44 protein-coding genes and 1 tRNA gene (2 of these 45 cut by a window edge) are annotated in these 57,671 nt (G+C 68.3%); 25 read left to right on the forward strand and 20 right to left on the reverse strand.

Annotated elements, in window-relative coordinates; genetic code table 11:
* The 4 genes from AC3QL3_RS03005 to AC3QL3_RS03020 all read left to right on the forward strand — a co-directional run.
* Positions 1 to 2,248 carry the 3' portion of an NADP-dependent malic enzyme gene (locus AC3QL3_RS03005; RefSeq protein WP_492896809.1) on the forward strand. 53 nt of this gene lie to the left of the window's left edge, so 2,248 of the gene's 2,301 nt are visible here — the last part of the coding sequence; its start codon lies beyond the left edge, outside the window; it ends in the stop codon at positions 2,246 to 2,248.
* Positions 2,245 to 3,447, forward strand: a complete 1,203-nt coding sequence (locus tag AC3QL3_RS03010; protein WP_492896811.1) for a hypothetical protein — start codon at positions 2,245 to 2,247, stop codon at positions 3,445 to 3,447. Before AC3QL3_RS03005 ends, AC3QL3_RS03010 begins: the two co-directional genes overlap by 4 nt.
* A 150-nt stretch (positions 3,448 to 3,597) precedes the next feature.
* A complete protein-coding gene (locus tag AC3QL3_RS03015; protein WP_492896812.1) occupies positions 3,598 to 5,028 on the forward strand; it encodes a sensor histidine kinase in 1,431 nt (476 codons plus the stop codon).
* On the forward strand, positions 5,021 to 5,755 hold the full coding sequence (locus AC3QL3_RS03020) for a response regulator transcription factor (protein WP_492896813.1): 735 nt from the start codon (positions 5,021 to 5,023) through the stop codon (positions 5,753 to 5,755). Before AC3QL3_RS03015 ends, AC3QL3_RS03020 begins: the two co-directional genes overlap by 8 nt.
* Positions 5,756 to 5,765: 10 nt before the next feature.
* On the opposite strand, the gene AC3QL3_RS03025 is transcribed toward AC3QL3_RS03020, so the two are convergent.
* From AC3QL3_RS03025 to AC3QL3_RS03050, 6 genes are all read right to left on the reverse strand, one after another.
* A complete protein-coding gene (locus AC3QL3_RS03025; RefSeq protein ID WP_492896814.1) occupies positions 5,766 to 6,434 on the reverse strand; it encodes a pentapeptide repeat-containing protein in 669 nt (222 codons plus the stop codon).
* Between the two features lie 33 nt (positions 6,435 to 6,467).
* Positions 6,468 to 7,664, reverse strand: coding sequence for a tetratricopeptide repeat protein (locus AC3QL3_RS03030; RefSeq protein WP_492896816.1), 1,197 nt, complete (start codon positions 7,662 to 7,664; stop codon positions 6,468 to 6,470).
* Positions 7,665 to 7,701: 37 nt separating this feature from the next.
* Positions 7,702 to 9,306 carry a DUF4384 domain-containing protein gene (locus AC3QL3_RS03035; RefSeq protein ID WP_492896817.1) on the reverse strand — a complete coding sequence of 535 codons (1,605 nt, stop codon included), beginning with the start codon at positions 9,304 to 9,306 and terminating at the stop codon, positions 7,702 to 7,704.
* A 32-nt stretch (positions 9,307 to 9,338) separates the two neighbouring features.
* The gene (locus AC3QL3_RS03040; protein ID WP_492896818.1) at positions 9,339 to 9,689 is read right to left on the reverse strand and encodes a hypothetical protein; all 351 of its coding nucleotides are present in this window, start codon (positions 9,687 to 9,689) and stop codon (positions 9,339 to 9,341) included.
* A gap of 137 nt (positions 9,690 to 9,826) precedes the next feature.
* Complete coding sequence (locus AC3QL3_RS03045) at positions 9,827 to 10,126, reverse strand: hypothetical protein (RefSeq protein ID WP_492896819.1); 300 nt, start codon at positions 10,124 to 10,126, stop codon at positions 9,827 to 9,829.
* Between the two features lie 381 nt (positions 10,127 to 10,507).
* Positions 10,508 to 10,855, reverse strand: a complete 348-nt coding sequence (locus AC3QL3_RS03050) for a hypothetical protein (protein WP_492896820.1) — start codon at positions 10,853 to 10,855, stop codon at positions 10,508 to 10,510.
* A 531-nt stretch (positions 10,856 to 11,386) separates the two neighbouring features.
* Here AC3QL3_RS03050 and aceE point away from each other — a divergent pair.
* The 5 genes from aceE to msrA all read left to right on the forward strand — a co-directional run bounded on the left by aceE (position 11,387) and on the right by msrA (position 20,242).
* Positions 11,387 to 14,107 carry a pyruvate dehydrogenase (acetyl-transferring), homodimeric type gene (gene aceE, locus AC3QL3_RS03055; protein ID WP_492896821.1) on the forward strand — a complete coding sequence of 907 codons (2,721 nt, stop codon included), beginning with the start codon at positions 11,387 to 11,389 and terminating at the stop codon, positions 14,105 to 14,107.
* Positions 14,108 to 14,222: 115 nt separating this feature from the next.
* Positions 14,223 to 16,583 carry a DUF3772 domain-containing protein gene (locus tag AC3QL3_RS03060; RefSeq protein WP_492896822.1) on the forward strand — a complete coding sequence of 787 codons (2,361 nt, stop codon included), beginning with the start codon at positions 14,223 to 14,225 and terminating at the stop codon, positions 16,581 to 16,583.
* A gap of 84 nt (positions 16,584 to 16,667) precedes the next feature.
* A complete protein-coding gene (locus AC3QL3_RS03065) occupies positions 16,668 to 17,078 on the forward strand; it encodes a VOC family protein (protein ID WP_492896823.1) in 411 nt (136 codons plus the stop codon).
* A gap of 23 nt (positions 17,079 to 17,101) precedes the next feature.
* The gene (locus AC3QL3_RS03070; RefSeq protein WP_492896824.1) at positions 17,102 to 19,513 is read left to right on the forward strand and encodes an ATP-binding cassette domain-containing protein; all 2,412 of its coding nucleotides are present in this window, start codon (positions 17,102 to 17,104) and stop codon (positions 19,511 to 19,513) included.
* 102 nt (positions 19,514 to 19,615) lie between these two features.
* A complete protein-coding gene (gene msrA / locus AC3QL3_RS03075) occupies positions 19,616 to 20,242 on the forward strand; it encodes a peptide-methionine (S)-S-oxide reductase MsrA (RefSeq protein ID WP_492896825.1) in 627 nt (208 codons plus the stop codon).
* 122 nt (positions 20,243 to 20,364) lie between these two features.
* Here msrA and AC3QL3_RS03080 read toward each other — a convergent pair whose 3' ends face one another.
* From AC3QL3_RS03080 to cysD, 3 genes are all read right to left on the reverse strand, one after another.
* A complete protein-coding gene (locus AC3QL3_RS03080) occupies positions 20,365 to 21,060 on the reverse strand; it encodes an SDR family NAD(P)-dependent oxidoreductase (RefSeq protein ID WP_492896826.1) in 696 nt (231 codons plus the stop codon).
* 193 nt (positions 21,061 to 21,253) lie between these two features.
* Positions 21,254 to 23,182 (reverse strand): sulfate adenylyltransferase subunit CysN, encoded by a 1,929-nt coding sequence (gene cysN / locus AC3QL3_RS03085; RefSeq protein WP_492896827.1) that lies wholly within the window; start codon positions 23,180 to 23,182, stop codon positions 21,254 to 21,256.
* Positions 23,182 to 24,084 (reverse strand): sulfate adenylyltransferase subunit CysD, encoded by a 903-nt coding sequence (cysD, locus tag AC3QL3_RS03090; RefSeq protein WP_492896828.1) that lies wholly within the window; start codon positions 24,082 to 24,084, stop codon positions 23,182 to 23,184. Before cysD ends, cysN begins: the two co-directional genes overlap by 1 nt.
* A gap of 285 nt (positions 24,085 to 24,369) precedes the next feature.
* Between cysD and AC3QL3_RS03095 the strand changes: the two genes are divergently transcribed.
* From AC3QL3_RS03095 to AC3QL3_RS03105, 3 genes are all read left to right on the forward strand, one after another.
* Complete coding sequence (locus tag AC3QL3_RS03095) at positions 24,370 to 26,769, forward strand: winged helix-turn-helix domain-containing protein (RefSeq protein WP_492896829.1); 2,400 nt, start codon at positions 24,370 to 24,372, stop codon at positions 26,767 to 26,769.
* A 247-nt stretch (positions 26,770 to 27,016) separates the two neighbouring features.
* On the forward strand, positions 27,017 to 30,178 hold the full coding sequence (locus AC3QL3_RS03100; protein ID WP_492896830.1) for a BACON domain-containing protein: 3,162 nt from the start codon (positions 27,017 to 27,019) through the stop codon (positions 30,176 to 30,178).
* Positions 30,179 to 30,333: 155 nt separating this feature from the next.
* Positions 30,334 to 31,386: a hypothetical protein gene (locus AC3QL3_RS03105; protein ID WP_492896831.1), complete on the forward strand. Its 1,053-nt coding sequence runs from the start codon at positions 30,334 to 30,336 to the stop codon at positions 31,384 to 31,386.
* Between the two features lie 84 nt (positions 31,387 to 31,470).
* Here the strand turns inward: AC3QL3_RS03105 and AC3QL3_RS03110 are convergent, their stop codons facing one another.
* Entirely contained in the window at positions 31,471 to 32,364 is an 894-nt protein-coding gene (locus AC3QL3_RS03110; RefSeq protein WP_492896832.1) for an SDR family oxidoreductase, read from the reverse strand.
* Positions 32,365 to 32,388: 24 nt separating this feature from the next.
* A complete protein-coding gene (locus AC3QL3_RS03115; protein ID WP_492896833.1) occupies positions 32,389 to 33,156 on the reverse strand; it encodes an SDR family NAD(P)-dependent oxidoreductase in 768 nt (255 codons plus the stop codon).
* Positions 33,157 to 33,274: 118 nt separating this feature from the next.
* Here AC3QL3_RS03115 and AC3QL3_RS03120 point away from each other — a divergent pair, with 118 nt between their 5' ends.
* Positions 33,275 to 34,180, forward strand: a complete 906-nt coding sequence (locus AC3QL3_RS03120; RefSeq protein WP_492896834.1) for a LysR family transcriptional regulator — start codon at positions 33,275 to 33,277, stop codon at positions 34,178 to 34,180.
* A gap of 63 nt (positions 34,181 to 34,243) precedes the next feature.
* Here the strand turns inward: AC3QL3_RS03120 and AC3QL3_RS03125 are convergent, their stop codons facing one another.
* The 3 genes from AC3QL3_RS03125 to AC3QL3_RS03135 all read right to left on the reverse strand — a co-directional run bounded on the left by AC3QL3_RS03125 (position 34,244) and on the right by AC3QL3_RS03135 (position 35,449).
* Complete coding sequence (locus AC3QL3_RS03125) at positions 34,244 to 34,663, reverse strand: VOC family protein (protein WP_492896835.1); 420 nt, start codon at positions 34,661 to 34,663, stop codon at positions 34,244 to 34,246.
* Positions 34,664 to 34,837: 174 nt separating this feature from the next.
* Positions 34,838 to 34,914, reverse strand: a tRNA-Met gene (locus tag AC3QL3_RS03130).
* A gap of 73 nt (positions 34,915 to 34,987) precedes the next feature.
* Positions 34,988 to 35,449 carry an OsmC family protein gene (locus tag AC3QL3_RS03135; RefSeq protein ID WP_492896836.1) on the reverse strand — a complete coding sequence of 154 codons (462 nt, stop codon included), beginning with the start codon at positions 35,447 to 35,449 and terminating at the stop codon, positions 34,988 to 34,990.
* Between the two features lie 166 nt (positions 35,450 to 35,615).
* Here AC3QL3_RS03135 and AC3QL3_RS03140 point away from each other — a divergent pair, with 166 nt between their 5' ends.
* The 3 genes from AC3QL3_RS03140 to AC3QL3_RS03150 all read left to right on the forward strand — a co-directional run bounded on the left by AC3QL3_RS03140 (position 35,616) and on the right by AC3QL3_RS03150 (position 37,784).
* Positions 35,616 to 35,855 carry a DUF1272 domain-containing protein gene (locus tag AC3QL3_RS03140; RefSeq protein WP_492896837.1) on the forward strand — a complete coding sequence of 80 codons (240 nt, stop codon included), beginning with the start codon at positions 35,616 to 35,618 and terminating at the stop codon, positions 35,853 to 35,855.
* Between the two features lie 85 nt (positions 35,856 to 35,940).
* Entirely contained in the window at positions 35,941 to 37,113 is a 1,173-nt protein-coding gene (locus tag AC3QL3_RS03145) for a phosphoglycerate kinase (protein WP_492896838.1), read from the forward strand.
* Positions 37,110 to 37,784 (forward strand): HAD hydrolase-like protein, encoded by a 675-nt coding sequence (locus AC3QL3_RS03150; protein WP_492896839.1) that lies wholly within the window; start codon positions 37,110 to 37,112, stop codon positions 37,782 to 37,784. The genes AC3QL3_RS03145 and AC3QL3_RS03150 overlap by 4 nt, the downstream gene beginning before the upstream one ends.
* 28 nt (positions 37,785 to 37,812) lie before the next feature.
* Here the strand turns inward: AC3QL3_RS03150 and AC3QL3_RS03155 are convergent, their stop codons facing one another.
* A complete protein-coding gene (locus AC3QL3_RS03155) occupies positions 37,813 to 38,421 on the reverse strand; it encodes an NAD(P)H-dependent oxidoreductase (protein ID WP_492896840.1) in 609 nt (202 codons plus the stop codon).
* Between the two features lie 140 nt (positions 38,422 to 38,561).
* Between AC3QL3_RS03155 and AC3QL3_RS03160 the strand changes: the two genes are divergently transcribed.
* Entirely contained in the window at positions 38,562 to 39,173 is a 612-nt protein-coding gene (locus AC3QL3_RS03160; protein WP_492898840.1) for a TetR/AcrR family transcriptional regulator, read from the forward strand.
* On the opposite strand, the gene AC3QL3_RS03165 is transcribed toward AC3QL3_RS03160, so the two are convergent.
* Together AC3QL3_RS03165 and AC3QL3_RS03170 are read right to left on the reverse strand one after the other, a co-directional pair.
* The gene (locus tag AC3QL3_RS03165; protein WP_492896842.1) at positions 39,174 to 39,632 is read right to left on the reverse strand and encodes a GNAT family N-acetyltransferase; all 459 of its coding nucleotides are present in this window, start codon (positions 39,630 to 39,632) and stop codon (positions 39,174 to 39,176) included. It lies immediately after the preceding gene.
* A gap of 77 nt (positions 39,633 to 39,709) precedes the next feature.
* The gene (locus tag AC3QL3_RS03170) at positions 39,710 to 40,141 is read right to left on the reverse strand and encodes an organic hydroperoxide resistance protein (protein ID WP_492896844.1); all 432 of its coding nucleotides are present in this window, start codon (positions 40,139 to 40,141) and stop codon (positions 39,710 to 39,712) included.
* Between the two features lie 149 nt (positions 40,142 to 40,290).
* Between AC3QL3_RS03170 and pyk the strand changes: the two genes are divergently transcribed.
* The 6 genes from pyk to AC3QL3_RS03200 all read left to right on the forward strand — a co-directional run bounded on the left by pyk (position 40,291) and on the right by AC3QL3_RS03200 (position 50,435).
* Positions 40,291 to 41,757, forward strand: a complete 1,467-nt coding sequence (gene pyk / locus AC3QL3_RS03175; RefSeq protein ID WP_492896845.1) for a pyruvate kinase — start codon at positions 40,291 to 40,293, stop codon at positions 41,755 to 41,757.
* A gap of 99 nt (positions 41,758 to 41,856) precedes the next feature.
* On the forward strand, positions 41,857 to 42,297 hold the full coding sequence (locus AC3QL3_RS03180; RefSeq protein WP_492896846.1) for an energy transducer TonB: 441 nt from the start codon (positions 41,857 to 41,859) through the stop codon (positions 42,295 to 42,297).
* A 16-nt stretch (positions 42,298 to 42,313) separates the two neighbouring features.
* The gene (locus tag AC3QL3_RS03185; protein WP_492896847.1) at positions 42,314 to 43,372 is read left to right on the forward strand and encodes a hypothetical protein; all 1,059 of its coding nucleotides are present in this window, start codon (positions 42,314 to 42,316) and stop codon (positions 43,370 to 43,372) included.
* 95 nt (positions 43,373 to 43,467) lie between these two features.
* Positions 43,468 to 44,448, forward strand: coding sequence for a hypothetical protein (locus AC3QL3_RS03190; protein ID WP_492896849.1), 981 nt, complete (start codon positions 43,468 to 43,470; stop codon positions 44,446 to 44,448).
* A gap of 117 nt (positions 44,449 to 44,565) precedes the next feature.
* A complete protein-coding gene (locus AC3QL3_RS03195; RefSeq protein WP_492896850.1) occupies positions 44,566 to 45,576 on the forward strand; it encodes a class I fructose-bisphosphate aldolase in 1,011 nt (336 codons plus the stop codon).
* A 431-nt stretch (positions 45,577 to 46,007) separates the two neighbouring features.
* Positions 46,008 to 50,435: a DUF7933 domain-containing protein gene (locus AC3QL3_RS03200; RefSeq protein ID WP_492896851.1), complete on the forward strand. Its 4,428-nt coding sequence runs from the start codon at positions 46,008 to 46,010 to the stop codon at positions 50,433 to 50,435.
* Between the two features lie 143 nt (positions 50,436 to 50,578).
* Here the strand turns inward: AC3QL3_RS03200 and AC3QL3_RS03205 are convergent, their stop codons facing one another.
* On the reverse strand, positions 50,579 to 52,375 hold the full coding sequence (locus tag AC3QL3_RS03205; RefSeq protein ID WP_492896852.1) for an LTA synthase family protein: 1,797 nt from the start codon (positions 52,373 to 52,375) through the stop codon (positions 50,579 to 50,581).
* Between the two features lie 136 nt (positions 52,376 to 52,511).
* On the opposite strand from AC3QL3_RS03205, the gene AC3QL3_RS03210 reads away from it, so the two are divergent.
* A complete protein-coding gene (locus AC3QL3_RS03210; RefSeq protein WP_492896853.1) occupies positions 52,512 to 53,069 on the forward strand; it encodes an ECF-type sigma factor in 558 nt (185 codons plus the stop codon).
* Positions 53,066 to 56,053: a serine/threonine-protein kinase gene (locus AC3QL3_RS03215; RefSeq protein ID WP_492896854.1), complete on the forward strand. Its 2,988-nt coding sequence runs from the start codon at positions 53,066 to 53,068 to the stop codon at positions 56,051 to 56,053. The genes AC3QL3_RS03210 and AC3QL3_RS03215 overlap by 4 nt, the downstream gene beginning before the upstream one ends.
* On the opposite strand, the gene AC3QL3_RS03220 is transcribed toward AC3QL3_RS03215, so the two are convergent.
* Complete coding sequence (locus tag AC3QL3_RS03220; protein WP_492896855.1) at positions 55,966 to 57,468, reverse strand: choice-of-anchor Q domain-containing protein; 1,503 nt, start codon at positions 57,466 to 57,468, stop codon at positions 55,966 to 55,968. The genes AC3QL3_RS03215 and AC3QL3_RS03220 overlap by 88 nt on opposite strands.
* A gap of 98 nt (positions 57,469 to 57,566) precedes the next feature.
* Positions 57,567 to 57,671: the 3' end of a hypothetical protein gene (locus AC3QL3_RS03225; protein WP_492896856.1), read on the reverse strand. It continues 828 nt past the right edge of the window; the window shows 105 of its 933 coding nt (coding positions 829-933); its start codon lies beyond the right edge, outside the window; the stop codon is at positions 57,567 to 57,569.

A 57,671-nucleotide genomic window follows, 5' to 3' on the forward strand; every position in this document is an offset into this window, starting at 1 on the left:
CCCGGCCGGAAAGATCAAGGTCACGCCGACCAAACCGGTCGTCACCCAGCGCGAACTCTCGCTCGCCTATTCGCCCGGCGTCGCCGCGGCCTGCGAGGAGATCGTGCGCGATCCGGGCGAGGTCGCCACCCTGACCGCGCGCAGCAACCTGGTCGCGGTCATCACCAACGGCACCGCCGTGCTCGGCTTGGGCAACATCGGTCCGCTCGCGGCCAAGCCGGTGATGGAAGGCAAGGGCGTGTTGTTTCAGAAGTTCGCCGGCATCGACGTGTTCGATCTGGAGATCGCCGAGAACGATCCGGACAAGCTGGTCGAGATCATCGCCAGCCTCGAACCCAGCTTCGGCGGCATCAACCTCGAAGACATCAAGGCGCCCGAGTGCTTCGAGGTCGAGAAGAAGCTGCGCGAGCGCATGAAGATTCCGGTCTTCCACGACGACCAGCACGGCACCGCGATCATCGTCGGCGCCGCGGTGATCAACGCGCTGCGCGTGGCCGGCAAGGACATCGGCGAGATCAAGCTGGTCTCGACCGGCGCCGGCGCGGCCGGCATCGCCTGCCTGGACATGCTGGTCGGGCTCGGCGTGAAGCCGGAGAACATCTGGGTCGCCGACCGTCTCGGCGTGGTCTACAAAGGCCGCGTCGAGGAGATGGACCCGAACAAGTGCCGCTACGCGCGCGAGACCGACGCGCGCACGCTCGATCAGATCATCGACGGCGCCGACATCTTCCTCGGCCTGTCCGCGCCGGGCGTGCTGAAGCCGGCGATGGTCGCGCGCATGGCCGAACGGCCGATCATTCTCGCGCTGGCCAATCCGACCCCGGAGATCCTGCCGGAAGAAGCGCGCGCGGTGCGTGCCGACGCGATCATCGCGACCGGCCGCTCGGACTATCCGAACCAGGTCAACAACGCGCTCTGCTTCCCCTACATCTTCCGCGGCGCGCTCGACGTCGGCGCCACCGTCATCAACGAGGCGATGAAGATCGCCTGCGTGCATGCGATCGCCGAACTGGCGCGGCGCGAGTCGAGCGACATCGCCGCGCGCGCCTACGGCGGCCGCTCGCTGACGTTCGGGCCGGAGTATCTGATTCCGCAACCGTTCGATCCGCGCCTGATCGTGCAGCTGGCGCCGGCGGTGGCGAAGGCGGCGATGGATTCGGGCGTCGCCACCCGCCCGATCGAGGACCTGCGCGCGTACTGGGAGAAGCTCAACCAGTTCGTGTTCCGCACCACCTTGCTGATGAAGCCGGTGTTCACCCGCGCCAAGTCCGAACCCAAACGCGTGGTCTACGCCGAGGGCGAGGAAGAGACCGTATTGCGCGCGGTGCAGGCGGTGGTCGACGAGGGCATCGCCAAGCCGATCCTGATCGGCCGGCCGTCGGTGATCGAGTCGCGCATCCAGCGTCTCAGCCTGCGCCTCAAGCCCGGCGTCGATTTCGAGTTGTGCAACATCGAGAGCGATCCGCGCTTCAAGGATTACTGGTCGCTCTACCACGAGCTGATGGAGCGTCGCGGCGTCACGCCCGACAGCGCCAAGGCGATCGTGCGTTCGCGCTCGACCGTGATCGCCGCGCTGATGCTCCGCCGCGGCGAAGCCGACGCGCTGATCTGCGGTCTGGTCGGCCGCTTCCACAAGAAGCTCGGCTACCTGCGCGGCATCCTGCCGCTCGATCCCGGCGTCGACAACGTCTCGGCGATGAGCGCGGTGTTCAACGACCGCGGCGTGTTCTTCTTCCTCGACACCCATGTCGCGCTCGATCCGGACGCCGAACGCATCGCCGCCTCGGCGGCACAGGCCTCGTTGCGACTGAAGCTGTTCGGCATCACGCCGAAGGTGGCGATCCTGTCGCATTCCAATTTCGGCAGCCACGACGATCCGAGCGCGCAGAAGATGCGCCGCGTGGTCGAACTGTTGCGCGAGCGCCTGCCGAAGGTCGAGATCGAAGGCGAGATGCACGCCGACACCGCGCTCAATCCGGAAGTGCGCGAGCGCCTGTTCCCGAACTCGCGCCTGTCCGGCGCGGCCAACGTGTTCGTCTGTCCGAACATGGATTCGGCCAACATCTCCTTCAACATGACGCGCGTGATGACCGACGGCGTCGTGCTCGGTCCGATCCTGATGGGCTTCTCCAAACCGGCTCATGTGCTGACGCCGGCGGCGACCGTGCGCCGCGTGTTCAACATGACCGCGCTGGCGGTGGTCGAGGCGCAGATCCGCGCGCAGGTCGCGGCGAAGCCGGGCACGTGAAGCGGCGCGTCGTGCTTCGCGGCGGCGTGGTCGCAGCGTGCGCGGCGTGGTTGGCCGCTCTGCTGCGTCCGCGCGCGGCGCAAGCGGAGGTCTACGCGTACCGCAAAGTCGATCTCGCGCAGCTGCGTCGCGCATTCGCGCCGCCCGCGCAGGCGCCCGAACTCCTGCTCGCGTTCGCGCGCTGGCTGAATACGCAGGCGCCGCCCGGGCTGCCGCTGGCCGACGGCTTGAGCGGCGACAACGGCAAATGGACCGCGCGCTTCAACGACTTCTGGACCGAGGAAGGCGCCGATCTGTCGGAAAAGTTCGCGATCTTCCTCGCGATCGGCGACGGCGGCGAAATTGCGCTGTGGAACCGCGACGGCGGGCCGAGTTCGCAATGGCCGGTGGTCTTGATCGGCGGCGAAGGCGAGGCGGCGGTGCTGGCCGATTCTTTCGCGGGCTTTCTGGCGCGCATCGCGCAGGCGCAGTTCGACGAGCCCGAACCCGGCAGTCACGACTGGTTTTCCTGGAGCGGCTTCGAGATCGACGCCGACGGCGATGACGAGGAGGACGAAGAGGCCGCACGCGAACGCCGCGCCGATCTCGCTGCCGCGCGCAAAGCGCGCAGTGCCTTGGCCGAGTGGCTGCGCCGGCAAACCGGCCAGGACGATCTCGCCGCGCTGGCGCGGCGGCGCGTGCCGCGCGACGCTTTGCGTCAGCTGTTCGACGCGCATCAGAAATCCGTGTACGAGCGCCAGCGCGCCAGCGCCGACTGGCGCGCCTTGCGCGCGCTGGTGCAAGCGGACCGGCCGAAGGCGTACCGCGGCAGCAGCAACGACTTGCACATCGTCTGCGCCGGCGATTTCTTCCGCATCGGCGACATGTCCAAGCAGGGCCGCCGCTTCGAGCCGTACGCGCGCAGTCGCGAGATCGAGCCGCTGATTCGTGCTCTGCGCGAAGAACGCGCGCGGCGCTTGCCGGCGCACGGCCTGTGGTTTCATGCGCGACTGCGCATCTACACCGCCGACACCGCGGCCGACGAACAGCAGCCGGGCGCGCTCGAACTGATCGCGCAGTATCTGGACGATGCATCCGACATGTCCTGGCTGCCCAAACCGCCTGCGGCGCAGGTGCGTGCGGACTTCCGCCGGCTGCCGCGCAGCGCGTGGTGGACGCCGGCGTGGCTGCAGGCGATCGTCGCCGCGCCGCCGGGCTGAGTTCGCGCAAGCGCGGCGTAATCGTTCACGCGGGCTTCGCGGCCTCGATCGTTTCGGGTATCTTTGCCGCCGCAAGAAATATACAAATCCCCCAACGCTGCTGTGCGCTAGGCAGGAAGCTCTGCGCCGGACCCCAAGAAGACCAGGGGCATGTCAGATCTTCCTTCCACGCCTTCCCGCGAAGGCGCGCGGCCGCTTGTCGATGCAGACGGCCAACGACGGCACGGCCGTCCGCCGAGCTGGCTTTGGCGCGCGCCGGTCGCCGATCCGGTCGATCGCCGCAACGCGCCGATGCTGCAAGTCGTCTTGCTCCTGCTCGGCAGCCTGCCGCCGTTGTTGTGGCTCTATCGCGTGCTGCTCTCGGGCATTCCGTGGCGAGCCGGCGAAACCGCCAGCATGCTGATGAGCCTGTCGGTGTCCGCGTTCGCCTTGTTCGGCGTGGCGCTGATCCGCTTCGGCCGCTTCCAGTGGGCGATCCGCCAGACCTTGGCTCTGGTCGCGCTGGTGATGATCCTCAGCCACGCGCTCGAAGGCAGCAGCCGGCAGGGTTACGAACAACCGCTGGCGGTGGTGTGGATGGTGCTGGCCGGCCTGATGGTCGGACGCCGCGCGCTGTGGGCGATGTACGCCTGCGTGATCGCCTCCTCGATCGCCGGCGGCCTGGTCGATCTGCGCGCCGGCCATCCGATCGACACCGGCATGAACGTCACCGCCAGCATCGTCATCGATGCGGTGATCTTTCTCTTGATCGCGGTGGTGATCGATCGCAGCGTGCGCGCGCTGCGCGAGAGCTTGAGCGATGCGACGCGCCGCGGCGACGCGCTGGCGCAGGCGAATCGGCGCCTGGAAGCGGAGATGGCCGAGCGCGAGAAGGTGCAGCAGCAGCTGATCCACGCGCAGAAGGTCGAAGCGGTCGGGCGTCTCGCCAGCGGCGTCGCGCACGACTTCAATCATCTGCTCAGCCTGATCCTCGGCTACGCCGCGAAAGGGCGCCAGCTCGAGGACGTAAATGAATTGAAGAAAGCGCTCGGCGGCGTCGAGGCGGCCGGCCGCCGCGCCACCGCGGTGACGCAGAAGCTGCTCACCTTCGGCCGCAGCGAAGCAACCCAGCTCGAGCGTTTCGATCTGATCGAAGCGCTGCACGATCTGCAGCCGATGCTGCGCCAGCTGTTCGATCCCGGCGTGCGCATCGTCTACGCGTCGGCGCCGCAGCCGCTGCCGATCGAGTTCGATCGCGCGCAGTTCGATCTGGTCGTGCTCGGCATCGCCGCCAACGCCAACGACGCGATGCCCGACGGCGGCCGCTTCGAGCTGCAAGCGCGCAGTCTCGACGACGGCGCACGCGTCGAACTGATCTTGCGCGACAACGGCCACGGCATCGATCCGGCGGTGCGTGCGCGTTTGTTCGAAGCCTTCTTCACCACCAAGCCGGCCGGCCGCGGCAGCGGACTCGGTTTGGCGGTCGCGCAGGATCTGGTCTCCGCGGCCGGCGGTCGCATCGAAGTCGACAGCGAGCCGGGTGCGGGCGCGACCTTCCGTATCGTGCTGCCGGCGGCGCAGCCGGAGTACGCCGATGCCTGACGGACGTGAGCCTGCGCAGCTCGCGCGCATCGCCGTGCTCGAAGACGACGACGCGCTGCGCGAGGACATCCTCGTGCCCGGCCTGGTCGCGAGCGGCTACGAGGTCGAGGGCTTCGGCCATCCGGCCGATTTGTATCGGCGCATGCTGGCGGTTTCCTTCGACGTGGTCGTGCTCGATCTGCGCCTGCCCGACGAGGACGGTCTCTCGGTCGCGCGTCATCTGCGCGCCGGCTCGCCGCTCGGCATCGTCGTCTTGACCGGCCGCGGCAGCGCGGCCGAGCGTGTGCAGGCGCTGGGTGAGGCGGCCGACGCCTGGCTGACCAAGCCGGTCGAGGTCGAAGTGATCGCCGCCACGCTGGCCAGCTTGCTGCGCCGCATGCGCATGCCGGCGCCGAGCGCCGCGCCGGTGCGCACCAACGTGCCGCGCTGGCGCTTGGTCGCGCAGGGCTGGCGCTTGTGCTCGCCGTCGAACCAGGAGATCGCGCTGAACCGCGCCGAGCGCAGCGTGCTCGAATGCCTGTTCGCGGCCCACGGCGAAGTGGTGGCGCGCGAACGGCTGGCCGCGGTGCTCGGTGCCGGCGGCGACGAGGTCGATCCGCATCGCATCGACATGCTGGTGCATCGCCTGCGCCGCAAGACCGTCGACCGGCTCGGTCAAGCGCTGCCGCTGCGCTCGGTGCGCGGGCACGGCTACGTGCTGGTCGACGGCGAGAACGCCGCGCACTGAGCGCGGCGCGTCATTCGCAGCGGCCGCGCGAACCCGGACCGCAGACGCGGCCGTCGGTCCACACGGCGCCGTCGAGCACGGCGTCTTCCAGTTGCGCATTGGTGAGATCGGCACCGCGCAGGTCGGCGCCGTCGAGACGCGCGCGGCGCAGATCGGTGTTGACGAAATCCGCTCCAGCCAGATGCGCGCGGCGCAGGTCGGCGCCGCCGAGATCGGAGTTGGTGAAGGCGTAGCCGCCGAGGTGCTGGCCGGAAAAATCGGCGTCGCGCAAGTCTTCGTTGACGCGATAGCGCGGATCGGCCGGCGCCGACGTGGCCGTGCTGTAGACCGTGGTGCGGCCGTTGCGCGTGACGATGGTCTGGTCGCGCGCGACCGTGGTGTCATCGCCGAACGACTGCTCCGACACCGCGCCGGCACCTTCGGCGTGGTTGATGACGGTGCCGTCGATGACCGTGCTCGAACTGCCGTCGCTATTGCGCGGACGTGTGGTCGGTGCGCGCGCCTTCGCCGCCCGCCGTTTCGGCTCGGTGTGAACGACGCTGGCTTGGTCGCCGTCCGCGTGGATCTGCGCACCGGCGGCACGGATGTCGACGCGATCGCCGTCGACGTTGATCGACTGCGCGGCAACGGGCAGCGCCGAAGCGGCCAGCAGGAGCAAAGTGGTCAGCTGAAGTTTCATGAGATCTCCGGGTCGCTTGCAGAAAAGGGAAGGTCAGTGGCCGTCGTCGGCGCGCAGCCGGCGCGCACGCGACAGCGCATTCGGATTGCTCGGCGGCGGTGCCGCGCTCGCGCCCGGCGCTGGCGTCGTGACCGCCGTGACGACGCCGGGCGTCGCGGACAGTCCGATCGCGGATCGAGACGGCTGTGCTGCGGTCGCCGCCGGGATCGCGGCGAGCGGTTTCAGTTCGAGCAAGCCTTGCAAGGGATCGTCGAGCAGGGCGTCGCCGCGGCCGTCCGCGCGACCGCCTTGCGGCAAGGTCATGCGCGAGAGTTCGAGCATCCAGGCCGGGCTGATCGGCTCGGCGCTGGTCGAGCGCGACAGGATCAAGGACAGCATGCGCTGCGCCTCGACATTGCCCGAGCGCGCGGCGAGGCGGTACAGACGCACCGCCTCGCCGTAGTCGACCGCGACGCCGTCGCCGCGGTGGTAGCGTCCGGCCAGCTCGTAGGTCGCGGCGGCGTCGCCGGCGGCGGATTTCTCGCGCAGGTTGCGCAGCACGTCTTCGCGCGGCGTCGCTGCGGCGGCGGCGCCGAGGCGTTCGAGGTTGCGCGTGGCGGTTTCGCTGCCGGCGTTGGCGGCTTGCTGGTACCAAAGTCGCGCCGTCGCCGTTTGTCCGTTGCGTTCGTAGGCGACGCCGAGCGTGTTGGCGGCGATCGGATCGCCACCGGCGGCGGCGCGTTCGAGCAGATCGCGCGCGGCGAGCTTGCTCTGCGGCGAGGCGATGTCGTCTTCCAGCACGCTTTGCAGATAGAGGCCGCGCGGATAGCCCGATTGGCTGGCGATGCCGAACCAGGCGCGCGCGTCGCCCGGATTGCGCGCGACGCCGAGGCCCTTGGCGAGCAGGTAGCCGGCAGCCAGCGCGGCGCGCAGATCACCGCCGACCGCGGCTTTCTGGAACTGCCGATAGGCTTCGCCGTAGCTGCGGCCGACGTTCTCGCCGCGGTAGTAGGTGAGACCGAGCTGCAGCATCGCGGTGACGTCGCCGCCGTCGGCGAGACGGTTCAGCGCGGCCAGCCGGCGCCGCATCGACGGGCCGACCTTGAGCGTCGGCGCGTCTTCCTCGGCGGCTTCCTCCGTCGGCGGCAGCGCGCTCGGCTTCAGCACGATTTCGGCGCGCGCGCCGCCGCCGTGGAGAGTGCACGCGGCGGCGGCCACGAGCAGGAGCGCGAAGGGATGGCGTAGCTTCATGACGTTCTCCGGTGACGATCGTCGTTGCCGCTCGGCCTCAACGCGCCACGCTCCATTGCAGCGTGGCCGAGCCGTGCCGGGTCGATGCGCTCAGCGCGGCGATGCGCTGCTGCAGATCGTCCAGGCGCGCGACGCTCTTGATCGGGCTGAGCGGGGTGACGCCGAGTTCGTCGCGCAAGGCGGGCGAGAGGTCTTCGCCGGCGGCGAAGCAGGTCGCGCTCTCCTTGCCCATCGTGGTCATGTCGATGCTGAAGCTGTTGGGGTTGGTGATGTCGGGAATCAGGGTCGAACGTCCGGCCTGCACCAGCGCGGCCGGCTGGAAGCTGCTCGGATAGATCTGCGTCAGCGCGCCTTTGGCGTCTTGATAGAAGCAGTACAGCCACGCGCTCTGGTCGGTGCTGACGTTGAGCAGCAGCGATTCGCCCGGCGCGAATTTCGCTTCCTTGCGGTTGAGCGTCAGCTCGACGCCGATCGGTGCCGGCGTGGTCGCGGCCAGTGCCGCTTGCTCGCCGCGCGGCTTGGCCGCGAACGCCGCGTTGCCCTCACCGCCGCCCCAGCCGATGCGCACGAAGCCGCCGTTGCCGTCGCTGGCGACGTAGTTCTTGATCAGCCGCTCGTAGGTTTCGAAGTTGACGTTGCCGCTCGCGGTGGCCTTGTGATCGGCCTGGTAGCGGCTGAGCGCATCGCGCAGATCGGGCGAGCTGCGGCCGTCGGCTTCGCCGGCGTAGTAGCCGAGGCCGCGCAGCGCGGTCTGCAGCAGGCGCACGCGCTCGTCCTCGGACATGTCCTGGTACCACTCGTGCAGCTGGCGCTGGAATTCGGGATGCGATTGGTCGAGCGCGAGGCACTGCCAGTACGGCACGCGCGCCCATTTGCCGACCAGCTCGATCACGCCGAGATCGACCAGGGTGCGCACGGCCGGGCCGACGCCTTGCGCGATGGTGCCGCCCATCGTGAATTGCACGCCGGCCTTCTTGATGCGCGCGCCGAGATCGAGACCTTCGCCCTTGTTGCCGGCGACCAGCTCGTTGGCGGAATCGAGGCCCGGATACAGCGTGCGCGTGCCGAAGTCGCCCAAGTGCAGCTCGAGTCCGACCACGGTGGTGATGATGTCGTTGGAGTAGCCGAACTCCCAGTTCTTCGCCGACGCGCCGAGACCCGCATTGCGGATCAGCACGTTCTGGTCGACGTAGGCGATCGCGCCGGACACGTACAGACTTGGTTTGGGGATCGCCATCTGTCCGCTCGGCAGCATCAGGTTGGTCAGCGTCTGCACCGTGTCCTGGCGCAGCGGATCGATTTCGAAATCGACCACGCGGAACGCGTTGCTGGTGCGCGACATCTGCGACAGCGCGGTGACGATCATCTCCTTGGTCGCGACCGAGGCCTTGCCCGATAAATCTGGGATCAGCTTGCTCGTCACCAAGGTGGTCGGCAGATGGTTCTCGCGCAGCATGTTGTCCATGCAGGCGAGGCCGTCGCTGAAGCTGGTGATCGCGCGCACCGGTTCGGAGATCGGCCGGCTTTCGACCGTCGACGATTCGATGTAGGCGCGATCGCGCCGGATGTTGGTCGAGCAGCCGGCGAGCAGGACCGTGCCGAGGGCGAGCAGGCTGACGGAGATTCGGGCAGGACAGTTCATGGAAGAGACTCGATCGAAAGGTCGCGCCGGCGCTACTTGCACAGGCTGATGATGTCGCCGCTGACGACGACGATGTTGTCGGTGCGGCTCTGCGGTCCGTAGGCGTTCTGCTGCGGTCCGTATTGGCCGGCCGGGTTGTTGTTGGGCGGCACGCCGACATTGGTGGTGCACACGCGCGCGCCGACGGTGGACGGCGTGAGCGTGGTGTCGGTGGTGCGCGCGGTCGCGCCGAAGCCGAGCCAGCGCTTGGATTCGACCGACAGCACCTTGGCGCGATCCAGCGGCGCCATGTCGCGGCGCGGCGCCAGTTCACCGCCGGCGAAGGCGTGGCCGACGAACGCGCACAGCGCGGCGGCGGCGATCAGAAACGGCGTTCGATGCATCGGAGTTCTCCTGCGGACGGACGGGTGGAGCACACGCCGATGCGTGCATCAGCGGTGTGCGAGGTTGGTGATGGTGCTGCGCGAAATGCGTGCGCAGCGTCGGCACGTCCTTGTGCCGTAGCGGTAACCAGAGCCGCTCAATCGCCGTCGTTGGACGACAGGTTCTGCTCGGCCTTGGAGCCCGGACCGATCGCGGCGTTGAGCACGGCGCCGGTGACCTGGGTCGACTGCTTGTTGTCGCCGCCGAGATTGACCTTGCCCTTGTTCGAGGACAGGTTCTGCTTGGCGGTCGCGCCCGGACCGATGGCGGCGTTCAACACGGCGCCCTGCACCTTGGTGCTCTGATCGTTCTTGCCCTTGATCTTGACTTCCGCGAACGCGCTGCCGGAGGCGAGGAAAGCACCGGCGACGACGGCGAACAGGATTTTCTGGAACATGACGTACTCCTTGGGTTGATGGATTTCGAAACGCACAGGCGCAGCACGCCTGCGATAGGCGTCCACCGGCGCGAGCCGGCACACGGCACTACTCTTGGGAATCTCGACCGAGCCGTCCCCACGGTCGGTCGAGTCGGCGGTTCCGAAGGGGATCGGAACCGTCGCTGCGAGCGGGCCCGCAGGCACCGATCGCAGGCGTCGCGGTGAAGCGACGCGGGAGCCTCGACGCGTTTCGCGGCTCCCTCTTCGAGCTGTCGTCGAACCGGCTCATCGCCCGTTCGCCGGCGGGAATCGCGGCGTCGCCGCGCTCCCTTCCGCAGCCGCCACGATGCGGCCGCTGCAGTGATGCATTGCTGGTGTCGAAGCGCTCTTGCGCAGCGCTCAGTCGCCGCCGGTTCCAACCGAGCCGATGTTGACTTCGGCTTTCGAACCGCGTCCTTTCGCCGTGTTGACGATCGAGCCGGTCACGACCACGGTCTGCTTGTTGTTGCCGGCGACACGCGCATTGCGCAGCGCACCGACATTCACTCTCGCCGCCGCACCGGTGTCGGCGCTGTTCACCACCGATCCCTTGACGATGACGATCTGCTCGTTGTTGCCGCCGACGCCGGCCTTGTTCGTATCACGCGCCTGCGCCGACGCTGCAGTAACCGAACACACGACGATGGCAGACAACACGACGCGTGAGATCGCGGCGTAACGTGTGTTCGAGAATCGATGCGTGTTCATGCGGCGCGGTGTTCCCAGTGGCTATGACTAGGGTTACGCCGAACGGCCCGCGCTACTGCCATCGCATCACCACGCGATGTCGAGGCGATCGTTCGCGTCGGTACGATCGTGTTTCGAGGTGACCCGCAATTTCTGCGCTTCGTCGTGCGGCGCCGAGAAGTCGCCGGCGCCGCGGGGCAATGATCGCTACGGCGAGGTTTGCCGTGATGGCGGTCGCGCCGACCGCGCGCCGCTGCTTCGACGGTGAAGCGAGATCAAGGTCGTCTGATGGCGTGCGCTACAGTGCCGGAGCAAGGCTCGTTCCGGCCAGCGATCTTCTCCAGGCAACCCGGCCGACGCAGCGATACGCGGTCCGGTGGCCGCCGTCGCAGCAGCGCTCGCACACCCACATACGCCAGCGCACGCGGCTTTGCCGCATGCGCGCGAGGCGGGGTCTGGGTAAACTCGGGGTTCACCATACCCCGCGCGCGACTCGCTTCGTCCGGAGCGACCCCGCACGCCGCAGTGCGATAGCGCACACGGAGAATTCGCATGAACCAGCTCAGCGACATCCTCGACCAGGACCTCGATCCGGCCGAAACGCAGGAATGGACCGACGCTCTGAAGGGCGTCATCAATGCCGACGGCACCGACCGCGCGCATTACCTGCTCGAACGCATGGTCGACGAGACGCGCCGCGCCGGCGGCTACCTGCCGTTCGACATGACGACCGAGTACGTCAACACCATTCCGCCGCATCTGGAGGCGCGCACGCCCGGCGACGCGGCGATGGAATGGCGCATTCGTTCGCTGATCCGCTGGAACGCGATGGCGATGGTGGTGCGGGCGAACCGCAAGCCGGGCGACCTCGGCGGCCACATCGCGAGCTTCGCCTCCTCGGCGACCTTGTACGACGTCGGCTTCAACCATTTCTGGCGCGCGCCCAACGAGAACCATCCGGGCGATCTGATCTTCCATCAGGGCCATTCCAGCCCCGGCGTGTACGCGCGCTCGTTCCTCGAAGGCCGCATCAGCGAGGAACAGCTGGATTTCTTCCGCATGGAAGTCGCCGGCCACGGCAAGGGCCTCAGCTCCTACCCGCATCCGTGGCTGATGCCCGAGTACTGGCAGGTGCCGACCGTCTCGATGGGCCTGGGCCCTCTGCAGGCGATCTACCAGGCGCACTTCATGAAGTACCTCGAGCACCGCGGCCTGATCGCACCGAGCGATCGCAAGGTGTGGTGCTTCATGGGCGATGGCGAGTCGGACGAGCCCGAATCGCTGGGCGCGATCTCGCTGGCCGGGCGCGAGGGCTTGGACAACCTGATCTTTGTGGTCAACTGCAACCTGCAGCGCCTCGACGGTCCGGTGCGCGGCAACAGCAAGATCATCCAGGAGCTGGAAGGCAACTTCCGCGGCGCCGGCTGGAACGTGATCAAGGTGATCTGGGGCAGCTACTGGGACCCGCTGCTCGCGCGCGACACCAGCGGCAAGCTGCGCAAGATCATGATGGACACGGTCGACGGCGAGTACCAGAACTGCAAGGCCTTCGGCGGCGCCTACACGCGCGAGCATTTCTTCGGCAAGACGCCGGAGACGCGCGAGTTGGTGGCGAACCTGTCCGACGACGACATCTGGCGCCTCAACCGCGGCGGCCACGATCCGCACAAGGTCTACGCGGCCTATCACCAGGCGGTCAACACCAAGGGCATGCCGACCGTGATCCTGGCCAAGACGGTCAAGGGTTACGGCATGGGCGCGGCGGGTGAATCGCAGAACCCCACGCACCAGCAGAAGAAGCTCGACAACGAGGCGGTGCGCGCATTCCGCGACCGCTTCAACATCCCGGTCGCCGACGACAAGGTCGACGAGATTCCGTACTACCACCCGGGCAAGGATTCGCCGGAAGTGCAGTACCTGCTCGAGCGGCGCAAGGCGCTCGGCGGCTTCCTGCCGCAGCGGCGCAGCAAGAGTTCGTCGATCGCGGTGCCCGATCTTTCCGCGTTCGAGCAGATCACCAAGAGCAGCGGCGATCGCGAGATCTCGACCACGATGGCGTTCGTGCGCGGCATCAACCTGCTCCTGCGCGACAAGCAGGCCGGTCCGCGCGTGGTGCCGATCGTCGCCGACGAGGCGCGCACCTTCGGCATGGAAGGCATGTTCCGCCAGATCGGCATCTACGCGCCGTTCGGCCAGAAGTACAAGCCGGTCGACGCCGACCAGCTGATGTACTACCGCGAAGACCAGAAGGGCCAGGTGCTGCAGGAAGGCATCAGCGAGCCCGGCGCGATGAGCGCGTGGATGGCGGCGGCGAGCAGTTACTCGGTGTCGGACGTGCCGATGTTGCCGTTCTACATCTACTACTCGATGTTCGGCTTCCAGCGCATCGGCGACCTCGCCTGGGCCGCCGGCGACATGCGCGCGCGCGGCTTTCTGGTCGGCGGCACCGCCGGCCGCACCACCCTCAACGGTGAAGGCCTGCAGCACGAAGACGGCCACTCGCATCTGCTCGCCGGCAGCATCCCCAACTGCCGCGCCTACGATCCGACCTTCTCCTACGAGGTCGCGGTGATCGTGCAGGACGGCGCGCGCCGCATGCTGCAGGAGCAGGAGGACGTCTACTACTACGTCACCGTGATGAACGAGAACTACGCGCACCCGGAGATGCCGGCGGGCGCGGCGGCCGACATCATCAAGGGCATGTATTTGTTCCGGGAATCGGGAATCGGGAACGGGGACTCGGGGAAGAGCAAGAACAAGAGCAAGGTTCCGGTCGTGCAGCTGCTCGGCTGCGGCACGATCCTGCGCGAGGTGATCGCGGCGGCGGAGCTGCTCGAGAAGGAATTCGGCGTGGCCAGCGACATCTGGTCCTGCCCGAGCTTCACCGAGCTGCGCCGCGACGGCTTCGACGTCGAACGCTGGAACCGACTGCATCCGATGGAGAAGAACGCGCGCAAGGCGCACGTGACCGCCTGCCTGGAAGACCGCGCAGGTCCCGTCGTCGCGGCGACCGACTACGTGCGCGAGTACGCCGACCAGATCCGCGCCTTCATCCCGGACGGCAAGCGCTACACCGTGCTCGGCACCGACGGCTTCGGCCGCAGCGACACACGCGCCAACTTGCGCGCATTCTTCGAAGTCGATCGTTACTGGGTTGCGCACGCGGCGATCGCCGCGCTCGCCGCCGAGGGCAAGATGAACCCCGAAGACGTCGCGCGCGCGATCAAACTGTGGAAGCTCGATCCGGACAAGCCCAATCCGACCACGGTGTGAGGCACTGGAAAGCCCCGTGGCGCGGCCAAAGCCAGCCACGGCCTAGATGAAGCGGCGCCGAATCGCGGCGCCGCGTTCGATTGACGCCCCGCAGCTGCGCTTCGATCATGCGCGGATGCCTTCGATTCGCCGTCTCCTCGTTTTCGTCCTGCTGCTGTTCGCCGCCGCGCCGTGTTTCGCGCAGGGCCCCGACACCTCCAAGCTGTTCGACGACGCGCGCCAGCGCATCGCCGACATGCGCAAGCAGCTGGCCGCCGGCGCTACCGACCCGGCGGCGCTGGAAGATTCCGACCTGAGCAAACTGCGCGACGAGGCTGGCGCGATCGGCGACCAGGCCAACGCGCTGGCGGCCGAGCGCGAGCCCAAGCTGGCCGCGCTGGAGGCGCGCAGCAAGGAACTGGGGCCGGCGCCGGAGAAGGGCGTCGCCGAAGCGCCGGAAATCGCCGCGCAGCGCACCGACATCGAGAAACAGCGCGCGGCGCTCGACGGCGAGATCAAGCGCGCGAACTTGCTCGCGGTGGAAAGCCAGCAGCTGCTCGGCGATATCGCCGAAGCACGTCGAGCAGGCTTCCGCGCGCAATTCGCGCAACGTACGGCGTCGCCGCTGTCGCCAGCGTTCTGGAGCGGACTGGCCGGCAGTTTCACGCCGGATTCCGCGCGCGTGGGTGCACTCGGCACCGGTCTTGCCACCGCGCTGCGCGATAGTTTCGCGCCGGACAACCGCTGGTTCGCGCTCGGCGGCCTCGCGCTCGGCCTGTTCTTGATCGTATTCGGACGCTGGCGTGCGGAACGCTGGCTGATGCAGCTCACCGCCAATCGCGTACCGCACGGCCGTCTGCGCCGTTCGGCGCTGGCGTTCGCGGTGGTCGCGATCACCACCTTGTTCACCGGTTTCGGCGCGCAGGCGATCGTCAGCGGACTGGACTGGCACGGCGCCTTCAGCGAGGTCGAATACGCCTTCGTGAGCTCGCTGGTCAACGCGGTCTTCTTCGGCAGCTTCGTCGCCGGGCTCGGCCGCGCGCTGCTGTCGGCGGCGCGACCGTCGTGGCGGTTGCCGCCGATCTCCGACGCATTGGCGCAGCGCTTGCGTCATTTCCCACTCATGCTCGGCGCCGTTGCCGTGGTCGCGATCGTGTTGGTCCGGCTCAATCGCCTGGTCAACATCAGCCTGCCTGCCACCATCTGTGCCAGTCTGGTGCTGGCGCTGCTGTACGCGGGGTTGATCGCCGCGATCCTGGTGCGCGCGAGCGCGGTCGAAGCCGAAGAGGGCGCGGAGCCGGCGCCGCGTCCGGTCTGGATCGGTTTCGCGATCGCGTCGCTGTGGCTCGGCGTCGCCGCGACCGTGCTCGCCGCCTTGATCGGCTACGTCGCCCTGGCGTATCTGATCGCCACGCAGATGATCTGGTTCGGCATCGTCGCAGGCACGTTCTATCTGCTCGTGCATCTGATCGAGGACATCTGCGCGACCGCCTTGTCCTCGCGCGCGAACTGGGCGCAGAAGACGCTCGGGCTGGAACCGCGGCTGCTCGAGCAGGCCGGCGTGGTGTTCTCCGGCGCGTTCCGCGTGGTCGCGTTCGTGTTCGCCCTCCTGGTCGCGTTGGTCCGCTTCGGGTCCGAACCGGCCGCCTTGTTCGCGCGCGGCGCACAGGCGAGCGGCGGCTTGAGCATCGGTCAGATCGTGATCACACCCGCAGCCGTATTCGGCGCGGTGCTGGTGTTCCTGCTCGGCCTGCTGACGATCCGCATGCTGCAGCGCTGGCTGCTCGAGAAATACCTGCCGACCACGCGCATCGATGCCGGCATGCGCAGCTCGGTCACGACCTTGCTCGGCTATGCCGGCGGCGTGGTCGTGTTCGCCTTCGCGCTGTCGGCGATGGGCATCAGCGTCGAGCGCATCGCCTGGGTCGCCAGTGCGCTCTCGGTCGGTATCGGTTTCGGTTTGCAGGCGGTGGTGCAGAACTTCGTGTCCGGCCTGATCCTTCTGATCGAGCGGCCGGTCAAGGTCGGTGATTGGGTCGTGCTCGGCGAGACCGAAGGCGACATCCGCCGCATCAACGTGCGCGCGACCGAAATCCAGATGGCCGATCGCTCGACCGTGATCGTGCCGAACTCCGAGCTGATCACCAAGAGCGTGCGCAACGTGACCTTGGCGAATGCCGAAGGGCGCGTGCTGATCCGCCTGCCGCTGCCGATCGACACCGACGCCGACCGCGTGCGCGAGCTGCTGCTGGAATCGATCACCGCGCATCCGGGTGTGCTGGAGAAGCCATCGCCGTCGGTGCTGCTGGAAGGCATTCAGGGCGGCAATATTCTTTTCGTCGCGACGGCGTATATCGTCAGCCCGCGCCAATCGGGTTCGGTGCGCAGCGATCTGTTGTTCGACCTGCTCGCGCGCCTGCGCGCAGCCGGCATCGCGCTGTCGACGCCCTACGACGTCAAGCTGCGCGGCGTCGACGCGCCGCTGCCGGCGGCCTAGCGGCCCAAGCGATCAGGAATCGAGAAGCGCCGGCCGCCGCCGGCGCCTAGCATGACGGCCTCTTCCACCGCGAGAACGACCGCCATGAACCTCAGCATCAACGCCTGTTTCCTGCCGCACAACGACGCCGACGCCGCGTTGGCCTTCTACCGCGACACGCTCGGCTTCGAGGTGCGCAAGGACGTCGGTTACCAGGGAATGCGCTGGATCACCGTCGGCCCGCCCGGCCAGCCGCACACCTCGATCGTTCTGTACCCGCCGGAAGCCACGCCCGGCATCACCGACGACGAGCGCCGCACCATCGCCGAAATGATGGCCAAGGGCAGCTACGCTTCCATCATGCTCGCCACCGCCGACCTCGACGGCGTCTTCGCGCGGCTGCAGGCGCACAACGCCGAGATCATGCAGGAGCCGATCGAGCAGAATTGGGGCGCGCGCGACTGCGCCGTGCGCGATCCGGCGGGCAATATGGTGCGCATCCAGCAACTGCGCTGAAGCATTGGGGAGCGGGAGAGGCGATGAGCAAGGTCAAGCGGCAAGACGCAGCGGCGGCGCAACGCGCGGCCGACGGCCACGATCGGATTCGCGTGGTCGGCGCGCGCGAGAACAACCTCAAGGACGTCAGCGTCGACTTGCCCAAGCGGCGCCTGACCGTGTTCACCGGCGTGTCCGGCTCGGGCAAGAGTTCGCTGGTGTTCGACACCATCGCGGCGGAGTCGCAGCGGCTGATCAACGAAACCTACAGCGCCTTCGTGCAGGGCTTCATGCCGACCTTGGCGCGACCCGAGGTCGACGTGCTCGAGGGGCTGACCACCGCGATCATCGTCGATCAGGAACGCATGGGCGCCGATCCGCGCTCGACCGTCGGCACCGCCACCGACGCTAACGCGATGCTGCGCATCCTGTTCAGCCGGCTCGGCAAGCCGCACATCGGCCCGCCCAGCGCGTTCGCCTTCAACGTACCCTCGGTCAAGGCGGCCGGCGCGATCACGATCGAGCGCGGCGCCAAGACCAAGACGGTGAAGGAAACTTTCAACCGCCTCGGCGGCATGTGTCCGCGCTGCGAAGGCCGCGGCGCGGTCACCGATTTCGACCTGTCGCAGCTGTACGACCCGAGCAAATCGCTCAACCAGGGCGCGCTGACGATTCCCGGCTACAGCATGGAAGGCTGGTACGGCCGCATCTTCCGCGGCTGCGGCTACTTCGACGCGGACAAGCCGATCGGCAAGTTCAGCAAGAAGGAGCTGCACGACCTGCTCTACAAGGAGTCGACCAAGATCAAGGTCGACGGCATCAATCTGACCTACGCGGGCCTGATTCCGACCATCCAGAAGTCGTTCCTGGCCAAGGACGTCGATGCGATGCAGCCGCACATCCGCGCCTTCGTCGAGCGCGTGGTGACCTTCAGTACCTGTCCCGACTGCGGCGGCACGCGGCTGGCGGAGGCGGCGCGTTCCTCCAAGATCAAGAAGATCAACATCGCCGACGCCTGCGCGATGGAAATCCGCGATCTGGCCGAATGGGTGCGCGGCCTGGACGAGCCCGCGGTCGCGCCCCTGCTCGACAAGCTCTTGCACACGCTCGATTCGTTCGTCGAGATCGGCCTCGGCTATCTCTCGCTGGAACGGCCGGCGGGCACGCTGTCGGGCGGCGAGGCGCAGCGCACCAAGATGATCCGCCATCTCGGTTCCGCGCTCACCGACGTCACCTACGTGTTCGACGAGCCGACCATCGGCCTGCATCCGCACGACATCCAGCGCATGAACGAACTGCTGCTGCGCTTGCGCGACAAGGGCAATACGGTGCTGGTGGTCGAGCACAAGCCGGAAGCGATCGCGATCGCCGACCACGTGGTCGATCTCGGTCCTGGCGCCGGCAGCGGTGGCGGCGAGGTGGTGTTCGAAGGCAGCGTCGAAGCCTTGCGCGCCAGCGGCACGCTGACCGGCCGCCATCTCGACGATCGCGCCGCGCTGAAGTCGTCCGTGCGCGAGCCGTCCGGTGTGCTGAAGGTGCGCGGCGCGGACACGCACAATCTGCGCAAGGTCGACGTCGACATTCCGCTCGGCGTGCTGGTGGTCGTGACCGGCGTGGCCGGCTCGGGCAAGAGCTCGCTGATCCACGGCTCGGTCGCGGGGCGCGAGGGCGTGGTGGCGATCGACCAGGGCGCGATTCGCGGCTCGCGCCGCAGCAATCCGGCCACCTACACCGGCCTGCTCGATCCGATCCGCAACGCGTTCGCGAAAGCCAACGGCGTCAAGCCGGCGCTGTTCAGCGCGAACTCCGAAGGCGCCTGCCCGACCTGCAACGGCGCCGGCGTGATCTACACCGACCTCGGCGTGATGGCCGGCGTCACCAGCGTGTGCGAAGACTGCGAAGGCAAGCGCTACCAGGCCGACGTGTTGAAGTACCGATTCGGCGGCAAGGACATCAGCGAAGTGCTGGCGCTGCCGGTGAACGAGGCGAGGGCGTTCTTCGGCGCCGGCAAGGCGCACACGCCGGCCGCGCACGCCGTGCTCGAACGGCTGGTCGACGTGGGCTTGGGTTACGTCAGCCTCGGCCAGCCGCTGACGACGCTGTCGGGCGGCGAGCGTCAGCGCCTCAAGCTCGCCACGCATCTCGGCGAGAAGGGCGGCGTCTACGTGCTCGACGAGCCGACCAGCGGCCTGCACCTCGCCGACGTCGAGCAGCTGCTCGGCCTGCTCGACCGGCTGGTCGACGGCGGCAAGTCGGTCATCGTCATCGAGCATCACCAGGCGGTGATGGCGCATGCCGACTGGATCATCGATCTCGGCCCCGGCGCCGGCCACGAGGGCGGCCGCGTCGTGTTCGAAGGCCGGCCGGCCGATCTCATCGCCGCGCGTTCGACGCTGACCGGCGAACATCTCGCCGCTTACGTCGGCACCAAGCCGAAGCGCGTGCGCGGCGCGTGAGAGTTTTCGCCGCGCCGCGCCGCACCGGGCGCGGCGATCGGGGTGAAAGCGGAATCGCTGCGCCCCGGTCTTTCAGCGCAACGCCGTGACAGGAGATTGTCGATGTTGCGCTATCTGACCCTGCTGCTCTTGCTGCTGACCAGCGCGGCCTTCGCCGCCGACGACAGCGCGAAACCCGCCCCCGCCGCCGCGCCGACGAGCGAAACCCTGACCCTCGGCGGCGGCTGCTTCTGGTGCGTCGAGGCGGTCTACGCGGAAATCCGCGGCGTCAGCAAGGTCGAATCGGGCTATGCCGGCGGCAGCGTGCCGCATCCGAACTACGAGCAGGTCTCGAGCGGACGCACCGGCCATGCCGAGGTCGTGCAGATCACCTTCGATCCGAGCGTGGTCAGCCGCGACACGCTCTTGCGCGCGTTCTTCACCGTGCACGATCCGACCACGCTGAATCGCCAGGGCAACGACGTCGGCACGCAGTACCGTTCGATCGCGTTCTACCGCGACGACGCGCAAAAGGCGGCGATCGAACGCGCAATCAAGGAAACCGCCGACAGCCATGAATGGAACGGCGCGATCGTCACCCAGGTCGAGCCGTTCAAGATGTTCTACAAGGCCGAGAACTACCACCAGGAATACTTCAAGCTCAACGGCGAGCAGCCGTATTGCCAGCTCGTCATCGCGCCGAAGATCGCCAAGTTCCGCAAGCGCTTCCACGACCTGCTGAAGAGTTGATGCGGGCTTCGCCTCGGCGCGGCAGCGCCGGCGTCGAGGCGAACCACTCCGCCGATGTGCTCGATCGCGATGCCGTGCTCGGCGAGCCGTCGCGGATGCGGAGCCCGTCGGAGCGCGAAGTTCTATACGCGTCCGACCACAGGAATCGAGGCGCCGGTGATTGCGTCGGCGTGATCGGACAAGAGGAACACGATGATGCCGGCCAGTTGCGCCGGTTTGACCCAGCGCTCGAAATCCGCCTTCGGCATGTCGGCGCGGTTGGGCGGCGTGTCGATGATGCTCGGCAGGATCGCGTTGACGGTGACGTTGCGATCCTTCAGTTCATCCGCCAGCGCTTCGGTCAGGCGCGCGACGCCGGCCTTCGACGCCGCGTAGGCGCCCATGCCGGCCGTGGCCTTCGCCGCCGCGTTGGCGCCGATGTTGACGATGCGGCCGCTGGTGTTCTTGGTCAGATGCGGGATCGCCGCCTTGCTCGCCGCCACCGCGCTGCGCAGGTTGACGGTGTAGAGCAGGTCCCAGGTGTCGAGCTTGCCGTCGGCCAGCGTCTCCCAACGGAAGGTGCCGGCGATGTTGATCAGCGCGTCGAGGCCGCCGAGCGCCTTTGCGGCCGCGTCGAGTGTCGCCGTCGCCGCTTCGGTCTGGCCGAGATCGACGCCGCCGAACAAATGCGCGGCGCCGAGTTCGTCACCGGCACGCGGCTGCGGCGCGCGGTCGATCGCGGCCACGCGTGCGCCGGCCTCTTGCAGCGTTTGCACCACGGCGACGCCGAGTGCGCCGAATGCGCCGGTGACGGCGATGCGTTTGCCTTCGAGTGTCATGCGAATGTCCTAGGTCGAGTGGGCCGCGCGGAGGGACCGGCGCGTGCAAGTCGTCGATGATACGCCGCGAGTCTCACCGCGCGGCATCGACGAAGTGTGCATCCGCGTGTGCGATGCGCTCGCCGGCACCGAGAAAAACCTCCGCGTAAGGGCGGATTTTCGTGATCTGCTTGGCGGGTTTTGGGATGAACCGCTACGGCGATAGCGCGGAAATCATCCCACGCTGCACGAGATAGTCGACGATCGCATCGGCCGCCTGTTCCGGGTCGGTGCGCGTGGTGTCGATGTGCAGCTCGGGCGCCTGCGGCGCTTCGTAGGGCGAGTCGATGCCGGTGAAGTTCTTCAGCTCGCCGCGGCGCGCCTTCTTGTACAGGCCTTTGGGATCGCGTCGTTCGACCACCTCGAGCGGCGTGTCGACGAAGATCTCGACGAACTCGTCCGCCTCGACCATGCCGCGCGCGAGTTCGCGCTCGGAGCGGAACGGCGAGATGAACGCGGTCAGCACGATCATGCCGCCGTCGACCATCAGCCGCGCGACCTCGCCGATGCGGCGGATGTTCTCGACGCGGTCGGCGGCGGTGAAGCCGAGGTCCTTGCTGAGACCGTGGCGGATGTTGTCGCCGTCGAGCAGATAGGTGCGCGCGCCGAGCGCGTGCAGGCGCCGCTCGACCAGGTTGGCGACGGTCGATTTGCCGCTGCCGGAAAGTCCGGTGAACCACAGCACGCAGGGTGCGTGGCCGTTCAGGCGCCGCCGCGCCGCCTTGTCGACTTCGAGCGCCTGCCAGTGGATGTTCTGTGAACGGCGCAGCGCGAAACGCAGCATGCCGGCGCCGACGGTCTGGTTGCCGAGGCGGTCGATCACGATGAAGCCGCCCATGTCGCGATTCTGCGCATACGGATCGAACGCGACCGCGCGATCGAGCGTGAGCGTGCAGACGCCGGTCTCGTTCAGCTGCAGCGTCTTCGCCGCGAGGTGTTCGAGCGTGTTCACCTCGACCTGGTACTTCGGCGGTCCGATCGAGGCGCCGACCGTGCTGGCGCCGAGCTTGATCAGATACGAACGCCCCGGCAGCATGGGTTGCTCGCTCATCCAGACGATGTGCGCTTCGAACTGGTCGGCCAGGCCGGCCGGATCGTCGGCCGCGCAGATCACATCGCCGCGGCTGACGTCGATCTCGTCGTTCAAGGTCAGCGTCACCGACTCGCCGCTGACCGCCTCGTTGCGATCGCCGTCGAAACCGACGATGCGCGCCACGCTCGATTGGCGTCCCGACGGCAGCACGCGCACGGCGTCGCCGGGCCGCACGCGGCCGCCGAGCAGGCGTCCGCAGAAACCGCGGAAACTCGAATCGGGCCGGTTCACCCATTGCACCGGCAGGCGCAAAGGTCCTGCGTCGGCCGCTGTGTCGATCTCGACTTGTTCGAGATGCTGCAACAGGCTCGGGCCGCGATACCACGGTGTGTTCGCGCTCGGCGTGACGATGTTGTCGCCGCGCAGCGCCGACAGCGGAATCGCGACGATGTTGCCGATGCCCAGACGCGCGGCGAATTCGCGGTAGGCGCGCTCGATGCCGGCGAACACGCCGTGCGACCAGTCGACCAGGTCGAGCTTGTTCACCGCCAGCACGACGCGGCGGATGCCGACCAAGGAGGCGAGGTAGGTGTGCCGGCGCGTCTGCGTCAGTAGGCCTCGGCGTGCGTCGACCAGGATCACCGCGAGGTCGGCGGCGGAGGCGCCGGTGACCATGTTGCGCGTGTACTGCTCGTGGCCGGGCGTGTCGGCGACGATGAACTTGCGCTTCTCGGTGCTGAAGAAGCGGTAGGCGACGTCGATCGTGATGCCTTGCTCACGCTCGGCCGAAAGTCCGTCCACCAGCAGGGCGAAGTCGAGCGCATCGCCTTGCGTGCCGTAGCGCTTGGAGTCGGCGTCGAGCGTGCCGAGTTGATCGTCGAGCAGCGCTTTCGACTCGTACAGCAGGCGTCCGATCAAGGTGCTCTTGCCGTCGTCGACGCTGCCGCAGGTGATGAAGCGCAACAGGCTCTGCTCGCGGTGCAGCTCCAGATAGCGCTCGATGTCGGTCTCGATCAGGCCGCTCTCAATCAGAGTGTCGTGCGCGCTCATCAGAAATAGCCTTCGGTCTTCTTCTTCTCCATCGAGCCGCTGCTGTCGCGGTCGATGACGCGGCCTTGGCGCTCGGTGGTGCGCGCGAGCAGCATCTCCTGGATGATCTTGGGCAGGGTGTCGGCCTGCGATTCGATCGCGCCGGTAAGCGGATAGCAGCCGAGCGTGCGGAAGCGCACGCTGCGCAGCGCCGGCGTTTCGCCGTCGTGCAGCGGGAAGCGCTCGTCGTCGACCATCAAAAGAACGCCGTCGCGTTCGACCACCGGCCGTTCGGCGGCGAAGTACAGCGACACGATCGGGATGTCTTCCTGGCGGATGTACTGCCACACGTCCAGCTCGGTCCAGTTCGACAGCGGGAACACGCGGATGCTTTCGCCCGGATCGTGGCGCGTGTTGTACAGGCGCCAGAGTTCGGGCCGCTGGTTCTTCGGGTCCCAGCGGTGCTGCGCGGTGCGGAACGAGAACACGCGCTCCTTCGCGCGTGACTTCTCCTCGTCGCGGCGCGCGCCGCCGAAGGCGAGATCGAAGCCGTGCAGATCGAGCGCCTGCTTGAGGCCTTGCGTCTTCCACACGTCGGTGTGCGTGGCCGAGCCGTGCGTGAACGGATTGATGCCCAGACGCTCGGCCTCGGGATTCTTGTAGACCAGAAGTTCCATCCCCGCTTCACGCGCCATGCGCTCGCGCAGTTCGTACATCGCGCGGAACTTCCAGGTCGTGTCCACGTGCAGCAGCGGGAACGGCGGACGCGAAGGGAAGAACGCCTTGCGCGCGAGGTGCAGCATGACCGCGCTGTCCTTGCCGATCGAGTACAGCATGACCGGCCGCTCGGCCTCGGCGACGGCTTCGCGCAGGATGTCGATGCTTTCCGCTTCGAGGCGTTGCAGGTGGTTCAGTGCGGTCATGCGGATCCGGAGTGGCGATCGGGTGGCGAGCGCCGCCTGGGCCGCGCCGCACAGCAGAGTACGATAACGGTTCCGTGCCGCGCGCGCTCGCTGCACTGCGCATACGCGCATGCCGCAAAGGCATATGGCGGCGAGTGGCAGCACGAGGTCGACGCTCGCGAGCGGGACCACGTACCATCTAAAGCTTCGGCGCGAGGCGGCGAGGGCATCGCCAGGCACCGCTGCGGCGGCGACCGGCGGCAGCTCGGGCAGGCGATTGGGGGCTGCGGTTGGTCAGGTCCTGCGATGCATAGACTCGTCTATCGATTCGGGCGATTCGAGCTGGATTCGAAGTCGCGCGAGCTCCGCGGCGATGGCGGCGAGCGGATCGCGATCGCGCCCAAATCGCTCGAATGCCTGCTCTACCTGATCGAGCATCGCGACCGCGCGGTCGGTCGCGACGAACTCATTTCCGCGGTATGGGGGCGGCTGGACGTCAGCGACCATCTGCTCGGGCAGACTTTGCGCGGCGCCCGCCTCGCGCTCGGCGATACCGGCGCCGAGCGAACGACGATCGCGACCGTGCCGCGCTTCGGCTATCGCTGGCTCGCTCCGCTGGAGCAGGCGATGTTGGACTTGCCGGTGCCGTCGCGCGATCCGCCTGCTGTCACGGAATCGCGTCACGAGGCGCAAGACTCGCCGCCGCCGAAAGCGATGCCCGGGCGCGCTGGAGGACCAGAGCTTTCGGCGTCGTCGCCACGCCGCTGGCCGATCTTCATCGCAGTCGCCGTTTCGATCTTGCTCGCCGCCGTGTTGTCGTTCCTATGGCTGCGCTCTAGGCCTGAGACACCCGCCGCGGCGGGCCGCCCCGGCGACGGCCGCGATACCTATCTGGTCTTGCCCGTCGCCATCAGCGGCCTCGACAGCGAAAGCGCTTGGCTGCGGCTGGGCGGCATGGAATACATCGCCGCGCGCTTGCGCGACCAAGCCAGCTTGCCCGTGCTTTCCAGCCGCCAGGCGCTGGCGGTGGTCGGCGACGAACCCTCGAGTGCGACGCGCGACGGCGGCGACGTGCACCGAATCCGTTCGATCACCGGCGCTTCGTACGTGCTGATGCCGCGCGCGGCCCGCGCAGCCGAGGCGTGGACGTTCGAGCTGGACGTCTATCACGGCAACGATCTGCGCACCTACAGCGGCGCCGGCGCGCGCCCGCTGGACGCGGCGGCGGAAGCGAATCGCCATTTCCTTGCGAGCCTGGGCATTGCGGCGCCGGTAGCGGTCGACACTCAGCCCGGACTCACCGAACGCTTGCAGCGGGTCGATGCGGCCTTCCTCAAAGGCGAGCTCGCCGCCGCGCGCACGCTGATCGAGGAGGCTCCGGCCGGCGATCGCGATCGTCCGGAGCTGGCGATTCGCGCCGCGCGCGTCGCCTTCCGCAGCGGCCGGCTGGACGATGCCGCAAGCCTGTTCGAGACGCTCAGCGCGGATACGCCGGAGAACGCCAACAGCATCCGCGTGCGCGCGTACAACGGCCTGGGCAATGTCGCCATGCGCCGCGGCGACTACGCCGAAGGCGAACGCTTCCAATCCCGTGCCATCGACTTGCTGGAAAAAAACGGTCCGCGCGACATGCTCGGCACGGCCTACATGGAGCGCGGCGTGATGTTCGGCGGGCTCGGCAAGCACGAAGAAGCCATGGTGGATTTCGGGCGCGCACGCGTCGAAATGGAACGCAACGGCGACAGCCTCGCGCTCGGCATCCTCGATTTCAACACCGGCCTGGTGGAGTCGTACCGCAATCGTTACGACGCGGCGCTGGCAGCGATGAACCGCGCGATCGAGGTGAGCTTGCGTTACGGCGTCGCCGACGTGCTCGCGACCAGTCTGCTCGGCAAGGCCGACGTGCAGCTGACCGTACTCGACAATGCGGCGGCGCTGGCCACCACCGAACGCTGGTTGAATCTGCTGCCGCAGCTCGAAAATCCGGGTCTGAAGCGCCGGCTCGCCTCGATGCGCATCCGTGCCTTGATCGCCGGCGCACGATTGCTCGATGCGACGCGCGAACTCGACGCCTACCTCAATGCGCTCCCGCAAGCCCGCGGCGATCCGCAGTTCGATGTGCTGCGCGCGCAGATCCGCTACCGCGACGGCGATTTCGCCGCGGTGGTGCGGGCGGGAGAAGGCTTGCTCGAGCGCATTCGCCACGGCGAAGACCCGACCAGCGAGGTGAGCGATCGCGTGGCCTTGCGGCTGCTGGTTTCCGCCGCCGTGCGCGTCGGCGATGCGGCGACGGCACGTCGCTGGCTCGAAGCGTGGGCCGCCAGCCACACGGACACCGGCGAGGCGGCGTGGGAGGACGAATACAGCCTCGCGCTGGCGCGTGCGGAAGTCGCCGCGCCGGCCGAAGCGGCTGCGGCCGAACGCGATTTCGCCCGTGCTCTCGCCTTGGCCGACCGGCACGGGCGCAGCGATCTTGTGGTCGAGTCGGGGCTGGCGCAGGTTCGCCGACAGCTGAGCGACGGTGGTGGTCCGGCGCGCGCGTTGCCGCTCGCCGGCCGTCTCGCCGGCGTGGCCGATCGCGACTACCGTGTCGCGCTGGCGACGGCGGCGATCTACCAGGCCAACGGCGATGGTGCATTGGCCGCCGCGGCGCGCGCGAAGGCGGTCGCGCTCGTCGGTGCGCAAGCGGCGACCTTGGGTTACTGACCGGCGTCGGCGCGTACGCCGTGGTACGGGATGCGACCAGAAGGCTTGCGGCGAATGACGAACCCACGTCGGTGTGCGCCATTGCCGGCGTCGTTGCGTGTTCTTTGCGCGTGCCTTGCGCCGCCGTTGCGGTGTTCGCCGCCGGCCCGACACACGCTGCTGGCAGGCGGGAACGGTCGACGGCGCAGGTTGCCGGGTCGCTCCGCGGCCATCCGTGCCAAGCCGCAACTATTTGAGGGAAGCAATCATGTCGACACCCATTCCTGTCGTCGCCGCGCCGCGCTCCGCATCCACGAACACCTGGTTGGCGCGTGCGCTGATGGCGCTGGCCGGCCTGTTCGCAACGGCGTCGATCGCGGCGCCGGTCATCGCGCTCGACCCCGACCGTCTCTCGGCCACGCTGGCACCGGGGCAGTCGGCGACGCAACCGCTCTCGATTCGCAACCTCGGCAGCGATCCGCTGAACTGGCAAGCGCTCGACCAGAACACGGTCGTGCGCGAATTGCGCCGCGAAGCCGCGCTCGTGCTCGAGCCGAGCGAATATCTGCCCGCGTCGGCGGTGGTCGATCCGGCCGGCCGCTACGCCTATTTCGGTACCGGCACCGCGCCGGGCCAGATCGTCAAAGTCGATCTGCTGACGCTGCAGCGCGTCGGGGCGATCACCTTGCTCGGTGGCGAGGAGGGGGAATCGGAAAGCTATCCGTATTCGGCCGTGATCGATCCGGCCGGCCACTACGCCTACTTCGGTACCGGCACCTATCCGGGCAAGGTGGTCAAGATCGACTTGCAGCGCTTCGAGCGGGTCGGCGCGATCGGCTTGGCGCCGGGCGAGGAGGTTTTGCGCGCGGCCGTGATCGACCCCGCCGGCGAGTTCGCTTACTTCGGCACCGATTCCTATCCCGTGCACATCGTCAAAATCGATCTGCAGCGCTTCGAACGCGTCGGTGCGCTCGATCTGGGTGAGCTCGGCGCCTTGGTCAATGCCGCGGTGATGGACCCGGCCGGCCAGGCCGCGTATTTCGGAGTGGCCTTGGGCAGCGTGGCCAAGATCGACCTGGCCGACTTCAGCCTGGCCGGCACGCTCGATACCGGAGTCGGTACCTTGCTCGCATCGGCATTGATCGACCCGAACAGCCGCTACGCCTACTTCGGCACCGAAGGCACCAATCCCGGCCAAGTGGTGAAGATCGACCTGGCCAGCTTCAGCCTCGCCGATACTTTGACGTTGCAAACGGGCGAGCCTTGGGCCAAAGCGGCGGCGATCTCGGCGGACGGCGCGTTTGCGTATTTCGGCACCGGCACCGACCGGGTCACGCCGGCGCGCGTGGTCAAGGTCGATCTCGCAAGCTTCAGCCGCGTCGGCGCGGTCGCGCTGAACGAAGGCGAGAGCAGGCCCGACGCCGTCGTGATCGACCCCACCGACGGCGGGCTCTACTTCGTCACCTCGACGTTTCCCGGTCGCATCGTCAAGGTCAGCGATCAGGCACGCCATTGCGACCTGCCGAACTGGGCCAGCATCGCGCCCGGCAGCGGTGCGGTTGCTGGCGGTTCGAGTCAGACCGTCGATGTCGGCTTCGACGCGACCGGCCTCGCCGTCGGCCGCCACGAAGCCGCGCTGTGCCTGCAGAGCGACGACCCGCTGACGCCGCGCGCGGCGCTGCCGTTGTCGATCGAGGTGCGACTGGCCGAGGTGTCGCCGCCGCAGTTCGGCTTCGACCTCGTGCGCGAGAGCAACAGCAGCGCCACGCTGTCGATCGTCAATCGCGCTGACAGCACGCTCGCCTGGACCATCGCGACGGCCGATCCGGTGCAAGGCTGCGCGACGTCGACGACGCTGTCCTGGCTGACTCCCGCTCCCGCGTCCGGCACTCTCGCCGCGGGCGCCAGCGCGAAGGTCGACGTCACGGTCGCAGCGAACGGTCTCGCCGCCGGTTCCTACGCTGCGCAGCTGTGCGTCAGCAGTGCCGTCGGTGCCGACACGCAGTCCGACGCGCTGGCGGTCAACCTGCTCGTGCGCGAACCCGCGCCGGCCGTCGCCGTCGTGCCCGGCAGCCTGTCGCGTACCTTGCCGGTGGGCGAGAGCGTCAGCTGGGATTTGTCGATCCTCAACACCGGCATCGCCGCGCTCGACTGGACTCTCTCGCGCCAAAGCGTGGCGTCGCACCTCGACGGATTCCTGCCGCTCCAGCTCGACGGCGACCCCGCCGTCAGCGGCGACATCGCCACCACCGCAGCGGTGGTCGACGCCGAAGGTCGCTACGCGTATTTCGGTACCAGCGCTTCGCCGGCGCAGATCGTGAAGGTCGATCTGTCGACCTTCGCGCACGTCGGCGCGATCACCTTGCCGACGGGCGAAGACCGTCTGGTTTCTGCGGTGATCGACCCGGCCGGCCGTTACGCCTACTTCGGCACGCAAACGGCGCCGGGCCGCGTGGTGCGCATCGACCTCGACCGCTTCGAGCGCGCCGGCACGATCACGTTGGCGGCCGGCGAGGATTTGCTCGGATCCGCGGTGATCGATCCGAACGGTGCATTCGCCTACTTCGGCACGCGCACCGATCCCGGCCGCGTGGTGAAGGTCGATCTGGCGAACTTCGCGCGTGTCGGGGCGATCGAGCTGGACAGCGCGCAGGATGAGAACTACCTGGTCTCCGCCGTGATCGATCGCGCCGGCGAGTTCGCCTACTTCGGCACCGGTCCCTACGCGGGCAAGGTGGTGAAGATCGACCTGACCGACTTTCGCCGCCTCGACAGTCTGCGCGTGGCGGACGGCTATCTCGCCGCGGCCTTGCTAGACCCGAGCGGCGACTTCGCCTACTTCGCTACCGATACCGGCAACCCGTTCGTCGGCGCGCAACTGATCAAGCTCGACCTGAGCCGATTCCGCATCGCTGCCGTGATGGCGCTGTCGGGGAACAACCTCGAATGCTGCACCAGCGCCGCGGTGATCGATCCCTACGGCCGCTACGCCTACATCGCCAGCACCATCGGCGCCGCCACGCGCCTGGTCGAACTCGATCTGCACGACTTCGTTCGCGTCGGTGCCGTTCAAACCGACGTGGTCGAGAACGGCTTGTTCGCCGCGGTGATCGATCCGGCCGGCCGCTACGCCTATTTCGGTGGCCCGCTCTACGTCGGCAATCGCGTGCTGCGCGTCGAGCGCCGCTTGTCTTGCGCGCTGCCCGACTGGTTGCGCACGTCGGAGGACAGCGGCAGCGTCGCCGCGGGCGGCACGCAAAGCCTGACGGTCGAGGCCGCCACCGCCGCTCTGACGCCGGGCGTACACACGGCCGATCTCTGCTTCGCGAGCAACGACCCGGCGCAGCCGCTGCTCGAAGTGCCGGTTCGGCTCGACCTGACGGCGGACGATCGTCTGTTCGCCGACGGCTTCGATGCCTCGGCGCGTTGAGACGATGCCGGCGTCGAGCGAATGCGTCGCAGCGTGCGCGCGGCGACGGAGCGCCGGTGAAGATCGCGTTGCGGTATCGCGCCGCGATCGAGAGGTGGACGGTTTCCGCGCGCATCGGATGCGCGCGGTCTTCCGCACATTCTTGCGAGTTCGTCGTGCTTAAGCGCCTCTGCCGCCTGTTCGTCGCGCTGTATCCGGCCGCGTTCGCGCACGCCGGTTTCCAGCCGCTCGATGTGCCGGGCAGTCAGCTGATCGCGCTTTCGCACGAAGGTTGCGTCGCGGCAGGCAGCCTGGTCGGCAGTACCGCCGGCGGTTTTCGCTGGTCGGCCGCCGGCGGCGTCGAGCTGCTGCGTGAAGCACTCACGGTCCGCGGCCTGTCCGCCAGCGGGCGCTACGTGGCCGGCTCGCTGCTCGACGAGCAGGCGCGCCAGGTGGCGGCGTATTGGGATGCCGACGGCCGAGCGCATCGGCTCGGCGGTCTGGCCGACTCGTCTTCGATCGGGCAGATCAGCGAGGCCTTCGGCATTTCCGACGCGCCGCGCATCGTCGGCAGCGCGCGCCGAAGCACGCAAGGGCAGGCGGCTTTCGTGTGGACGCTCGCCGAAGGCATGCGCGAATTGCCCGCGCCGCTCGCGGGCGCTTCCGCGCGTGCGCTCGGCCTCGGCGAAGGCGGTCGCATCTACGGTTGGATACAGAGTTCGCGCGGGGCGAGCGGAGTCTTGTGGCAAGACGATCGCGCGCCGATCTTGCTCGCGCCGAACGAGGAGACGGACGCACCCTGGCTCGGCGCCAATCGTCGCGGCGACGTGCTGATCGGCGCATCCGCGCGGCGCGACGGCGAACTTTCGCTCTATCGATGGACGGCCGCCGACGGCGCGAGCAGGTTGGCGGCGAACGGCGCGCCGGCACCGCTGCATCTGCTCGCCGGCAGCGACGACGGCCGCATCCTGGTCGGTGCTGCCGGCAGCGGCGACCGGCGCGAAGCGGTGCTGTGGATCGAGGGGCGATCGATCGTGACGCTCGCGCAGCTGTTGGCCGAGCACGCGATTCGATTGCCGCCGCGTTGGCGGCCGTCGGTGCTCACCGCGATCAGCGGCGACGGCAAGCGTCTGGCCGGTTGGGGCACGATCGACGGCCGCCTCGATTCCTTCATCGTCGATCTGGCGCCGGCCGAAACGGCGGACAGCTGCCGCGCGCGGCGCTCCTAGCTGCTCGACTCGCGCAGAAGAGCGGCCGGCAAACAAAAAGGGAGGGCCGAGTTCGGCGCCTCCCTCGAAAATCCAGTGGCCGCTTCAGTGCTTGGGATGCAGCAAGTCTTCCAGCCCGATCCGGCGCAGCAGCTCGGCGCGCACGCGGTCGGCGACGCCGTTGACGATCTCGGCACCGTCCTGCGACGGATCGATGTGCACGCGGAACGGGCGCTTGCCGAACGGTGCGTCGACCACGCGCACGATCGCGCGCGCGACCTCGCCGGCGTCCGCATCGGCGGGCTCCAGCGCGGCCAGGCCCTTCAGTGCGATCTCGGGAAGATCGGCGGTGGGACCCTTGGCGTATTCGTTCGCGCGCGCTTCGTCGGCCGGTGCGCCGGCATGGGCGAAGTGGTTGGTGCCTTGGGTGAATGCGCCGGGCACGACGATCGAGGTCTCGATGCCCCAGCGCGCGAGTTCGCCGGCGTAGCTGATCGCGACCGCGTCCATCGCCGCCTTCGCCGCGAAGTACGGTGCGAGATAGGGCGGCGTGCCGCCGCGCGTGCTGCTCGAAGACACCCACACCAGCAAGCCGCGTCCCTGCTTGCGCAACAGCGGCAGCGCGGCGCGATTGACGCGCTGCGTGCCGAGCACGTTGACGTCGTAGAGCTGCGCGTACTGCTCCGGCGTGAACGCTTCGGCCGGGCCGAACACCATGTGGCCGGCGTTGTGGATGACGACGTCGAGGCGCGCTTGCTCCTGCACGATGCGCTCGATCGCGCTCTGCGCCGAGGTGTCGGACTGCACGTCGAGTTCGACCGCGCGCAGGTCGACGCGATGTTCGTCGGCATAGGCCTTGGCCGCCTGCACTTGCGCCGCGTTGCGGCCGTTGGTGTCGCGCATGCCGGCGTAGACGGTGTGGCCGGCGTCGGCCAGCGAACGCGCGCTGAGGGCGCCGAAGCCGCTGGAAGCGCCGGTGATGAGGATGACGTGTTTCATGATCGATGCTCCTTGAGAGATGGCTCAGATGAACATGCCGCCGGACACTTCGATGCGCTGCGCATTGATCCAGCGGTTGTCCTCGCTCAAAAGCGAAGCGACCGCGGGACCGATGTCGTCGGGCAGGCCGGGGCGGCCGAGCGCGGTGACGCTGGCGATGAGCGCTTTGACCTGCTGGTTGTCGCGCACCGAGCCGCCGGCGAAGTCGGTTTCGATCGCGCCGGGCGCGATGGTGTTGACCGCGATGCCGCGCGAGCCGAGTTCCTTGGCCAGATAACGCGTCAGTACTTCGACGCCGCCCTTCATCACGGCATAGGCGGCGTAGCCGGGCGTGCTGAAGCGCGCCAGGCCGCTCGACAGGTTGACGATGCGGCCGCCGTCGGCGATCAGCGGCAGCAGGGTCTGGGTGAGGAAGAACACGCCCTTCAGATGGATGTTCATCAGGCGGTCGAAATCCGCCTCGGTGGTCTCGGCGAACGGCACGTGGATGCCGATGCCGGCGTTGTTGACCAGATAGTCGAAGGTGGCGCGGTTCCAGTTCGCGGCCAGCGCTTGCTTGAGGTCGACCGCGAAGGTCGGAAAGCCCGACACCTCGCCGGTATCGAGCGCGAACATGACCGCCTTGCGGCCGAGCGCTTCGATCGCGGCCTGGGTCGCGGCGGCTTCGGCCTTGTTGCTGCGGTAGGTGCCGACGATATCCACACCCTTGCGGGCGAGCGCGATGGCCATGTTGCGGCCGAGACCGCGGCTGGCGCCGGTGACCAGGGCGATGCGGGGAGTTGAGTTCGACATGCGATGTCTCCTGAGGGGGTTGAAAGCGATCCGGGGCTACCGGTGGCGCTAACTTGACACTTCCGCTCTAGGAGATAATCGGGGATGATTCGCGATCATTATCCGGATACGGCGAATAATGGATCGGTTCGACACCATGCGGGTCTTCGTGCGGGTGGTCGAGCGCAGCAGCTTCAGCCGCGCCGCCGAAGACCTGAACCTGCCGGCCTCGACCGCGACCGACGCGATCAAGCGCCTCGAAGCGCGGCTCAAGGTGCGCTTGCTCGAACGCACCACGCGGCAAGTGCGCACCACTCTCGACGGCGAGGCCTACTACCAGCGCTGCCTGGCGATCCTGGCCGACGTCGAAGACGCCGACAGCGCGTTCAGCGCGGCCAAGCCGAAAGGGCTCTTACGCGTCGGCGTGCACGGCACCCAGGCGCGCCACTTCATCGTGCCGGGCCTGCGCGGTTTCTTCGACGACTACCCCGACATCGAGCTGTATCTCAGCGAGAGCGACCGCTACATCGACCTCGTGCGCGAAGGCATCGATTGTGTGCTGCGCGCCGGTGAGCCGCGCGAGAGCGATCTCGCTTCGCGGCGCATCGCGCTGTTGCGCGAAGCCACTGTCGCCTCGCCCGAGTATCTCTCTCGCCACGGCACGCCGACCCGTTGGGATGCGTTGCAAGGCCAGCGCATGGTCGGCTTCCGTTCGTCGGCCACCGGCGGCGTGCTGCCGCTCGAATTCATGGTCGAAGGGCAGCGCAAGACGGTGGCGCTGTCGGCGACTTTGTCGGTCGACGGCGGCGATACCTATCGCGCGGCGGCCAGCCACGGTCATGGGCTGATCCAGGTGCCGCGCTATGCGATCGAGAGCCGGCTCGCGAACGGCGAGTTGGTCGAAGTCTTGCCCGAAACACCGCCTTCGCCGACGCCGGTGTACGTCCTCTATCCGCGCAATCGGCAGCTGAGCCTGCGTGTGCGGGTGTTCATCGATTGGGTGGCGGGGATGTTCGGGCGCGAGGCGGAAGCGGCGAGTCCGTGAGTGCGAATCGAAGCGCGCGGCCGCCGCGCGCGCGCCTGAGAAAGTCGCGCAGCGAGTGCGATTTCAGCTCGCCTTGTCCTCGTGCGGAACCGCCGCCGGATCCATCCACACCATCGCCCACACATGTCCATCCGGATCGGCGAGGTCGCGCGTGAACATGAAGCCGTGATCCTCGGGCGGGTTCACGTCGGCCTGGCCGCCGTGCGCGGCGGCGGTGCGGTTCATCGCATCGACGTCGTCGCGGCTGTCCATCGACAGCGACAGCATGTGCCCGGCCGATCCGGCCGCCGGCAACGGCCGCTGCGTGAAGGTGCGCCACTTGGGGTGCGTGACCAGCATGACGTAGATCGCCTCGCTCCACACCATGCAGGCGCCGCTGTCGTCGCTGAAGTGCGGGTTCCGCTCGAAACCGAGGGCCTTGTAGAACGCAGTCGAGGCTGCGAGGTCGGCGATCGGCAGGCTGACGAAGATCATCTTGGGCATGGAATTTTCCTGTGGGTGGTCAGAGGGGTCGAAGTCTCCGGGTCGGAGGAGGCTTCATCTGGACGACGAACGATCATCGCCCAAATCGACAACCGAGGATGCCTGCTGATCGTCACGCCGGCGGCCAACAAAAAAGCCCCGCCGAACGGCGAGGCTTTTCTCGAAGAATGCGGATGGTGGCTATGGGTGGGCTCGAACCACCGACCCCAGCATTATGAGTGCTGTGCTCTAACCGGCTGAGCTACATAGCCACGAGGGGGCGCGTAGTCTAAGGACTTGTCGCGACGGCGTAAACCTCGCCGCGGCGGCGGCTCCTGCGGCCGTTCAGCGCGGCTCGACGCGGATCGCGGTCTTGACCGAGTTGGCGATGAAGCAGCGTTCGTGCGCGGCTTCGTGCAATGCCGCGGCCGCGGCGGCATCGGGGGCGTGGCCGGCGGCGTAGCCGATGCGCGGGCGCAGCGCGACCTCGGTGATCGCCTGGCGGCCCGGCGCGATGCGCGCCATCGTGCCGACCGCTTCGTCTTCGTAGCGATCGACGACGTAGCCGCGCTCGGCCGCGAGCGAGAGGAACCAGAGCATGTGGCAGCTTGAGATCGCGGCGACGAAAGCTTCCTCGGGATCGACCCCGGCCGGGTCCGACCACGGCGCCGGCACCACCGAGGGTGAGGGCGAGGCGGGCACCACGGCGCCGCCGTCGAAGCGCCATTCGTGGCGGCGCGAATAGCGTCCGGCGGCGAAATCGGCCTCGCCGCGCTGCCAGCGTACTGTGCTCGTGTGGGTGCTCATCGCGCGCTCCGTCGGAGCGCGCATCCTAGCGCCGCCGCGGCCGCGCGATAGGGCCATTGCCGGCGTCGCGCACGCGGCATTGGCTCCTGCCGCGGCGAGTGCACTGGCTGTTCCACGGTTTGCGGTTCGCGGCGATGCTGCGCGCCCATCTTGCGGGAGCCCGGTCATGCTCGAACTGCGCGCACATTGCGAATGCTGCGGTAAGGATCTGCCGCCCGATGCGAGCGACGCGCGAATCTGCTCGTTCGAATGCACCTACTGCGCCGCCTGTGTCGAATCGCGCCTGCACGGCGCCTGCCCGAACTGCGGCGGTGAGCTGCAGCCACGCCCGCGGCGTGCCGCCGCGCTGTTGGCGAAATACCCGCCTTCGGCCGTGCGGCGGCCGCTGGTCTGCGCCGATTCCTGAGCCGGCGGCGCGAGCGAGCATTGCGCGGCCGCGGGGCTGCCGCTGTAATGGCGGGCCGCGATACCGCCCGTTTCAGGAGTTCCCGATGTCCGTCGTCCGCATGAGCGATCTAGATCTCGCCGGCAAACGCGTGCTGATCCGCGAGGATCTGAACGTTCCCATCGAGGAGGGCCGCATCACCTCGGAGACGCGCATCGTGGCCTCCTTGCCGACGATCCGCCTCGCGCTCGACAAGGGCGCGGCGGTGATGGTGACCTCGCACCTCGGCCGGCCGAAAGAGGGGCAGTGGAGCGCGGAGGATTCGCTCGCACCGGTGGCCAAGCGCCTGGGCGAACTGCTCGGTCGCGAGGTGCCGCTGTTGCGCGACTGGCTCGACGGTGTGGAGGTGCAGCCGGGCCAGCTGGTCTTGCTCGAGAACTGCCGCATGAACGTCGGCGAGGGCAAGGACGACGAGGCGCTGTCGAAGAAGTACGCCGCGCTCTGCGACGTGTTCGTGATGGACGCGTTCGGCACCGCGCACCGCGCGCAGGCTTCCACTCATGGCGCGATCCGCTACGCCAAGGTCGCCGCCGGCGGACCGCTGTTGATGGCCGAGCTGGACGCGCTGGCGCAGGCGCTGGACAAGCCGGCGCGGCCTCTGCTCGCGATCGTGGCCGGCTCCAAGGTGTCGACCAAGCTGACCCTGCTCGAGAACCTGGTCGGCAAGATCGATCAGCTGATCGTCGGCGGCGGCATCGCCAACACCTTCATCGCCGCGGTCGGGCACAAGGTCGGCAAGTCGCTGTTCGAACCGGACCTGCTCGACACCGCCAAGAAGATCATTGCCGACGCGAAAGCGCGCGGCGCCGAGGTGCCGATCCCGAGCGACGTGGTGGTCGCGCCGGCGTTCGCGGCCGATGCGCCGGCGACGGTGAAGAAGGTGAGTGAGGTCGGCGACGGCGACATGATCCTCGACATCGGCCCGGACACCGCCAAGCGCTACGCCGAGCTGATCGCCAAGGCCGGCACGGTGGTGTGGAACGGGCCGGTCGGCGTGTTCGAGTTCGATGCGTTCGGCGGCGGTACCAAGACTCTGGCGCAGGCGATCGCCGCCTCCGACGCGTTCTCGATCGCCGGCGGTGGCGACACCTTGGCCGCGATCGAGAAGTACGGCGTCGAGGATCGCGTTTCCTACATCTCGACCGGCGGCGGCGCCTTCCTCGAATTTCTCGAAGGGAAGGAGCTGCCGGCGGTCGCCGCGCTGAAGGCACGCGCGTGAAGCTCGCCCTGTTCGATCTCGACGGCACCCTGATCGATTCGGAAGAGGGCATCGTCCGCTCGGTCGAATACGCGCTGGAGAAACTCGGCGCCGTGGCGCCGTCGCGCGCCGAACTGCGCGGCTGGATCGGCCCGCCCTTGCGCGTGACGTTTCCGCGCGTACTCGGCGACGATCCGGCGTTGACCGAACGCGCGGTCGAGTTGTATCGCGAGCGCTATTCGGCCGTCGGCTGGAGCGAGCACGTCGTCTACGCCGGCATCGGCGCGGCGATCGAAGCCTTGGCCGCGGCCGGTACGAGCTTGGCGGTGGTGACGTCGAAGGCCACCTTGTACGCGCCGCGCATCGTCGCGAGCCTGCCGTTCGGCGCCGCGTTCGCGCGCGTCTACGCGGTGCCGCCCGACAGCGCGCACAGCGAGAAGGCGACGATGATCGCGCAGGCGCTGGCTGATTTCGGCGTGGCGCCGGAGGCGGCCGCGATGGTCGGCGACCGTCATTTCGACATCGAAGGCGCACGCGCGAACGGTGTGCGCGCGATCGGCGTCGGCTGGGGCTTTGGCACGCGCGAGGAACTGCTCGACGCCGGCGCCGACGCGATCGCCGAGGTGCCGGCGCAGCTGGTGCCGCTGCTGCGCGCGCCCGCGCCGGACGAATCGGCGCGTTCCGTCGCCTAGCTTTGCGTCGAGCGTCGCCGCTGCGCGCTCATGCGGCGGCAGCGATCTCGCCGCGTGTCGCGGCGAACAGACGCGCGCCGATCGCGTGCGCGTGATCGAGTTGCGAGTCGGCCGAACCGTTCGCGTGCAGCAGCAGTTCGGAGGTCGCCACGCGCGCGCCGCAGTAGTCGAAGATGCCGTGGTCGATCTGCGTTTTCATCGCGCCGAAATAGGCGTGCCGCGCATAGGTGCGCAGGTCGGCGCCGCCGAGCGCGAGCAGATGCACCGGCAGCCGGCGCAAGCGCTTGACCAGGCCGCCCTCGGCGCTTTCGTCGTAGGCCCAGCCGTTGGCGAACACGCGATCGATCCAGCCTTTGAGCAGGGCCGGCATCGACCACCAATAGACCGGATAGACCAAGACGAGCGCATCGGCGCGGTCGATGCGCGCCTGCTCGGCGAGCACGTCGGCGGCGGGCGCCGCTTCGCGCCGATGCACGGCGAGGTCGTTGGCGCCGAAGCGCGGATCGAAGCCTTCCGCGGCGAGATCGGCGATCTCGAACGAATGGCCGGTCGAAGAGACTCCGTTCGCGACCGCGGCGGCGACGGCGTGAGTGAGCGAGGCGGGATCGGGATGCGCGAGTACGATCAGCGCGTGCATGAGGGGAACTCCGGTTCGATTGCGGGCGCCGGTGGCGGCCCGTACACTTCAAGCTACTTTTGGTAAGTTACTTTCGGTATATAAGCGTGTCAAGCCGCGATTCCAACAAGAAGTCGGCCGCAGTGCCCGTGCGGCAGCGCATGACGCGCGAAGATCGCCGCCGCCAGCTGCTCGACGTCGCCTGGCAGCTGATCCGCGGCGAGGGCACGGAGGCCCTGTCGCTGGGGCGATTGGCCGAGCAATCGGGCGTGACCAAGCCGGTCGTCTACGATCATTTCCAAACGCGGCAGGGCCTCTTGGCCGAGCTGTATCGCGAATACGACGCGCGGCAGACGGCCTTGATGGATGCGGCGCTGGCGGCGAGCCGCGCGACCCTGCCCGAGCGCGCCGCGGTGATCGCTTCTTCGTACGTCGATTGCGTGTTGCAACAGGGGCGCGAGATTCCGGGCGTGATCGCGGCGCTGGCCGGTTCGCCCGAACTCGAGCAGATCAAGCGCGATTACGAAGTCGCCTTCATCGGCCGCTGCCGCGCCATGCTCGGCCCGTTCGCAGGCATGGGCACGATCGCGGCGGCCGGCTTGTGGGGCATGCTCGGCGCCGCCGAAGCCTTGTCGCACGCGGCCGCGGTCGGCGAGATCAGTGCCGCGCAAGCGCGCGACGAACTGCGCGAAACGATCGTCGCGATGGTGACGCGCAGCGCGCGCCATGCAGCGCCGCGCAAAACCGGCCGCGCACCGCCGCGTCGCCGCTGATCAGCCGTCGGTCGCAGCCAGCGTCATGTGGATCAAGGGAAACGGTTTGCCCTGGCCGTCGAGCGACGAGCGGCCGATCGCGCGGAAACCCATGCGCTCGTAGAAACCGATCGCTTGCGGGTTTTGCTCGTTGACATCGACCTTGCTCGCGCCGAGTTCGTCGACGGCGTAGCGAACGAGCTGGCGCCCGACGCCGCTGCCGCGGCTTTCCGGCGCGACGAACAACATTTCGATGTTGCCTTCGAGCACGCCGATGAAGCCTTCGATGCTTCCGCGCTCGTTCGTGCAGGCGCGCAAAGTCACCGCCTGCAGATAGTCGTGGCGAATCTTCGGGCGCAGAAACGCGATGTCGGCCTCGCCGAGAAAATCGTGCGTGGCGCGCACGGACGCTTCCCAGACTTCGGTGAGGCGGTCGTAGTCGGCGTCGGTGACGGTATCGATGCGGTTGGTCGAAATCATTGCGGTGAAAGAGATTACGTACAGACAGTCGCTGCCTGCGGCCGCCACCGATCCGGCGGCGGCCGCGGGCGCGCGAATCAGACCAGGGTGATCTTCACGTCGACATTGCCGCGCGTCGCATGCGAGTACGGGCAGATGTCGCGGTGCGCCGTGTCGACCAAGTCTTGCGCGACGGCGCGATCGAGACCGGGCAAGTTGACCTCCAATTCCACCGCGATGCCGAAGCCGGTCGGCTCGCGCGGACCGATGCCGACGTGGCCGGTGACGCTGGTGTCGGCCGGCACTGCGACCTTCTTCTGGCCGGCGACGAAGCGCATCGCGCCTTCGAAGCAGGCCGCATAGCCGGCCGCGAACAGCTGCTCCGGATTGCTGCCGGCGCCGCCGGGGCCGCCGAGTTCCTTCGGCACCTTGAGGTCGAAGTCGAGCACGCCGTCGCTGCTCTTGATGTGGCCGGCGCGGCCGCCCTTGGCGGTGGCGGTGGCGGTGTAGAGGATCTTGTTGATGCCCATGATGACTCCTTCGTTCGTGGCGGTGACGGAAACGTTACGCCCACATTGTGACGCCTGCGACGGTTCGCAACACGTGCAGGCGTGCGGTCGCGAGCCTCGCGTATGATCGGGCGGATACGCGTTCCAAGCCTGTCCCGGAGACCTCGCACGTGCAAGCGCAATTGCGTCGAACCAAGATCATCGCCACGCTCGGACCGGCCACCGACGCGCCCGGCGCGTTGAAGCGGCTGCTCGCCGAAGGTGTCGACGTCGTGCGCCTCAATCTTTCGCACGGCACGCACGACGACCATCGCGCGCGCGCCGCTGCGGTGCGTGCGGCCGCGGCCGAACTCGGCCACGAGGTCGGCGTGCTGGCCGACCTGCAGGGACCGAAGATCCGCGTCGAGCGTTTCGCCAACGGGCCGATCCAGCTCGAGCTGGGCCAGGATTTCGTGCTCGACTGCCGCCCCGACGCGCCGGCCGGCGACGGCGGCCGCGTCGGCGTCAGCTATCACGAGCTCTGGCAGGACGTGAAGCCGGGCGACGTGCTGCTGCTCGACGACGGTTTGATTTCGCTCGAAGTGGTCGACGTCACCGCGCAAACGGTGCGTTGCCGCGTGCTCGCCGGCGGCCGCTTGTCCGATCGCAAGGGCATCAATCGCCTCGGCGGCGGCCTCACCGTGGCCGCGCTGTCGGACAAGGACCGCGCCGACATCCGCCTCGCCGCCGAACTCGAAGCGGACTTCCTCGCTGTCTCCTTCGTCAAGACCGCCGACGACGTCGAAACCGCGCGCGCGCTGCTGCGCGAGGCCGGCGGCGGCGCCAGCCTGGTCGCCAAGATCGAGCGCGCCGAGGCGATCGAGAACCTGAGCGCGATCGTCGAGGTGTCCGATGCGGTGATGGTCGCGCGCGGCGATCTCGGCGTGGAAATCGGCGACGCCGAACTGCCGGGCCTACAGAAGAAGATCATCCGCGAGGCGCTGCTGCGCAAGCGCATCGTGATCACCGCGACGCAGATGATGCAGTCGATGGTCGAGTCGCCGATCCCCACGCGCGCTGAAGTGCTCGACGTCGCCAACGCGGTGATCGACGGCACCGACGCAGTGATGCTGTCGCAGGAAACCGCCGCCGGCCGCCATCCGGATAAGGCGGTCGCGGCGATGCGCCGCGTCTGTCTCGGCGCCGAACGCCAGTTCGAACCGCAGGAAGACCTCAGCCCCGGCACCCACGGTCTCGATCGCACCGATCAGGCCATCGCGCTCGCCGCGATGTTCCTGGCCAACCAGATCGGCGTGCGTGCGCTGATCGCGCTGACCGAATCGGGCGGCACCGCGCAATGGCTGTCGCGCTACCGCTCGACCGTGCCGATCTATGCGCTGTCGCGCAACGCCGCCGCGCGCCGGCGCATGCTGCTCTACCGCGACGTGCACCCGGTCGAGTTCGACGCGCGCGGTGTCGGCCCGACCCAAGCCGCGCGCGAAGCGGTGCTGCATCTTTTCCGGCTCAGCCATCTCGCGGTCGAAGATCGCGTCATCGTCACCACCGGCGACCACACCGGCCAGCTCGGCGGCACCAATACGCTGAAGCTGCTCAAGGTCGGCCAAGGCGGTCTCGCCGAGGGGCTGGGCGACTTGTAGCGAATCGATGCACAAACGTGCCGACGACGTCCGGAGATTCATCGTCTGTCCGTACAATGACCCCGCCACATTTCGGATGGCGATGCGGGAGGAACCGTCATGAAGCGATTCGCAATTTCGCTGTTCGCGCTCGCCGCTGCCACCAGTGCATCGGCGCAATCGACCTTGCCGCCGCGCGTGGTGCCGGCCGATAAGCTCGCCGGCTATTGGCAGATGGACAATTCATCGGTGCAGGCCGACGCGCCGAACTACGGCAAGAACATCCAGCAGCCGGGCTGCGCCACGGTCTCGTTCGTGGTCGAGAAAGACGGCAGCACCAGCACGGTCAAGGTGCAGAAAGTCGCGCCGGAAGGTGATCTGGGCAAGATCGCGGCGAGCGCGGCCTCGCATCTGCGCTTCGAGCCGACCGTCTCCAATTCCGGTCGCGAACGTGTCTTCAGCTGGCTGATTTTTCCGTTCAACCTGCCGGCCGACGCCGCCACGCGCACGGCAGTGATGCAGCGCTGCGCGGTCGACACGCTCGATTGGAAAGACCACTGACACGGAAGCGATGCGGATGAGGCACTCGGTAACGCCGCGCGGGCTGGCCTGCGCGATCCTGTTCGCGATCGCGCCGCCGCTGTCGGCCGCGACGCTAGAAATTCATCCGTACCTGCGCGAAGGCGACAGCGCCGATTTGATCGTGCTGGTCGACGGCAAACAGGCTTGCGCGATCAAGATCGCCAAAGCCGGCGCGGACGTGCACAAGACGCCGGCCTGCCGCTTCGAACTGCCGGCGTCGGCGGCGAAGCTCGGCGTGCGCGGCGCGTACGAGGGCGTGCGCTGGAACAGCGGCAAGCGCTACCGCTTCGAGGGCGAGCAGAGCTGGCCCTTGCTCGATTTCGCGCCGGTCAGTCGCCGCCTGACGCAAGCGGGCAAGCCCTACGGCGAGCGCATGGCCGATTTCATCGCAGCGGCGAAGGCGTTCGCCGGCAAGCAGATCGGTGCGCTGCGCGCGAGTGCATTGCGAGCCGACAAGCCGGTCGACGCGGCCGCGATCGCCGCGGCGGAAAAGCGGCTCGGCTATGCGCTGCCGGCCGAGTTCGTCTCGATCCAGCGCACGGTCGGCGCGTTCGAGATCGACGACAGCAGTTTGACGACGATCGAGCAGATCGCCGATGCCGATACGCAGATGCGCAAGTTCTGGGGTACGCCGGAAGAGGCGATGCAGGCGTCGTACTCGGAAAAGCAACGCGCCAATCTGCGCGCCAGCACCTTGTTGTTCACCGAAGTCGGCGACGGTCTCGGCGGCCTGCGCTACCGGCCGCCGCCGAGCCAGACCTGCGGCGAGCAGCCGTACTACCAGTGGATCTCGCAGGAAGGCGGCGACACCGCGCTCAAATATCCCGACGGCCGCTGCATGGATTTCGCCGCGGCACTGCGCTGGTTGCTCGAGGGATTTTTGATCGACGGCTACGCCGACGAGCTGGCCTCGGAGAAAGACGTCTTGCTGGTCGACAGCTCGGTCGGTACGCAGTCGCTGGCCTTGAACACCGCGGACGAACGCTTCGCGGTCCAGCTGGCCGTGCGCTGGCAAGGGCCCTACGGGCTCTTGAGAGCGCCGGGCGCGCCGTGAGATCGCGGATGCATCGCAAGCTTTCGTAGCGGCGGTGTGCAAAACATTTCGATAGGCACGCTGTTGCGCTGGCCGTCGCAGCGCCGGGGAGCCGCTTGGACATTCATCTCTACCTGCAAGCCGACAGCAGCGTCGACTTCAGCCTGATACTCGACGACAAGGAAGTGTGCGCGATCAAGATCGCGCACACCGACGACGACACGCACAAGACCGCCGTCTGCCGTTTCGAACGGCCGGCGTCGGCCTCGACGCTGAGCCTGCGCGGCAGCTACGAAGGTGTGCACTGGCGTACGAAGCAGCGCTATCGCTACGAAGGCGAGCGGAGCTGGCCCCTGCTCGACTTCGGCCCGGTTGGCACCCGCTTGACGCAAGCGGGCAAGCCTTACGGCGAGCGCATGGCCGACTTCATCGCGGCGGCGAACGCATTCGCCGGCGAGCACCTCGGCTCCGACTACGCGAGTCGATTCGAAACCGGCACGCCGGCCGATGCGGCCGCGATCGCGGCGGCGGAAGAGCGGCTCGGCTATGCGCTGCCGGCCGAGTTCGTTTCGACCCAGCGCACGCTCGGCGCGTTCCAGTACGGCGACCACGGCTTGATCGGGATCGAACAGATCGCCGATGCCGAGACGCAGTTGCGCAGGTTCTTGGGTGAGTCCGAGGAGACGCTGCGCGAAGGCTACTCCGAACCGATGCGCGCCAATCTGCGCGCAAGCACCTTGCTGTTCGTCGAAGCCGGCGACGGCTACGGCGCTTTGCGCTATCGGCCGCCGCCGAATGAGAGCTGCGGCGAGCGGCCGTACTACCAGTGGTTCGCGCAGGACGGCAGCCGCATCGCGCTCAAGCAAGCCGACGGTCGCTGCATGGACTTCACCGCCGCGATGCGCTGGTTGCTCGAGGGCTTGGTGATCGACGGCTACGCGGACGAGGCGGTGTCCGAGCACGGCATTCTGCTGGTCGATTCCTCCGAGCCGGGCCAATCGCTCGCGCTCAAGACCGGCGAAGATCGCTTCGAGGTGCAGCTGAGCGTGCGCTGGCAGGGGCCGCACGGCCTGCGCCGCCGCCCGGACCTGGCGTAAGTCGCGGGCGCCGAACGCTTCGCACGGAACTGGCCTATACTTCCGGCCCCCAATTCCGACCCCGGCCGGCGCGAGCTGCGGCCGCGGCGCGTTTTCGCTTTCCACGGAGCTTTAACGATGAGTATCGAAGATCTGGAAGAGACCGCTCAGGCCCTGGTCGCACCGGGCAAGGGCATCATCGCGATCGACGAATCGACCGCCACCATCAAGAAGCGCTTCGACTCGGTCGGCGTGCCCAACACCGAGGAAAACCGGCGCGCCTACCGCGAGATGCTGCTGACCACGCCCAAGCTCGGCGAGCACATTTCCGGCGCGATCCTGTACGACGAAACGATCCGCCAGTCGACCAAGGCCGGCGTGCCCTTCACCAAGATCATGCTCGACGCCGGCGTGTTGCCGGGCATCAAGGTCGACATGGGTCCGAAGGCCCTGGCCGGCTTCCCGGGCGAACTGGTCACCGAAGGCCTCGACGGCCTGCGCGAACGCCTCGCCGAGTACGTCAAGCTCGGTGCCAAGTTCGCCAAGTGGCGCGCGGTCATCACGATCGGCGAAGACACGCCGAGCGGCACCTGCATCGAAGCCAACTCGCACGCACTGGCGCGCTACGCCGCGCTGTGCCAGGAAGCGGGCATCGTGCCGATGGTCGAGCCGGAAGTGCTGATGGACGGCAGCCACGACCTCGACGTTTCCTACGAAGTCACCGAAGCGACCCTGCGCTCGCTGTTCGGCGCGCTGTACGAGCAGAACGTGCTGCTCGAAGGCACCATCCTGAAGGCCAGCATGGTCATCCCGGGCAAGGACTGTCCGGATCAGGTCGACATCGAAGACGTCGCCGAAGCCACCGTGCGCTGCCTCAAGGCGGCGGTACCGGCCTCGCTGCCGGGCGTGGTGTTCCTCTCCGGCGGCCAGAGCGACGAGCAGGCGACCGCGCATCTGAACGCGATGAACCAGATGGGCCCGCACCCCTGGCCGCTGTCGTTCTCCTACGGCCGCGCCATGCAGACCGCCGCGCTGACGCTGTGGGGCAAGGACATGCAGGCGAACTTCGCCGAGGCGCAGAAGACGGTCGCCCTGCGCGCTCGCCAGAACGGCCTGGCGGCGTTGGGGCAGTGGAAGAAAGTCGCCTGAGCTCCGACAGCACGCAAGCTTGAGTGAAGAACGGGCGCCGATGGCGCCCGTTTTCTTTTGCGGAATCGCGCGATCCGGCGCTGCTTCGGCGCTTCAGCGCCTGCGTTTTTCACAGCCGGCGGAAGCCTCAGCCGAGACCGCCGTTCGCTCCGGTCGTCTCGAATTTGCTCGCCTCTGTCCAGCCCTCGGAACCCTCGAAATGCGGTCACACAGGGCAGCGCGCTGACGGCCTTTTAGCCGGCACAAACGTATGTACGAATCCACCGGTCGAACCATGACTTTTGGCATGGTTGTGATCGCGCGCCGCGTCGGCTAAACACACCGACGCGATCGCCGGGGACACAAGGCGATCACAATCGAGAACCCGTTCGCATTTGGCTTGGTGGGGCGCCGGGTTTCCGCTGGTCGTTTCAATCTCCTGGGAATTCAACATGTCGAAAACCACGAAACACGGCGCCGGCCGGCGTGGGCCTAGCGCATTGTCGCTGGCTTCGTCGCTCGCAGCGCTGACGTTCCTCGCCGGCGTGGGGCCGGCGACGGCAACGACGTCTTTGCCGACGCCGGCCGCGACCGAAGCATCCGTTTCGGTCGAGCAGGCGGTCAGCCGCGCTCTGGCCGCGGGTGAGACGCCGGCCGTACTGGTCAAGTTCCGCGGCAAGGCGGATCTGTCCGCCGCGTACGGCATCGCCGATCGCGACGCGCGCGCAACCTTCGTCTACGAGACGCTGCGCGACTTCTCCGCCACGCGCCAGAACAAGACCTTGCAGACGCTGAGCTCGCAGTTCAGCCTCAGCCAGTCCGCTCACGAATACACGGTGCTGTGGATCGACAACAGCATCGCGATCGCGCGCCTGTCGGCGCCGATGCTCAACTCGCTGCAGGCCGATCCGAACATCGAATCGGTGCGCACGCAGAAAGAAATTCCGCTGCCGGTCGAGCCGGTGGTCGAGGCCGCGCCGGAGCCCAATGACGCGGTGTCGAGCCTGGCGCACATCAAGGTGCCGGACGTGTGGGCGCTCGGCCACAAAGGTGCCGGCGTCGTCGTCGCCAACATCGACGCCGGCGTGCGTTACACGCACGAGGCGCTGGTCGGCAAGTACCGCGGCAATCTCGGCGGCGGCAACTTCCAGCACAACTTCAACTGGTACGACCCCTACAACCATTCCGCCGCGCCGCGCTCCAGCGACAAGCACGGCACCCACACCATGGGCACCATGGTCGGCGACGGCGGCACCGCCACCACGCAGATCGGCGCGGCGCCGGATGCGAAGTGGGCGGCCTGCATCGGCTTCGGCGCTCCGGGCGCCGGCGCGACCGACGCCGGTCTGATCGAGTGCGGCCAGTGGACTCTGGCGCCGTATCCGACCAGCGGTACCGGCACGCCCGATCCGACCAAGCACGTCGACATCGTCAACAACTCCTGGGGCGACTGCGGCCGCACCTACGACAACTGGTACGAAAACGTCATCGACGGCTGGATCGCCGCCGGCATCGTGCCGGTGTTCTCCAACGGCAATGCGTCCAACTGCGGCTACCCCAACAATCCGCCGCTGAACACGGTCGGCAATCCGGGCCGTTCGGGCAAGGTGCTCGGCATCGGTTCGACCGGCACCACCAACGGCCTGTACGCGTCGCACTCGAACAAGGGTACGACCGACAATCCCAACCCGGGCCTGCCGAACTACCCCGATCCGCGCGGCTTCGCCAACTTGAAGCCGAACGTGGTCGCGCCGGGCGTGAACATCCGCTCGTCGGGCATCGTCAACGACTCGACCTACTACAACGAAACCGGCACCTCGATGTCCTCGCCCACCGCAGCCGGCGTGATCGCGCTGATGTGGAGCGCGGCCGACTGTCTGCGCGGCGACTTCGCCACCACCGGCACCTTGCTGATGAGCACGGCGATTGCGGTACCGGTCGCCACCAACAGTCCGTCGGACGGCCCGGGCAACGTGCCCAACCAGGCCACCGGCTGGGGCGAGATCGATGCGCTGGCCGCGGTCAACGCGGCGATCGCGCATTGCAACACCGCCGCACCGCCGAGCGCGTCGAAGAGCTTCTCGCCGATCACCATCGCCAACGGCGGCACCAGCACGCTGACCATCGTGCTCGGCAACAACAACGCGACCGAGGCGACCCTGACCGCGGCGCTGACCGACACGTTGCCGGCCAATCTGGTCGTCGCCGCGACGCCGGCCGCCAGCACCACCTGCACCGGCGGCACGCTGACGGCGGCAGCCGGTTCGGGTTCGGTCAGCCTCAGCGCCGGCGCGAAGATTCCCGATCTCTCCCACAGCGGCGCCTGCACGATCACGGTCCCGGTGACCTCGACCGTCAACGGCAGCTATGAGAACGTGATCGCGGCCGGCGCCTTGCAGACCGACCTCGCCAACAGCACGGCCGAAACGCGCGCCACGCTGACGGTCAATGCCAGCGGCTTGAATCCGCCGGCGGTGTCGAAGGAATTCGCTCCGGCCAATGTCTCGGCAGGCGCGGTCAGCACGCTGACCATCACGCTGTTCAACAGCAATCCCGGCGCGGCACTGACGCTGACCGGCGACCTCACCGACACCTTCCCGAGCGGTCTGGTCGTGGCGGCGGCGCCGAATGCGTCGACCACCTGCGGCGGTGCGGTCACGGCGGCTGCCGGTAGCGGCTCGGTCACTCTGGCCGCGAGCGGCTCGACCATTCCGGCTGCGGACGATTGCACGATCAAGGTCGACGTCACCGCCGCGAACGGCGGCAGCTACCCCAACACGATCCCGGTCGGTGCCCTGCAGACCAACGCAGGCGCGAACGATCAGGCCGGCAGCGCGACGCTGACGGTCGCCGCCGGCGGCGGTCTGGTCTGCTCCAACCCGATCAATCACACGATCGCGACCGATCTCGACGGCAGCTACTTCGGCTGGGTTTCCGGGCAGGTCTCCGACGACTCGTTCACCGGTTGGAACTTCAACCCCTACGGCACCGGCGGCAACTTCTCGTTCTACTGGGGCGGTAGCTCGACCGGCAACGCCGGCGTCTCCGCTACGTCGGAACAGACCGACTGGCGCGTGCTGCAGAACGGCGATGTGGTCGGCCCGAGCTCGACGTTCTCCTCGGCCATCGGCCGCGCGACGAACTGGAACGCCACCGTCAACGGCTACCTCGGCTTCAAGTTCAACTGCACCGCCGGCACCTGCTACGGCTATGCGCACCTGAATGCGACCGGCAGCACCGGCTTCCCGGCGACTCTGATCGACTACTGCTACGACAGCAGCGGCGCTCCGATCACCGTGGTCGGTGGCGGCGGCGGTACGCCGACGATCGCGGTGACGCCGTCGCCGCTGGCGATCACCGTCGACGCGGGCGCCACCCAGAGCAGTCCGCTGACGGTGAAGAACACCGGCGGCGGTACGCTGACCTACTCGATTTCCGAAGCAGCCGCGGCACGACCCGTCGTGCGCCCGGCGCGTAAGGAAAAGCTCGAGCAGAGAGAGTTTGCGCGATCGTCGCGTCAGCTCTCGATCAGCCGGCCGCTCACCCCGCCGGTCGAGTTCGGTGATTTGACCATTTCGCAAATGCAGGACAACACGCCGGTGGCGCAGTCGGGCATCTCCTGTCCGGGAGCTCCGACGAGCTGGTGGCGCCGCTTCTACTTCAGCGAGCATCCTGCGGTCGGCGCGAACGCGAACGTGCAGAGCGTGACGATCTCGTCGGAGACGTCCTCCGGTGCGACGGTGCCGTTGACGATCAATCTCTACACGCTCGCGCATTCGACGGCGGTCGATACGATTCCGACGGCCGCGCTCACCTTGATCGGCACCGCCAACGGGACGATCAGCGGCGAGCTCACCACCATCACCGTTCCGGTCACCGGCACGATCGACGATACCGTCGGCAAAGACCTGGTGGTGGAGTGGCACACCGACAATCCGGATGCCGTCAACTTCTTCCCGGGCGCGAACGCGACCCCGGAAACGCATCCGACCTTCCTGTCGGCGGAAACCTGCGGCAACGCCGAGCCCGCACCGGCTTCCGAAGTCGGCCCGGGCTTCCCGGACTTCCATCTGGTGATGGTGGTCACGCTCGGCGAAGGCGGCGGTCCGGTCGGTTGCGAAAACCCCTCCGACGTACCGTGGCTCAGCGTGTCGCCGGCGAGCGGTTCGCTGGCGGGCGGCGCTTCGGCCGATTCGACCGTGACGGTGAATGCCGCCACGCTCGCAGCCGGCAGCTATTCGGCCAACGTCTGCGTGACCAGCAACGACACTGTGAATCCGCTGGTCAGCGTGCCGGTCAACGTGACGGTAAGCCCGGTCACGGTGCCGCCGTGCAGCGCGTCGGACAAGATCTTCTGCGACGGCTTCGAGATCGTGGACACGAGCAATCCGAACGTCCACGACAGCGGCGTCATCAACCTGGACATTCCCGACACGTTCGATGGCGTCTACCTGAACTGGCCTGACGGCAGCCACTGCACCGACGGTGCCTGCGGCGGCAACATCAACGCCTACTCGGTCGGCGGCCCCGGCGGCCAGCAGGATCCGCTCGACCTGCACTTCTTCTGGCCGAACGCGGCCGGCGGTAACGAGGGTGGCGTGGGCAGCGCGGCGAACAGCCGCTACACGATCCTGGCCTCGGGTGCGACGGTCGGACCGAGTTCGGAGTTCATCACGGCGGCGGGTGATCCGCCGGCGGACATGAGCAACTGGATGGCCGGTGCCGACGGCTACCTCGGCTTCAAGTTCGACTGCACCGGCCCCGCCTCCGGCGTGTGCTATGGCTATGCGCACCTGACCACAACCGCGCCGCATGGCTTCCCGGCGACGGTCGTGCGCTACTGGTACGACACCTCGGGCGCGGCGATCACGATTCCGTAATCGCAAGCGTAGAGGCGACAACTCAAAGGCCTCCCTTCGGGGAGGCCTTTTTTTATGGGCAACGGTGCAAGCGGCAAGTGACTTCGGAGCCAATCAAAGCCGGCGGCGTGGCGGCGAGCGAATCTCGCTGCATCGACGCTCGCTCAACCCAAATCGTCGGCCTCGACCCGATCGAGCGCTTCGTCGACGACCGGCTCGAGTTCCTCGCGCAGATGCAAGCGCGCCAGCGCATGCAGGCCGTCGACGGTGTCGGCCGCGTCGGGATCGAAATCGTCGTCGTCGAGCAGGGCGGCGAGCAAGCTGAAGTAGCTCTCGTCGGCGCTGCCGGCGGCGTCGAGCAAGAGCGCCGGTAAGGACCAGCTGCGCGTGTCGAGATGGCGCGTGTGTGTGCTCGCATTGTCCAGCAGCAACCACGGGACTGGCTGCTGCATCGCGTCGCGTCCGTCGTCGAAGCCGAGCTGGGCGTACACCGGCGCGAGATCGGGCAGATGGTCGCCGTAGAACAAGAGCAGGGTGCGGCGCTGCCGCTGCAGCAGCGCGTCGGCGAGACGGCCGAGTTCGTGGTCGGCGTCATCGAGCAAGTACAGATAATTGCCGAACCATTCGCGTGCGCCGGCATCCAGCGGCTGCGGCATCGGCAGCGCCGACAGACGCTGCGGATCGAGGCCGGGGCGCCAGTCGTACGGGCCGTGGTTTTCCATGCTGACCGCGAACAGGAATTGCGGCGGGCCATCGTCGGCGAGCTCGGCCAGGATGCGCTCGGTCAGTGCGGCGTCGGCAGTGAACAGGCCGACGATGGCGGCGCCGTCGAACGCGGCTCCGTCGGCGAAGCGTTCGAAGCCGAGCGCTTGGTAGGCGCGCGTGCGGTTCCAGAACGCGCCGGCGTTCGGATGGATGGCGAGCGTGCGATAGCCTTGCGCGGCGAACGTGCGCGCGAGACCGGGATAGCGCTCGCCGTCCAGCTCCAGCCAGGGGTACTGGATGCCGCCGAGGCTGGCCAGCGGCGCGCCGGTCAACACCTCGAACTCGGTGCGGATGGTGCCGCCGGCGTAGGTCGGCACGCGCAGCTCCCCATAAGTCGCGCGCTGCGCGAGGCGGTGGTACTCGCGCAGATAGCGTCCGCTGAGCACGCCGCGCAGGCGCGCCGGATCGAACAAGGATTCGCTTTGCACGACGACGATGTCGGGCCGCTCGCCGGGCGACGCGGCCAGCGCATTGCGCAGCGTCGGCGCGTGCCGCCGCAGCAGCGCCAGCGCCGCCTCGCGATCGGCGGCCGGCACGCCGTTGCCGCCGATTTCCCAGTGATAGACCAAGAGGCTTCCGATCAGGCCGGTGCGCAGCGCGCTTTCGGTCAGCGCCCAAGGCTGGAACGCGAGTTCGGTCGATTGGTAGAGCCGCCGCCACGGCGTCGAGCCGGCGACGAGGCCGACGCCGGCGAGCAGGGTGGCGGCAGCGAGCAAGGGCGCGCGCCAGCCGGCCAGCAGGGTCAGCCGTCGTTCGCGCCACAGCGCATAGGAGAGCGCCAGCGCAGCGACGAGCAGTGTCAGCTGCCCGTAGTCCCAACGCAGATACTGCGAGAACAGGCGCAAGGCCGGGCCCGGCTCGGCCAGGAAACGCAGATCGGCCGGCAGCAGCGGCATCTGCAGGCGGCCGAGCTTGGCACCGTTGGCCATGTGCAGGGCGCCGATCGCCAGCAGCACCAGCCAGCACGGCAGCAGCGCGCGACGCGTCAGCGCGAGCAGGAGCCCGAACGCGGTCAGCGCCGGCAGCGCGTTCAAGGCCAGCCGCAGCACGATGTCGTGCTGCGGCAGCGCGTACAAATCGATGCCGGGGTCGAGCTGGCCGACCGCGAACAGGATCGCCAGCACGGCGGCGAACAGGCGCGCGAATTCGCCGCTACGGCGGCGGGGTGGCGGGGAAAGGTCGGCGACGGTCTTCATGACGAACCGATGACGATGCCACGGCGCGCGCGTCGCTGCATGAACCGCGCGTCATGCGGCGGCGGAGCATCGCCGCGTCGCGCTTCCCATCACCGCGTGGCCGTGGCACCGTAGCTGCGAGCAGCGGGGGCAACGGGTGGCTGAAATCACCGAACTCATCGGTCGGGCGCGCGGCGGCGACCAGGCGGCGTGCGAGCGCGTGTTCGCCCTGCTGTATGACGAGCTGCATCGCCTCGCCGCCGGCCGGCGCCACGACCTCGACGCCCCCGGCACCACCTCGCTGGTGCACGAAACCTATCTGAAGATCGCTCGTCACGGCGTGCTCGCGGTCAACGATCGCAGCCACTTCTTCGCCGTCGCCGCGCGTGCGATGCGCCAGATCGCGGTCGATCATGCGCGCGCGCGCTCCGCCCAGCGCCGCGGCGGCGGTGCCGCGTTCGCGCCGCTGGAGACCACCGCGCTGCAAGCGGTGGCGCAGATGCGCAGCGACGAAGTGCTCGCGCTCGACGCCGCACTCGATCGTCTCGCCATAGTCGATGCCACACTCGCCGCGCTGGTCGAGATGCGTTTCTACGCCGGACTCGAACTGTCCGAAATCGCCCTCGTGCAAGAACGCTCGGAACGCTCGCTCAAGCGCGACTGGCGCCGCGCGCGCGCCTTCCTCTTGCGCGAGATCGAAGGAGACGCTCAATGAGCGCCGCGCGCTGGGACGAGGTCGGCCGCCTGTTCGACGAGTTGTGCGAACTCGCAGCGGCCGCGCGCGCCGAACGGCTGGCCGAGATCGCGCGCACCGACCGCGAACTCGCCGACGAACTGCGCGCCTTGCTCGCCGCCGACGATCGCGCCGACGACTTGCTCGAAGGCGGTGCCTTGGCCGCCTTGCCCGAGCTCGGTGCCGGCGCCGCGCCGGCCGATCGCCGTGCCGGCGCGTATCGCCTGCTGCGCCCGCTCGGCGAAGGCGGCATGGGCGTGGTCTGGCTCGGCGAGCGCGTCGACGGCGCCTACGAGCAGCAGGTCGCGGTGAAGCTGATTAAGCGCGGCATGGACACGCAGGCGATCCTGCGGCGGTTCCTGCAAGAGCGGCGCATCTTGGCGCGCCTGCGCCACCCGCACATCGTGCGCCTGCTCGACGGCGGCGTCGCCGCGGACGGCCGTCCGTTCTACGTCATGGACCGCGTCGACGGCGAGCCGATCACGCAGCACGCGGCGCGGCAGCGGCTCGATCCGGCCGCGCGCGTGCGCCTGTTGCTGCAAGTGACCGACGCGGTCGCGCATGCGCACGCGCAGCTGGTGGTGCATCGCGACTTGAAACCCTCGAACGTGCTGGTCGATGCGAGCGGCTCTGCCCACGTGCTCGACTTCGGCATCGCCAAGTTGCTCGAAGACAGCGGTGAGGCCGCCGTCACCGGTACCGCGCAGCGCGTGCTGTCGCCGGCCTATGCCGCGCCGGAGCAGATCCTCGGCGAGCCGGTCGGCACCGCCGCCGACGTCTACACGCTCGGGCTGATGCTGTGCGAACTCCTGGTCGGCGAACTGCCGCTGCGGCGCCACGCGGCCAGTCCGCAGCAGCTCGCACGCGACGCGGCCGAAGAAAGCGCCGAGCGCGTCAGCACGCTCGCCGCGCGCCTGCCGCGCGAACGCCTGGCGCAGCTGTATGGAGACGAGGTCGATCGCGCGCGCCTGCTGCGCCGCCTCGCCGGTGACCTCGACGTGATCGTCGCGACCGCCACCCAGCGCGATCCGCTGCGCCGCTATCCGACCGCGGCGGCGTTCGCCGACGATCTGCAACGCTGGCTCGACGGCCGGCCGATCCGTGCGCGCGCCGATTCACGCAGCTATCGCCTGCGCAAGTTCGTGCGCCGTCATCGTGTCGGCGTCGCCGCCACCGCGCTGATCGCGCTCGCCCTGGTCGGCGGACTCGGCGCGGCGCTGTGGCAGGCGCGCCTCGCGCGCGAACAGGCGCAGCGCGCCGACCTCGAACGCGCGCACGCCGAACGCCAACTGGCGCGCGCCGAACGCGTCAAACAGTTCGTGCTGACCCTGTTCCGCGAACAAGACCCGGTCGCGCGCGCGAAAGTGCAGGCGCGCTCGGCGCCGGAGCTGATCCGCGACGGCATCGCGCAGATCGACGCCGGCTTCGGGCGGCAGCCCGATCTGCAAGCCGAACTGCTGCGCGATCTGGGTGAGATCCAGCTCGGCCTCGACGAGCGCAAGGCGGCGCAGGAAACCTTGCGTCGCGCGTGGGAATTGCAGACGCGCCTGAGCGGCGAGGGCAGCGCGGACAGCGCCGAGGCCTTGGCCGCCTATGCCGACGCGATCTACGCCGGCGGCGACACAGTCGAGGCGGGCAAGTTGCTGCGCAAAGCGGTCGAGCGCCTGCGCAGCACGCGCGGCGCCGACGACGTCAAGACCGCGAAGGCCGAAGCCAGCCTGGCCACGATCGAGATGATCCAGTCGCGCTACGCCGATGCCGAACGCCTGGCCGCGCATGCGGTCGCGGTGTATCGCGCACGATTCGGCGCTGACGACAGCGAAGTGGCGCAGCGGCTTTTGACGCTCGGCGTGGTGCAGCAGGAAGCCGCGCGCTACGCCGATGCGCTCAGCAGCTACGGCGAAGCGCTGCGCATCACCAGCGCGACGCAAGGCGCGGAGCACGTGCGCACGGTGTCCTTGCGCACGCGCATCGCCGACGTGCTGCGCGTGCAACGTCGTTACGACGAGGCGCTGCCGCACTACGAGACCGCCTTGCGCATCGAGCGCGCGCAGCTGCCGGCCGGCCACACGCTGATCGCCGGCACCTTGCTGCGCCTGGGCGATCTGCAACGCCGCATGCGGCGCTACGACGAGGCCGAACGTTCGCTCGCCGAGGCGGTGACGATCCTGGCGGCGACGCCGTCGGGGCAGTACGCGCAAGCCTTGCAGTTCCAGGCCGTGCTCGCGCGCGCGCAAGGCCGCCACGAGCTCGCCGTGCGCCGCTATCGCGCCTCGATCGACGCGTTTCGCGCTGCCACCCGCGACAGCGCCTACACCTGGCTGACCGCGTTCTCCTGCGTCGAAACTCTGGCCGAGGCCGGCCGTTACGCCGAGGCCGATGCGCTCGCGGCCGAAGCGGCGGCGGGACTGGCGCGCCTGCCGCAGCAAGACCCTTACGCCAAGACCTATGCCGCCAGCGTCAACGGCGCGCTGCGGCACGCGCAGGGACGTTTCGACGAAGCGATCGCGGCGCGCCGCGCTGCGCTCGCCGGACTCGTCACGATCTATGGCGAACCGCATGCCGAGGTCGCGCAGGCGCGCATCGCGCTCGCCGACAGTCTGGTCGCGACGCATGCGCTACCGGCACGCGACGAAGCGGCGCCGTTGCTGCAGCAGGCGCAGACCGCGCTCGAGGCCAGCGCCGACGAAGAACGCGCGCGCATGCTCGGCGGCTTGTACCTGACGCGCGCGCGGCTGCGCGTCGATGCCGGCGATGCGGCCTCGGCGCGCACCGATCTCACGCAGGCGCTGGCGCGGCTCGATGCGCCGGCGGACGCCGGCCGCCGGCGCGACGCGCAGGTGCTGCTCGCGCGGCTCGATACCGCGTCGTCGCTATCTCAGTCGAAGCCGTCGGCGAACAAAGCGTCGTCGGCGCCGAGCTCGACCGCGCCGACGTCGCAGCCGCCGCCGAACGGGCGCCGATAACCGCGCTGATCGCGCTCGAGGCACTGCGGTCCGCTGGCGCGATCGATCGCGACGCTGTCCTCGTCCGGCGGCATCGTCGGCGTGGCGCCGCCGTAGTCGCCCAAGTCCGACAAGGCCAGCGCAGCGGCGCTGACGTCGACGCGATTGCTTGCGCTGTCCAAGCCGCAGCCGTGCGCGGGACTTTCGATGTTGCCGGCGTTGTTCTGCAGCACGCCGGCGTCCATGCGGCAGCTGCCGGCGAGGATGCTGTTGGAGACGTCGACCGTGATTGTGCTGCCGCGTCCGCCGAGCGCGCTGCCCTCGATGCCGTCGGGCAGCGCCGCCGGCGCGGCGATCGTCACCTGGCTCAGGATCAGGCGCGCGCCGGCCGTGTTGTTGCGATAGCCGATCGCAGCGCCGCGCGCGCCGTCGGCGGCGGCACCGACACTGAAACTGTTGCCGGCGAACGTGCTGTTGCGGATGCGCAGCTCGGCATCGTCTTCGACCAGCACCGCGCCGCCGGCGTTGCCGTCGACCAGGTTGTCGATGAAGCTCGATCCCTGCACCACCCATTGCGCGCCGTTGGCGGCACGCAGCGCGCGCCGCTGGTTGCCGCGGAATTCGCTGTCTTCGATCAAGACGTCGGTCGGTGCGAGGGAGATGACCGGATCGGCGTTGTCGAGATAGCGCACGCGGCGAAGCGTGGTGTCGGTCGAGATGCTCACGACGCTGTGGGTGATGGTGCTGTCTTCGAACACGATCGTGCCGCCTTGCAGCGAGATGTTGCTGGCGAGCACGGGCTCGGGGTCGAGATCGCCGTCGATGGTGCTGTGCTGGAGCAGCAGGCTCATGCTCGAGCCCTGTTGCGGAATCACGTAGAGATTGAACAGCTTGCTGCGCACGATCGTGCAGCTGCCGCTGAGCGTGTTGCAGCGGAAGGTGTCGCGGAACTCGCTGTCGTACACCTGCACGTCGACGGTATCGCCGCTGAAGGACACTTGGCCGCTGTCGACCGGCACCAGTACGTCGTGCAGGACGGCGTGCCGGGCGGACAGCACGCTGATGCCGCTCGACACCAGACGCAAACCGCGCAAGGTCAGCGGCTGCCGCGGCGGCGTGCCCGAAGTGAACACGATCGCATCGGTGGCGATCTCGGTCTGCGCCGAGCCCGCGCCGACGACTTCGATGCCTTGGCGCGCGACCGGCAGCTCGCCGCGCACCAGGGTATAGCGGCCGGTGCCGAGCACGATGCGATCGGACGGACCGAACTCGTCGTTCAAGCCCGCGGCCTGCGCGGCTTCGCGCAGCGAACAGCTTTGCGGCGTGCAAGTGGACGGCAGCGGGTCGTCGAAGCGCGTGACGAGGTAGGTCTCGGCGCGCGCGCCGGAACCGAACAACACGAGCGCGAGCAGGATGCAGCGGGTGGCGGTGTTCATCACGATCTCCCGGGAGAATGGCGCCGCGTCGAATCGGCGCCGTACGCATCTGCCCACGCGAAAGCGCGTCGCTGCGGGCCAGGCCTCGCAGCGAGCGCTCACGGTTGCGGCGGCAGCGCGACCAGCCGCTTGCCGGAGACGTCCCAGTCGCCGCCGTCGCGCGACAACAGGATCGCGCCGCGCTGGCTCCAGCCGACGCCGTC

The organism is Dokdonella sp. GW821-FHT11D02 (assembly GCF_058808595.1).

What these genes read in the sequence shown, in the direction of transcription:
- AC3QL3_RS03020 (WP_492896813.1), top strand. Translation starts at nt 5,021, where the DNA reads ATGCCTGACGGACGTGAGCCTGCGCAGCTCGCGCGCATCGCCGTGCTC.
- AC3QL3_RS03100 (WP_492896830.1), top strand. Translation starts at nt 27,017, where the DNA reads ATGTCGACACCCATTCCTGTCGTCGCCGCGCCGCGCTCCGCATCCACG.
- AC3QL3_RS03050 (WP_492896820.1), bottom strand. Translation starts at nt 10,855, where the DNA reads ATGAACACGCATCGATTCTCGAACACACGTTACGCCGCGATCTCACGC.
- AC3QL3_RS03215 (WP_492896854.1), top strand. Translation starts at nt 53,066, where the DNA reads ATGAGCGCCGCGCGCTGGGACGAGGTCGGCCGCCTGTTCGACGAGTTG.
- AC3QL3_RS03185 (WP_492896847.1), top strand. Translation starts at nt 42,314, where the DNA reads ATGAGGCACTCGGTAACGCCGCGCGGGCTGGCCTGCGCGATCCTGTTC.
- AC3QL3_RS03205 (WP_492896852.1), bottom strand. Translation starts at nt 52,375, where the DNA reads ATGAAGACCGTCGCCGACCTTTCCCCGCCACCCCGCCGCCGTAGCGGC.
- cysD (WP_492896828.1), bottom strand. Translation starts at nt 24,084, where the DNA reads ATGACCGCACTGAACCACCTGCAACGCCTCGAAGCGGAAAGCATCGAC.
- AC3QL3_RS03145 (WP_492896838.1), top strand. Translation starts at nt 35,941, where the DNA reads ATGTCCGTCGTCCGCATGAGCGATCTAGATCTCGCCGGCAAACGCGTG.
- AC3QL3_RS03070 (WP_492896824.1), top strand. Translation starts at nt 17,102, where the DNA reads ATGAGCAAGGTCAAGCGGCAAGACGCAGCGGCGGCGCAACGCGCGGCC.
- aceE (WP_492896821.1), top strand. Translation starts at nt 11,387, where the DNA reads ATGAACCAGCTCAGCGACATCCTCGACCAGGACCTCGATCCGGCCGAA.
- AC3QL3_RS03040 (WP_492896818.1), bottom strand. Translation starts at nt 9,689, where the DNA reads ATGCATCGAACGCCGTTTCTGATCGCCGCCGCCGCGCTGTGCGCGTTC.
- AC3QL3_RS03110 (WP_492896832.1), bottom strand. Translation starts at nt 32,364, where the DNA reads ATGAAACACGTCATCCTCATCACCGGCGCTTCCAGCGGCTTCGGCGCC.
- AC3QL3_RS03030 (WP_492896816.1), bottom strand. Translation starts at nt 7,664, where the DNA reads ATGAAGCTACGCCATCCCTTCGCGCTCCTGCTCGTGGCCGCCGCCGCG.
- AC3QL3_RS03200 (WP_492896851.1), top strand. Translation starts at nt 46,008, where the DNA reads ATGTCGAAAACCACGAAACACGGCGCCGGCCGGCGTGGGCCTAGCGCA.
- AC3QL3_RS03125 (WP_492896835.1), bottom strand. Translation starts at nt 34,663, where the DNA reads ATGCCCAAGATGATCTTCGTCAGCCTGCCGATCGCCGACCTCGCAGCC.
- AC3QL3_RS03155 (WP_492896840.1), bottom strand. Translation starts at nt 38,421, where the DNA reads ATGCACGCGCTGATCGTACTCGCGCATCCCGATCCCGCCTCGCTCACT.
- msrA (WP_492896825.1), top strand. Translation starts at nt 19,616, where the DNA reads ATGTTGCGCTATCTGACCCTGCTGCTCTTGCTGCTGACCAGCGCGGCC.
- AC3QL3_RS03180 (WP_492896846.1), top strand. Translation starts at nt 41,857, where the DNA reads ATGAAGCGATTCGCAATTTCGCTGTTCGCGCTCGCCGCTGCCACCAGT.
- AC3QL3_RS03045 (WP_492896819.1), bottom strand. Translation starts at nt 10,126, where the DNA reads ATGTTCCAGAAAATCCTGTTCGCCGTCGTCGCCGGTGCTTTCCTCGCC.
- AC3QL3_RS03080 (WP_492896826.1), bottom strand. Translation starts at nt 21,060, where the DNA reads ATGACACTCGAAGGCAAACGCATCGCCGTCACCGGCGCATTCGGCGCA.
- AC3QL3_RS03065 (WP_492896823.1), top strand. Translation starts at nt 16,668, where the DNA reads ATGAACCTCAGCATCAACGCCTGTTTCCTGCCGCACAACGACGCCGAC.
- AC3QL3_RS03160 (WP_492898840.1), top strand. Translation starts at nt 38,562, where the DNA reads ATGACGCGCGAAGATCGCCGCCGCCAGCTGCTCGACGTCGCCTGGCAG.
- AC3QL3_RS03165 (WP_492896842.1), bottom strand. Translation starts at nt 39,632, where the DNA reads ATGATTTCGACCAACCGCATCGATACCGTCACCGACGCCGACTACGAC.
- AC3QL3_RS03025 (WP_492896814.1), bottom strand. Translation starts at nt 6,434, where the DNA reads ATGAAACTTCAGCTGACCACTTTGCTCCTGCTGGCCGCTTCGGCGCTG.
- AC3QL3_RS03135 (WP_492896836.1), bottom strand. Translation starts at nt 35,449, where the DNA reads ATGAGCACCCACACGAGCACAGTACGCTGGCAGCGCGGCGAGGCCGAT.
- AC3QL3_RS03035 (WP_492896817.1), bottom strand. Translation starts at nt 9,306, where the DNA reads ATGAACTGTCCTGCCCGAATCTCCGTCAGCCTGCTCGCCCTCGGCACG.
- AC3QL3_RS03140 (WP_492896837.1), top strand. Translation starts at nt 35,616, where the DNA reads ATGCTCGAACTGCGCGCACATTGCGAATGCTGCGGTAAGGATCTGCCG.
- AC3QL3_RS03060 (WP_492896822.1), top strand. Translation starts at nt 14,223, where the DNA reads ATGCCTTCGATTCGCCGTCTCCTCGTTTTCGTCCTGCTGCTGTTCGCC.
- cysN (WP_492896827.1), bottom strand. Translation starts at nt 23,182, where the DNA reads ATGAGCGCGCACGACACTCTGATTGAGAGCGGCCTGATCGAGACCGAC.
- AC3QL3_RS03170 (WP_492896844.1), bottom strand. Translation starts at nt 40,141, where the DNA reads ATGGGCATCAACAAGATCCTCTACACCGCCACCGCCACCGCCAAGGGC.
- AC3QL3_RS03195 (WP_492896850.1), top strand. Translation starts at nt 44,566, where the DNA reads ATGAGTATCGAAGATCTGGAAGAGACCGCTCAGGCCCTGGTCGCACCG.
- AC3QL3_RS03115 (WP_492896833.1), bottom strand. Translation starts at nt 33,156, where the DNA reads ATGTCGAACTCAACTCCCCGCATCGCCCTGGTCACCGGCGCCAGCCGC.
- AC3QL3_RS03120 (WP_492896834.1), top strand. Translation starts at nt 33,275, where the DNA reads ATGGATCGGTTCGACACCATGCGGGTCTTCGTGCGGGTGGTCGAGCGC.
- AC3QL3_RS03220 (WP_492896855.1), bottom strand. Translation starts at nt 57,468, where the DNA reads ATGAACACCGCCACCCGCTGCATCCTGCTCGCGCTCGTGTTGTTCGGT.
- AC3QL3_RS03095 (WP_492896829.1), top strand. Translation starts at nt 24,370, where the DNA reads ATGCATAGACTCGTCTATCGATTCGGGCGATTCGAGCTGGATTCGAAG.
- AC3QL3_RS03015 (WP_492896812.1), top strand. Translation starts at nt 3,598, where the DNA reads ATGTCAGATCTTCCTTCCACGCCTTCCCGCGAAGGCGCGCGGCCGCTT.